General features: G+C 54.0%; 54 protein-coding genes, 3 pseudogenes and 1 other annotated feature (1 of these 58 running past the window's edge). Of the genes and pseudogenes, 22 read left to right on the forward strand and 35 right to left on the reverse strand.

Annotation, left to right across the window (positions count from 1 at the left end; all coding sequences use genetic code 11):
• The coding region (ppsA, locus tag E2L00_RS16755; protein ID WP_167613660.1) for a phosphoenolpyruvate synthase at window positions 1-1,530 on the reverse strand (1,530 nt) is incomplete at its 3' end.
• Window positions 1,531-1,864: 334 nt separating this feature from the next.
• Here ppsA and ppsR point away from each other — a divergent pair.
• The 4 genes and pseudogenes from ppsR to E2L00_RS22020 all read left to right on the forward strand — a co-directional run bounded on the left by ppsR (window position 1,865) and on the right by E2L00_RS22020 (window position 4,335).
• Window positions 1,865-2,698 carry a posphoenolpyruvate synthetase regulatory kinase/phosphorylase PpsR gene (ppsR, locus tag E2L00_RS16760; protein ID WP_167613662.1) on the forward strand — a complete coding sequence of 278 codons (834 nt, stop codon included), beginning with the start codon at window positions 1,865-1,867 and terminating at the stop codon, window positions 2,696-2,698.
• Between the two features lie 160 nt (window positions 2,699-2,858).
• On the forward strand, window positions 2,859-3,911 hold the full coding sequence (locus E2L00_RS16765) for a 3-deoxy-7-phosphoheptulonate synthase (RefSeq protein ID WP_167613664.1): 1,053 nt from the start codon (window positions 2,859-2,861) through the stop codon (window positions 3,909-3,911).
• A gap of 129 nt (window positions 3,912-4,040) precedes the next feature.
• A pseudogene (gene hemP / locus E2L00_RS16770) lies at window positions 4,041-4,154 on the forward strand (hemin uptake protein HemP); the annotation flags it as partial.
• 13 nt (window positions 4,155-4,167) lie between these two features.
• On the forward strand, window positions 4,168-4,335 hold the full coding sequence (locus tag E2L00_RS22020) for a hypothetical protein (protein ID WP_167613666.1): 168 nt from the start codon (window positions 4,168-4,170) through the stop codon (window positions 4,333-4,335).
• A gap of 126 nt (window positions 4,336-4,461) precedes the next feature.
• Here E2L00_RS22020 and selO read toward each other — a convergent pair whose 3' ends face one another.
• From selO to E2L00_RS16855, 16 genes are all read right to left on the reverse strand, one after another.
• Window positions 4,462-5,922 carry a protein adenylyltransferase SelO gene (gene selO / locus E2L00_RS16780; RefSeq protein WP_167613668.1) on the reverse strand — a complete coding sequence of 487 codons (1,461 nt, stop codon included), beginning with the start codon at window positions 5,920-5,922 and terminating at the stop codon, window positions 4,462-4,464.
• A gap of 80 nt (window positions 5,923-6,002) precedes the next feature.
• Window positions 6,003-6,494 (reverse strand): EAL domain-containing protein, encoded by a 492-nt coding sequence (locus E2L00_RS16785; protein WP_338031942.1) that lies wholly within the window; start codon window positions 6,492-6,494, stop codon window positions 6,003-6,005.
• 394 nt (window positions 6,495-6,888) lie between these two features.
• Window positions 6,889-7,863: a LacI family DNA-binding transcriptional regulator gene (locus E2L00_RS16790; protein WP_167613672.1), complete on the reverse strand. Its 975-nt coding sequence runs from the start codon at window positions 7,861-7,863 to the stop codon at window positions 6,889-6,891.
• 144 nt (window positions 7,864-8,007) lie between these two features.
• Entirely contained in the window at window positions 8,008-8,469 is a 462-nt protein-coding gene (locus E2L00_RS16795; RefSeq protein WP_167613674.1) for an NlpC/P60 family protein, read from the reverse strand.
• A 69-nt stretch (window positions 8,470-8,538) separates the two neighbouring features.
• Entirely contained in the window at window positions 8,539-9,294 is a 756-nt protein-coding gene (gene btuD / locus E2L00_RS16800; protein ID WP_167613676.1) for a vitamin B12 ABC transporter ATP-binding protein BtuD, read from the reverse strand.
• A 3-nt stretch (window positions 9,295-9,297) separates the two neighbouring features.
• Window positions 9,298-9,846: a glutathione peroxidase gene (locus E2L00_RS16805; RefSeq protein ID WP_167613678.1), complete on the reverse strand. Its 549-nt coding sequence runs from the start codon at window positions 9,844-9,846 to the stop codon at window positions 9,298-9,300.
• Window positions 9,847-9,909: 63 nt separating this feature from the next.
• Entirely contained in the window at window positions 9,910-10,890 is a 981-nt protein-coding gene (gene btuC, locus E2L00_RS16810; RefSeq protein ID WP_167613680.1) for a vitamin B12 ABC transporter permease BtuC, read from the reverse strand.
• A gap of 112 nt (window positions 10,891-11,002) precedes the next feature.
• Window positions 11,003-11,302 carry an integration host factor subunit alpha gene (ihfA, locus tag E2L00_RS16815; protein ID WP_001229265.1) on the reverse strand — a complete coding sequence of 100 codons (300 nt, stop codon included), beginning with the start codon at window positions 11,300-11,302 and terminating at the stop codon, window positions 11,003-11,005.
• A 4-nt stretch (window positions 11,303-11,306) separates the two neighbouring features.
• Window positions 11,307-13,694: a phenylalanine--tRNA ligase subunit beta gene (pheT, locus tag E2L00_RS16820; RefSeq protein WP_167613682.1), complete on the reverse strand. Its 2,388-nt coding sequence runs from the start codon at window positions 13,692-13,694 to the stop codon at window positions 11,307-11,309.
• Between the two features lie 14 nt (window positions 13,695-13,708).
• The gene (gene pheS / locus E2L00_RS16825; RefSeq protein ID WP_167613684.1) at window positions 13,709-14,692 is read right to left on the reverse strand and encodes a phenylalanine--tRNA ligase subunit alpha; all 984 of its coding nucleotides are present in this window, start codon (window positions 14,690-14,692) and stop codon (window positions 13,709-13,711) included.
• Window positions 14,693-14,754: 62 nt separating this feature from the next.
• Window positions 14,755-14,878: a sequence feature (Phe leader region), on the reverse strand.
• Window positions 14,829-14,873: a pheST operon leader peptide PheM gene (pheM, locus tag E2L00_RS16830; protein ID WP_106120997.1), complete on the reverse strand. Its 45-nt coding sequence runs from the start codon at window positions 14,871-14,873 to the stop codon at window positions 14,829-14,831. Its footprint overlaps the feature before it by 45 nt.
• Window positions 14,879-14,994: 116 nt before the next feature.
• Entirely contained in the window at window positions 14,995-15,351 is a 357-nt protein-coding gene (gene rplT / locus E2L00_RS16835) for a 50S ribosomal protein L20 (RefSeq protein WP_000124849.1), read from the reverse strand.
• Between the two features lie 43 nt (window positions 15,352-15,394).
• Window positions 15,395-15,592, reverse strand: coding sequence for a 50S ribosomal protein L35 (gene rpmI / locus E2L00_RS16840; protein ID WP_006118955.1), 198 nt, complete (start codon window positions 15,590-15,592; stop codon window positions 15,395-15,397).
• A 96-nt stretch (window positions 15,593-15,688) separates the two neighbouring features.
• Window positions 15,689-16,231 (reverse strand): translation initiation factor IF-3, encoded by a 543-nt coding sequence (infC, locus tag E2L00_RS16845; RefSeq protein WP_121268117.1) that lies wholly within the window; start codon window positions 16,229-16,231, stop codon window positions 15,689-15,691.
• Between the two features lie 3 nt (window positions 16,232-16,234).
• Window positions 16,235-18,163, reverse strand: a complete 1,929-nt coding sequence (gene thrS / locus E2L00_RS16850) for a threonine--tRNA ligase (RefSeq protein ID WP_167613687.1) — start codon at window positions 18,161-18,163, stop codon at window positions 16,235-16,237.
• A gap of 953 nt (window positions 18,164-19,116) precedes the next feature.
• Entirely contained in the window at window positions 19,117-19,875 is a 759-nt protein-coding gene (locus tag E2L00_RS16855; RefSeq protein ID WP_167613689.1) for a DUF481 domain-containing protein, read from the reverse strand.
• Window positions 19,876-20,162: 287 nt separating this feature from the next.
• Between E2L00_RS16855 and pfkB the strand changes: the two genes are divergently transcribed.
• From pfkB to E2L00_RS16870, 3 genes are all read left to right on the forward strand, one after another.
• On the forward strand, window positions 20,163-21,092 hold the full coding sequence (gene pfkB, locus E2L00_RS16860) for a 6-phosphofructokinase II (protein WP_167613691.1): 930 nt from the start codon (window positions 20,163-20,165) through the stop codon (window positions 21,090-21,092).
• 115 nt (window positions 21,093-21,207) lie between these two features.
• Window positions 21,208-21,498, forward strand: a complete 291-nt coding sequence (gene ghoS / locus E2L00_RS16865) for a type V toxin-antitoxin system endoribonuclease antitoxin GhoS (protein ID WP_167613693.1) — start codon at window positions 21,208-21,210, stop codon at window positions 21,496-21,498.
• A gap of 102 nt (window positions 21,499-21,600) precedes the next feature.
• Entirely contained in the window at window positions 21,601-22,461 is an 861-nt protein-coding gene (locus E2L00_RS16870; protein WP_167613695.1) for a fructosamine kinase family protein, read from the forward strand.
• Window positions 22,462-22,505: 44 nt separating this feature from the next.
• On the opposite strand, the gene E2L00_RS16875 is transcribed toward E2L00_RS16870, so the two are convergent.
• Window positions 22,506-23,042: a YniB family protein gene (locus E2L00_RS16875; protein WP_167613697.1), complete on the reverse strand. Its 537-nt coding sequence runs from the start codon at window positions 23,040-23,042 to the stop codon at window positions 22,506-22,508.
• A gap of 167 nt (window positions 23,043-23,209) precedes the next feature.
• Here E2L00_RS16875 and hxpB point away from each other — a divergent pair, with 167 nt between their 5' ends.
• From hxpB to E2L00_RS16895, 4 genes are all read left to right on the forward strand, one after another.
• Window positions 23,210-23,878: a hexitol phosphatase HxpB gene (gene hxpB, locus E2L00_RS16880; RefSeq protein ID WP_167613700.1), complete on the forward strand. Its 669-nt coding sequence runs from the start codon at window positions 23,210-23,212 to the stop codon at window positions 23,876-23,878.
• A gap of 146 nt (window positions 23,879-24,024) precedes the next feature.
• Window positions 24,025-24,786, forward strand: coding sequence for a 2-dehydro-3-deoxy-D-gluconate 5-dehydrogenase KduD (gene kduD / locus E2L00_RS16885; RefSeq protein WP_167613702.1), 762 nt, complete (start codon window positions 24,025-24,027; stop codon window positions 24,784-24,786).
• A 116-nt stretch (window positions 24,787-24,902) separates the two neighbouring features.
• Entirely contained in the window at window positions 24,903-25,493 is a 591-nt protein-coding gene (locus E2L00_RS16890) for a metal-dependent hydrolase (RefSeq protein WP_167613704.1), read from the forward strand.
• A 131-nt stretch (window positions 25,494-25,624) separates the two neighbouring features.
• The gene (locus E2L00_RS16895) at window positions 25,625-27,016 is read left to right on the forward strand and encodes an L-cystine transporter (RefSeq protein WP_167613706.1); all 1,392 of its coding nucleotides are present in this window, start codon (window positions 25,625-25,627) and stop codon (window positions 27,014-27,016) included.
• A 246-nt stretch (window positions 27,017-27,262) separates the two neighbouring features.
• Here the strand turns inward: E2L00_RS16895 and cedA are convergent, their stop codons facing one another.
• On the reverse strand, window positions 27,263-27,499 hold the full coding sequence (gene cedA, locus E2L00_RS16900) for a cell division activator CedA (RefSeq protein ID WP_167613708.1): 237 nt from the start codon (window positions 27,497-27,499) through the stop codon (window positions 27,263-27,265).
• A 170-nt stretch (window positions 27,500-27,669) separates the two neighbouring features.
• Here cedA and katE point away from each other — a divergent pair, with 170 nt between their 5' ends.
• A complete protein-coding gene (gene katE, locus E2L00_RS16905; protein ID WP_167613710.1) occupies window positions 27,670-29,928 on the forward strand; it encodes a catalase HPII in 2,259 nt (752 codons plus the stop codon).
• 192 nt (window positions 29,929-30,120) lie between these two features.
• Here katE and cspE read toward each other — a convergent pair whose 3' ends face one another.
• Together cspE and osmE are read right to left on the reverse strand one after the other, a co-directional pair.
• Window positions 30,121-30,333 carry a transcription antiterminator/RNA stability regulator CspE gene (cspE, locus tag E2L00_RS16910; RefSeq protein ID WP_167613712.1) on the reverse strand — a complete coding sequence of 71 codons (213 nt, stop codon included), beginning with the start codon at window positions 30,331-30,333 and terminating at the stop codon, window positions 30,121-30,123.
• Window positions 30,334-30,644: 311 nt separating this feature from the next.
• A complete protein-coding gene (gene osmE, locus E2L00_RS16915) occupies window positions 30,645-30,986 on the reverse strand; it encodes an osmotically-inducible lipoprotein OsmE (protein ID WP_167613714.1) in 342 nt (113 codons plus the stop codon).
• A gap of 271 nt (window positions 30,987-31,257) precedes the next feature.
• On the opposite strand from osmE, the gene nadE reads away from it, so the two are divergent.
• From nadE to cho, 3 genes are all read left to right on the forward strand, one after another.
• The gene (gene nadE, locus E2L00_RS16920; RefSeq protein ID WP_167613717.1) at window positions 31,258-32,088 is read left to right on the forward strand and encodes an ammonia-dependent NAD(+) synthetase; all 831 of its coding nucleotides are present in this window, start codon (window positions 31,258-31,260) and stop codon (window positions 32,086-32,088) included.
• Between the two features lie 51 nt (window positions 32,089-32,139).
• Window positions 32,140-33,030 (forward strand): aromatic amino acid DMT transporter YddG, encoded by an 891-nt coding sequence (yddG, locus tag E2L00_RS16925; RefSeq protein ID WP_167613720.1) that lies wholly within the window; start codon window positions 32,140-32,142, stop codon window positions 33,028-33,030.
• Between the two features lie 68 nt (window positions 33,031-33,098).
• Complete coding sequence (gene cho, locus E2L00_RS16930) at window positions 33,099-33,977, forward strand: excinuclease Cho (RefSeq protein WP_167613722.1); 879 nt, start codon at window positions 33,099-33,101, stop codon at window positions 33,975-33,977.
• Between the two features lie 4 nt (window positions 33,978-33,981).
• Here cho and hutU read toward each other — a convergent pair whose 3' ends face one another.
• On the reverse strand, window positions 33,982-35,667 hold the full coding sequence (hutU, locus tag E2L00_RS16935) for a urocanate hydratase (protein ID WP_167613724.1): 1,686 nt from the start codon (window positions 35,665-35,667) through the stop codon (window positions 33,982-33,984).
• 14 nt (window positions 35,668-35,681) lie between these two features.
• Entirely contained in the window at window positions 35,682-37,226 is a 1,545-nt protein-coding gene (gene hutH / locus E2L00_RS16940; RefSeq protein ID WP_167613726.1) for a histidine ammonia-lyase, read from the reverse strand.
• A gap of 191 nt (window positions 37,227-37,417) precedes the next feature.
• Between hutH and hutC the strand changes: the two are divergent.
• Window positions 37,418-38,129, forward strand: a pseudogene (gene hutC, locus E2L00_RS16945) (histidine utilization repressor).
• Here hutC and ves read toward each other — a convergent pair.
• Together ves and E2L00_RS16955 are read right to left on the reverse strand one after the other, a co-directional pair.
• Window positions 38,130-38,675, reverse strand: coding sequence for an environmental stress-induced protein Ves (gene ves / locus E2L00_RS16950; protein WP_167613728.1), 546 nt, complete (start codon window positions 38,673-38,675; stop codon window positions 38,130-38,132).
• 2 nt (window positions 38,676-38,677) lie between these two features.
• Entirely contained in the window at window positions 38,678-40,039 is a 1,362-nt protein-coding gene (locus E2L00_RS16955; RefSeq protein ID WP_167613730.1) for a formimidoylglutamate deiminase, read from the reverse strand.
• A 219-nt stretch (window positions 40,040-40,258) separates the two neighbouring features.
• On the opposite strand from E2L00_RS16955, the gene hutI reads away from it, so the two are divergent.
• Window positions 40,259-41,488 (forward strand): imidazolonepropionase, encoded by a 1,230-nt coding sequence (gene hutI, locus E2L00_RS16960; RefSeq protein WP_167613732.1) that lies wholly within the window; start codon window positions 40,259-40,261, stop codon window positions 41,486-41,488.
• 20 nt (window positions 41,489-41,508) lie between these two features.
• A pseudogene (locus E2L00_RS16965) lies at window positions 41,509-41,715 on the forward strand (N-formylglutamate amidohydrolase); the annotation flags it as partial.
• Window positions 41,716-41,790: 75 nt separating this feature from the next.
• Here E2L00_RS16965 and spy read toward each other — a convergent pair.
• The 6 genes from spy to E2L00_RS16995 all read right to left on the reverse strand — a co-directional run bounded on the left by spy (window position 41,791) and on the right by E2L00_RS16995 (window position 48,750).
• The gene (spy, locus tag E2L00_RS16970) at window positions 41,791-42,279 is read right to left on the reverse strand and encodes an ATP-independent periplasmic protein-refolding chaperone Spy (protein ID WP_167613736.1); all 489 of its coding nucleotides are present in this window, start codon (window positions 42,277-42,279) and stop codon (window positions 41,791-41,793) included.
• Window positions 42,280-42,721: 442 nt separating this feature from the next.
• Window positions 42,722-43,687: a succinylglutamate desuccinylase gene (gene astE / locus E2L00_RS16975; RefSeq protein ID WP_167613738.1), complete on the reverse strand. Its 966-nt coding sequence runs from the start codon at window positions 43,685-43,687 to the stop codon at window positions 42,722-42,724.
• 11 nt (window positions 43,688-43,698) lie between these two features.
• Entirely contained in the window at window positions 43,699-45,027 is a 1,329-nt protein-coding gene (astB, locus tag E2L00_RS16980) for an N-succinylarginine dihydrolase (RefSeq protein WP_167613740.1), read from the reverse strand.
• Window positions 45,024-46,502: a succinylglutamate-semialdehyde dehydrogenase gene (gene astD / locus E2L00_RS16985; RefSeq protein ID WP_167613742.1), complete on the reverse strand. Its 1,479-nt coding sequence runs from the start codon at window positions 46,500-46,502 to the stop codon at window positions 45,024-45,026. The genes astB and astD overlap by 4 nt, the downstream gene beginning before the upstream one ends.
• Complete coding sequence (gene astA / locus E2L00_RS16990) at window positions 46,499-47,533, reverse strand: arginine N-succinyltransferase (RefSeq protein ID WP_167613744.1); 1,035 nt, start codon at window positions 47,531-47,533, stop codon at window positions 46,499-46,501. Before astA ends, astD begins: the two co-directional genes overlap by 4 nt.
• Window positions 47,530-48,750, reverse strand: a complete 1,221-nt coding sequence (locus tag E2L00_RS16995; RefSeq protein ID WP_167613746.1) for an aspartate aminotransferase family protein — start codon at window positions 48,748-48,750, stop codon at window positions 47,530-47,532. Before E2L00_RS16995 ends, astA begins: the two co-directional genes overlap by 4 nt.
• Before the next feature lie 525 nt (window positions 48,751-49,275).
• On the opposite strand from E2L00_RS16995, the gene xthA reads away from it, so the two are divergent.
• Both xthA and E2L00_RS17005 read left to right on the forward strand, forming a co-directional pair.
• Window positions 49,276-50,082 (forward strand): exodeoxyribonuclease III, encoded by an 807-nt coding sequence (gene xthA / locus E2L00_RS17000; RefSeq protein ID WP_167613748.1) that lies wholly within the window; start codon window positions 49,276-49,278, stop codon window positions 50,080-50,082.
• 29 nt (window positions 50,083-50,111) lie between these two features.
• The gene (locus E2L00_RS17005; protein WP_201279474.1) at window positions 50,112-50,522 is read left to right on the forward strand and encodes a pyrimidine (deoxy)nucleoside triphosphate diphosphatase; all 411 of its coding nucleotides are present in this window, start codon (window positions 50,112-50,114) and stop codon (window positions 50,520-50,522) included.
• Here E2L00_RS17005 and E2L00_RS17010 read toward each other — a convergent pair.
• The 4 genes from E2L00_RS17010 to E2L00_RS17025 all read right to left on the reverse strand — a co-directional run bounded on the left by E2L00_RS17010 (window position 50,488) and on the right by E2L00_RS17025 (window position 54,403).
• On the reverse strand, window positions 50,488-50,727 hold the full coding sequence (locus E2L00_RS17010) for a DUF1496 domain-containing protein (protein WP_167614078.1): 240 nt from the start codon (window positions 50,725-50,727) through the stop codon (window positions 50,488-50,490). The genes E2L00_RS17005 and E2L00_RS17010 overlap by 35 nt on opposite strands.
• Entirely contained in the window at window positions 50,690-52,681 is a 1,992-nt protein-coding gene (locus tag E2L00_RS17015) for a DNA topoisomerase III (RefSeq protein WP_167613750.1), read from the reverse strand. Before E2L00_RS17015 ends, E2L00_RS17010 begins: the two co-directional genes overlap by 38 nt.
• Window positions 52,682-52,685: 4 nt before the next feature.
• Window positions 52,686-53,729, reverse strand: a complete 1,044-nt coding sequence (gene selD, locus E2L00_RS17020; protein ID WP_167613752.1) for a selenide, water dikinase SelD — start codon at window positions 53,727-53,729, stop codon at window positions 52,686-52,688.
• Window positions 53,730-53,851: 122 nt separating this feature from the next.
• Window positions 53,852-54,403 carry an NAD(P)H nitroreductase gene (locus E2L00_RS17025; protein ID WP_167613754.1) on the reverse strand — a complete coding sequence of 184 codons (552 nt, stop codon included), beginning with the start codon at window positions 54,401-54,403 and terminating at the stop codon, window positions 53,852-53,854.
• 171 nt (window positions 54,404-54,574) lie between these two features.
• Here E2L00_RS17025 and sppA point away from each other — a divergent pair, with 171 nt between their 5' ends.
• Together sppA and ansA are read left to right on the forward strand one after the other, a co-directional pair.
• Window positions 54,575-56,425, forward strand: a complete 1,851-nt coding sequence (gene sppA / locus E2L00_RS17030) for a signal peptide peptidase SppA (protein WP_167613756.1) — start codon at window positions 54,575-54,577, stop codon at window positions 56,423-56,425.
• 72 nt (window positions 56,426-56,497) lie between these two features.
• Window positions 56,498-57,098, forward strand: the 5' portion of a protein-coding gene (gene ansA / locus E2L00_RS17035; RefSeq protein ID WP_167613758.1) for an asparaginase. It continues 416 nt past the right edge of the window; 601 of the gene's 1,017 nt are visible here — the first part of the coding sequence; its start codon is at window positions 56,498-56,500; its stop codon lies beyond the right edge, outside the window.

Raw genomic sequence — 57,098 nt, forward strand, 5'->3', positions numbered from 1 at the left:
CGCCAGGCCCACGCCTTCGTTCGGCAGGCAGGCGAAGTCAAATGCGCGGTCCGGGTTGCCGACGTTCATCATAATTTTCAGCGGCAGGTCCGGCATGGTATCGACCGTGGAGCTTTTCACGCTGAAATCCAGCAGATCCTGGTAAACGTAACCGGTATCGCCTTCCGCACAGGAAACCGTCACGTTCTGGTCGTCCTTCATGCGTTCGGTGGCGTCGCCACAGCCCACCACCGCCGGAATGCCCAGTTCACGCGCGATGATGGCCGCGTGGCAGGTGCGCCCGCCGCGGTTGGTGACAATGGCAGCCGCTTTCTTCATGATCGGTTCCCAGTCCGGGTCGGTCATATCGGTGACCAGCACGTCGCCCGGCTGGATGCGGTTCATTTCGCTGATATCGTGAATCACCTTCACCGGACCGGCACCGATGCGATGGCCGATAGCGCGCCCTTCCGCAACGACTTTGCCCTGCGAATGCAGATGATAACGCTCCATTACCTGGCCCCGGGAACGCACGGTTTCCGGACGCGCCTGAACGATAAACAGCTTGCCGGTATGGCCGTCTTTGGCCCATTCGATATCCATCGGGCGGCCGTAGTGTTTCTCAATCTGCACCGCCTGCTTCGCCAGCTCCTGCACTTCTTCAGGCGTAATGGAGAACCGATCGCGGTCGGCCTGCGGCACATCTTCAATACGCACCTGCTTGCCGTGCTCCTGGTCCGGCGCGTAAACCATTCGGATCTTTTTCGAACCCATATTACGACGAACGATGGATGGCTTACCGGCTTCCAGCGTCGGCTTGTGAACGTAGAATTCATCCGGGTTAACCGCGCCCTGCACCACCATTTCGCCCAGGCCAAAGGCCGAGGTGATAAACACCACCTGGTCGAAGCCGGATTCGGTATCAATGGAGAACATAACGCCCGAAGACGCAAGGTCGGAGCGGACCATACGCTGAACGCCTGCGGAGAGCGCCACGCCGCGGTGATCGTAACCCTGATGCACGCGATAGGAGATTGCGCGATCGTTAAACAGTGAAGCAAAGACGTGCTTCACCGCCACCAGTACTGCATCATAGCCCTGCACGTTAAGGAAGGTTTCTTGCTGCCCGGCAAACGACGCATCCGGCATATCTTCAGCGGTGGCGGAGGAGCGCACGGCAAAAGAGGCTTCGGCATCGTCAGCGGAAAGTTGTTCATAGGCATCGTGAATGGCTTTTTCCAGCTCTGGCTGGAAAGGCGTGTCGACTATCCACTGGCGAATCTGCGCGCCAGCTTTTGCAAGCGCCGATACATCGTCAATATCCGTGCGATCCAGCAGTTCGTAAATGCGCTGGTTTACACCGCTCTGGTCCAGAAACAGATTAAACGCCCCGGCAGTGGTTGCAAAACCGTTCGGCACACTGACGCCCGTACCTGAAAGATTGGTAATCATTTCACCGAGCGAGGCATTTTTTCCCCCGACCCTGTCTACATCATTCATGCCGAGTTGGTTATACCAAAGCACCAGCGGTGACGAGCCATTATTGGACATCGAAACAATCCTTTTATGAAATATGAGTGAGCACAAGAAGTTCCTGACTGCGTATTTAGCCTGGCATATTTACCCGGCTGAGTGAAACGGTTGAATCGTTCAAGCAAAATAAAAATATGAATTTTTCAGATAACTTCCCCAAAAGCTAAGCTGTTGATTATGCGTTTAATCCTCAGCGGCATAAGGATTACCTTGCTAATTATATTTTTGAACTGCCCGGTTCATTAAAACCGAAAACACCATTTCATTTTAAAATTGTGCCGATGATTATCACGGAATGCGTTGTTTTAATTTATGCTTTATAAAATTATCATCAAAACTCAGGGTCCCCAAAATGGATAACGCTGTAGACAGGCAGGTATTTTATATTTCCGACGGTACGGCAATTACAGCTGAAGTGCTGGGTCACGCGGTCATGTCACAATTCCCGGTATCTATCAACAGCATTACGCTGCCGTTTGTGGAAAACGAAAGCCGTGCCAGGGCGGTGAAAGAGCAGATCGATGCTATTTTCCAGCAATCAGGCGTGCGGCCATTGGTCTTCTACTCCATCGTTTTGCCGGAGATTCGCGATATTATTCTGCAAAGTGAAGGTTTTTGTCAGGATATCGTGCAGGCGCTGGTTGCGCCTTTACAGGGAGAATTAAAGCTTGATCCCACGCCCATCGCCCATCGCACCCACGGGCTTAATCCCGGCAACTTAATTAAATATGACGCGAGGATCGCTGCAATCGATTACACGCTCGCCCATGATGATGGCATCTCGATGCGTAATCTCGATCAGGCTCAGGTGATTTTATTGGGGGTTTCCCGCTGCGGTAAAACGCCGACCAGTCTGTATCTGGCTATGCAGTTCGGCATCCGCGCCGCCAACTACCCTTTTATCGCCGACGATATGGACAATATTCAGCTACCGGCCGTGCTGAAGCCGCTTCAGCATAAATTGTTTGGTCTGACCATTAACCCCGAGCGCCTCGCTGCTATTCGTGAAGAACGCCGCGAGAACAGCCGCTATGCCTCTATGCGACAGTGTCGTCTCGAAGTCGCCGAAGTCGAAGCGCTGTTTCGTAAAAATCAGATCCGTTACCTCAACAGCACCAATTATTCCGTCGAAGAAATGGCCACAAAAATTCTTGATATCATGGGCCTGAATCGCCGCATGTACTAATAAACTAGTACACAAGGCGGGCTTTATCTGTCAGGATAGGCAGATTGCGGTTGCGTTATATCCTTTGTGTGGTTGAAATCGACATAAATTGGTTTATCGTGATCGCCATCACTTCCCGGCACTTTCGCCGTGCAGAAGACAAAAATTTCTGAGACACACAATGAATAAAACAGATGAACTGCGAACAGCGCGCATCGACAGCCTTGTCACACCTGCCGATCTGGCCGCCCGTTTACCGGTATCGCCAGAGGTTGCGCAAAACGTTATCGCTTCCCGCCGTCGCATTGAAAAAATCCTTAACGGTGAAGACAACCGTCTGCTGGCGATCGTTGGCCCATGCTCCATTCACGATCTGGATGCGGCAATGGATTATGCCCGCCGACTTGCGACGATGCGCCAGAAACACGGCGATCGGCTTGAAATCGTCATGCGTACCTACTTTGAAAAACCGCGCACCGTAGTCGGCTGGAAGGGGCTTATCTCCGACCCGGAACTTAACGGTAGCTACCGCGTCAATCATGGCATCGAACAAGCCCGTCGCCTGCTGTTGCAGATTAACGAGCTGGGCGTGCCTACTGCGACAGAATTTCTCGATATGGTGATCGGCCAGTTTATTGCCGATTTAATCAGCTGGGGCGCCATTGGCGCGCGCACCACTGAAAGCCAGATCCACCGCGAAATGGCCTCGGCCCTTTCCTGCCCGGTCGGCTTTAAAAACGGCACCGATGGCAATACCCGAATCGCCATTGACGCCATTCGCGCAGCACGCGCCAGCCATATGTTCCTTTCGCCGGATAAACACGGCCAGATGACGGTTTACCAGACCAGCGGCAATCCGTTTGGCCACGTGATTATGCGCGGAGGGAAGCAGCCGAACTATCATGCGGCGGATATCGCTGCGGCGTGCGGCAACCTGCAGGAGTTCGATTTGCCTGAGCAGCTGGTAATCGATTTCAGCCACGGCAACTGCCAGAAACAGCACCGCCGACAGCTGGAAGTTTGTGAAGATGTGTGCAATCAGATCCGCAGCGGGTCTCGCGCTATCGCCGGTGTGATGGTTGAAAGCTTTATTCACGAAGGCACGCAGAAAATCGTCGCCGGGCAGCCGCTGGTTTATGGCCAGTCGATTACCGACCCTTGTCTGAGTTGGGAAGATACCGAGACGCTGCTTGCTATGCTGGCCGACGCGACCGGTAGCCGTTTCGCAAATTAAAAATCCGCTCCTTCTCCATCCGGGGAAGGAGCAAACGCCCTCCGTAGTTCAAAATCGATCCCCTCACAATTTTCTTACAATGGATAAGCCCTTCGCCCCCGTAGCCTCTCAGCCTCAGGCTGATCCCACAGGATCGATAGCAAGGCGTTACCGGGTCCTGATGGTCGCGTTGTGACTGTTCACGAAGGCCAGCGGTATCTGTTAAGCCAGACCCAAGCCGGAAAGCTTATCCTGACTAAATAAAACAAAAATCCTTTTGCAAGCCACCCAGGCAGCCAGCGCTTTTCGTTTACCTGATGGCGCAGGTGAATCAACGCTGTTACTTGTGCTGACGGGTTATCAACTGCCGGACGGCGGCAGCTTAAGCCTTGCGGCACGCCCGCTTGAGCAGGGGCGCATTAAGTCGTTTGCCAGCGTGCGGTGATGCGCCAGCGCAGCGGCATACCGTTTAGGTAATTGCGAAACGGCGCTTATGGAGCGGTATCAGGCGGAGTTGAAGGTGTTCAGACTTACTGAACACCCGGTGCCGCAGGCCTGGCTCCAGCAATAATTAGCTGGAGCAGCTTACTTCCAGATGCTTACCCCAGTCCGGCGGGCGCTGGGTTAAATCCCCTTCATGTTCGGCAAACGGCTGGCTCAGCGCTTCATGCAGGCGCGCCAGCTCGGTTATATCCCCCTGCTCGGCCCCGCTGATGGCCCGCTGCGCCAGCCAGTTGCGCAACACCAGCGAAGGGTTGGCGGCCTTCATGGCTTTTTGCCGTTCGGCATCATCGACCTGTTCAATTTGTAGCCGCTCACGATAGCGTGTAAACCAGCTATCGAAACTTGCGCGATCGATAAACTCATCCCGCAGCGGCGAGCTCGCGTCATTTTGCCCGGTCAGGCTCAGCATGCGGAACGTGCGCGTGTAATCGCTGCGTTCTTTAGCCATCAGGCCGAACAGCTCCGTAAGGATGTCGTTGTCCGCTTTTTGTTCCGTGCTGAAGCCCAGCTTAGCGCGCATCTGAATGCCGAAAGCGCGCATCAGTTCGAACTGATAAAGCTCCAGCGCCTCGTTCAGGGTATCGACCGCAATAAATGGCGACAGCGTCTGCGCCAGACGCTGCAAATTCCACAGGCCAACGGCAGGCTGGTTATCGAAAGCGTACCGCCCCTGATGATCGGAGTGATTACAGATATAGTCCGGCTGATAATCATCCAGGAAACCGTACGGACCGTAATCCATCGTCAGGCCGAGAATCGACATGTTATCCGTATTCATGACGCCATGCGCAAAGCCGACGGTTTGCCAGTGGGCAATCAGCTTTGCCGTACGCCCGACGACATCCCGGAACCAGAGGTCGTAGCGATCTTTGCTGTCCGCCAGGTCGGGCCAGTGATGTTCGATAACGTAATCCGCAAGCTGCCGGACTTTTTCCGGTTCACGGCGGTAATAGAAGTGCTCGAAATGGCCGAAACGCACGTGGCTTTCCGCCACGCGTAGCAGCATTGCGCCCTGTTCAGTGGTTTCGCGACGTACAGGCGTGTCGCTGGTCACGATGGTAAGCGCGCGCGTGGTCGGAATACCCAGAGCATACATAGCTTCGCTGGCAAGAAATTCGCGGATTGTGGAACGCAGTACGGCTCGCCCGTCGCCCATACGCGAATATGGCGTAAGGCCCGCGCCTTTAAGGTGCCAGTCAAACTTGCGGCCATCTTTGAGCTGTTGTTCGCCCAGCAGAATGCCGCGCCCGTCTCCAAGCTGACCTGCCCAGACGCCAAACTGGTGCCCGCTGTAAACCTGGGCTAAGGGTTGCATGCCCGGAAGCAGCGTGTCACCACTCCAGACGCCAACGTGCGCGGCATCAAACAGCGAGGCATCCAGCCCCAGCTCTTCTGCGAACTGGCGATTGTGATACAGCAGACGTGCGTTGTGCAGCGGCGTAGGTTTGAGTTCGGTGTAAAAACCGGGCAACTCATTACGCCAGCTATTTTTAAACACGATATTGTCAAATGCGGGGTTATCAGTCATGGAGCCTCCTGACTGATAGTGTAGTGTCTTCGCTGGCTTTTAAACACGGTGAGGTTGCAGGGTTTTTACAGCTATAACCTTTAATGAGGCAGAAGCAGCTCTGCTAATGATTCTGGCGGCACCGCGGGCCAAAGGTTGCCCTGCATTGCGTTAAATCCCGGCAGACGGGCTTTCGTCCTTGAAGCTTCGTCGTCAATGCCCGCGATAATCAAGGCGCGGCAAAACGGCGAGAGTTGATCCGTTATGGCCTGCATAAAGGGAATAAATGAACTCTCATGGATTTGCTTATGAATAAAGCCCTTATCAAGCATAATCGAGGTAAACAGCCCGTCAATAATTGGCTTCGTGGTGGCGATACCCGCGCCAAAATCTTCCAGCGCCAGAGGAAAAAGTTTACTTATTTCCCGCAGGCGCAGATTGTCGCTACCCAGATTTAAATCCGCAAAGCTCTCATTAATGGTTAACGCAATGAAGGGCAACCGCCTGATACGGGTAATTAATGGCTGACGCGAAAGAATAGCATCCGCAATATTCTCATTTATATTTACCCAGGCCGGAAACGGCTGAGTCATAAAGAAATCCTGATACTTTTCGAGTAACGATAACTTTTCGCAGAACAATTCTACTTCCTGTTCCGCATTTATATGAGGAAGTACCAGTTCCGTAGGAATACGGACCGGAGTGTCTGCTCCGATAAAATTGGTGATGACCTGGACTGCAAAAAGCTGGCCTTCCGGCAAACGTATAGGCAGGAAACAAAAGTGGGAATGATAAACAATATCCAGTGAGACGATCATATTGCCAGCCGTGAATCTACAAGGGGGAACGGCATCGTCACGCGATGTATATCCAGTAACAACTGGATTGATCTTACTTTTATCAATGTCACTTTCATCCCTGAAGCGTTTTGAAATTTACCTTAAAGTATTTTTTCAGCTTATCCTGGATATTTCTTTAAGGCTAGTTTTAATGCACGCTGCGAACCGAGGCGCGATGGATTATCACAGGGGCAAAACTTTCAGCCACACAATGCTCATCCAGTAATTTACGGGTGGCGAACCTTGCCATTTCACTAATCGGAAAGTGTACGCTGGTTAATGCCGGGCGAACAAATGCCGCGCGTTCGCCGCTGTCATAACATATCAGGGATATATCCTGCGGAATGCGCAAACCGCGTTCGGTAATTGCCAGCATGGCGCCGATTGCCATTTCTTCATTACAGCAGTAAATAGCCGTTGGCTGCGTTTCTTTCAATAAAGCGGACGCCTGCTGATAACCGCCTGGTATATCATACTCGCCTTCAAGTACCGCAGCGGGCCGCAACCCGGCCTGCGCCATAGCCTCTAAAAATCCCTGCCTGCGCAATAAACTGGAAGCACGACTGCCAGGCCCATGCAGACAGGCGATAGCCGTGTGACCACCGTCAATAAAGACCCGGGTCGCAAGCTGGCTGGCGGCGCGATGGTCGAAAACCACGCAGCGTTCTTCAAGGCCCGGCACGTCCCGATCGAGCACGATAAATTTATACCCCTGCCCGGCCAGATGCCGCAGCGTCTCATCAGGCAATGCGCGAATATGCAGAACCAGCCCATCACAGCGCAGATTATAAAGCTGCTTAATGGCGCTTAGTTCTTTCTCGGCGAAGCTACGCCCTTGCGTAACAAGCAGTTGTTTACCGTGCCGTTCCGTTTCGCTTTGCACGGTATCCATTAGCGCACCGAAAAATCCGCCGCGGTAGGAAGTAGTGACCAGACCAACCGTGTTGCTTTGGCTGGAAGCCAGCGCGCGGGCGGCCGGATTGGGTGAATAGCCCAGCTCAATAATCGCTGCTTCCACCTTGCTGCGCGTCTGGGCTTTGACGTTGATATCACCATTGACCACACGTGACACGGTGGCACGGGATACACCTGCGCTTGCGGCGACATCTTCCAGAGTGACCATGAGATCCTTAACGGGGAATAAATATAAGGTTTTTTGATATTACCTGATATACAGCGCCGCGCCTGGGTTAACGCCGGAATTACGGAAGGGAATCACGGTTTAGAGAAAAAGAGGAGCGGCTGGTCCGTCTGGACCAGCACGAAACTAAATGCGGCGAGCCTGCCAGAATTTTTTGCGCCAGTAAACGTTATCAAGCGAAGAGCGCATCACGCCCCTGCTGGTAGAGGCGTGAATAAACTGATTATCGGTATCGTAAATTCCTACATGCAGGCCGTTTTCCCCTGAACCTGTTTTAAAAAACACCAGATCGCCGGGGAGCAGGTCGTCTTTATCTATTTCAGTGCCGATTTCAGCCTGACGGCGAGTCTCGCGAGGAAGTTGTAAATCGAACCGATCGCGAAAAGTGGTGAAGACAAAGCCTGAACAGTCGACGCCACGACGGCTCATACCGCCGTAGCTGTATGGCGTGCCGCGCCAGTCGCTGAGCTGATCGTTAAGTTTTGCTATAACGGTTATCGAGTCAGAAAGACGGGCATTCGGCGGCGGCGCATGGTGGCTACACCCTGCGAGTACCAGACACGCCACTACAATAAGCCATACGCGCATTTCAGGCCGATCCTCACCCTTTTTCTTATTGGCAGTAATTTAGCGCTTACCCGGGAATTGATGCAAGTTTTACCCGCCTGCCAGCGGGGTAATCAGCATGCTGTGCCCTTCAATTTGCAGGCGACGAAAATGCATGTTGTAAGCCGTCGCTAAGTGCTGCGGCAACAGCACCTCATCGCGGTTACCCTGAGCGATCATTTTACCCGCACGCAACAGCCAGACCTTGTGGGCATGACGTAACGAGTGGTTCAAATCATGGCCGCTCATGATAACTGCCACGCCTGCTTCGCACAGCGCCAGCAACTGCCGATCGAGTGCCGCCTGCTGCGCCACATCGAGGCTGTTCATGGGCTCATCAAGCAGCAGCAAACGCCCCTGTGGATTAACCTCAGGATGTATCTGCAATATTACGGCAGTCAGCCGCACCCGCTGCCATTCGCCGCCGGAAAGCTGGCTCACAGGACGGTTGAGCTTATCCGTCAGCCAGAATGCCTGCGCAAGCTGCATCATTACCGCTTCAGCCTCAGGCGCAGGTTGATGCAGCCGCAGGTAATGCCAGACGGGCATGGCAAAAGGAGGAAGCTGTTGCTGAGCGAGCCAGGCGCGGGCTTGCGCCAGCGCACCCGATGACCATTCGTCCAGCGGACGCCCGTTCAGCGTAAGCCGCCCTTCACCGGCAGAAAGACCCGCCATTCGCGTAATTAGCGTGCTTTTTCCGGCACCGTTTGGCCCGACCAGATGGACCAGTTCACCGGGCTTAACCGTGGCGGTAATCGGTCCGAGTCGCCCCGCAACGCAGACATCGTTTAACTGCACAAGCGACATAGTTTATTTTGCCAGCGCCGCTTTAATGGCTTCCATCACGATAGGATCTTCCGGCGTCATATCCGGCGAGAAGCGTTGAATAACCTCTCCGTCACGCCCGACAAGGAATTTTTCGAAGTTCCATAAGATGTCGTCCGGGTACAGCGGCGCACGGCCTTTGCTGCTCATTCGCTCATAGAAGCCGCTGCTTTCCGGCGCAACTGCGGTAGGTGCCGCAGCCACCAGCTTCTGGTACAGCGGATGACGATTCTCGCCGTTTACATCCAGCTTGCTGAACATCGGGAAAGTGACGCCATAAGTTGTGCTGCAAAAGGTTTTAATCTCTTCCTCGCTGCCCGGCTCCTGGCCCAGAAACTGATTACAAGGAAATGCGAGCACCGAAAATCCCTTATCCGCCCAGGCCTTATGAATGTTCTCGAGCTGCTCATACTGCGATGTTAACCCGCATTTCGACGCAACGTTCACCAGCAGAAGCACGTTTCCTTTCCAGCGCTCAAGCGTGGTCGTTTCGCCGTCAATCGTTTTGACTTCGGTATTCAGAATGTCCTGCATAGCGTCCCCTTAATGAAAAAGCTTGGTGTATGGCTTCCGGAAGCATCAAGCTGGCCTGCTAATTTAGCGACCGGCCTTTAATAATAGCCAGATAAACACGGGCGCGCCTAACGTTGCCGTCACAACGCCTATTGGCAATTCGGCGGAGGTCAGCGCAAGGCGCGCAATGATATCAGCCCCAAGCAGCACTGAAGCTCCGGCAAGCGCGCTGGCCGGCAACAGAGCCCGGTGATCGGTTATCCCCTTAAGGCGCAGCATATGAGGAATAACCAGTCCAATAAACCCGATAGCACCGGCAAGCGCAACGCTCACGCCCACCAGCCAGCCGGTTGCCACGACCAGAATATTACGCCATACCCATACCGATAAACCCAACTGGCGCGCGGAGGTTTCACCCAGCGCCATCAGGTTTAAGGGAGCATAGCTGCGGCATAGCCAGATAATTACCGGCAGCAATGTCACCATCAGCCACCACTGACGCCAGTCCACGCCGCCGAACCCGCCCATCATCCAGTACATTAGCTGACGTAAGTCGAGGCTGGTGCTGAAATAAACCGCCCAGGTCATCAGCGCGCTGCAGATTATTCCCAGCGCCACGCCTGCCAGCAGCAGGCGGCTGGTAGAAAGATGACGACGAGAAAAACGCAGCAGAATAAGCGTAATCAGCAACGCACCGACGATAGCGCATACGCCCAAAGCCCAGGAGGGAAGCATGCCCTGCCCAAGCAGGACACCGGCAATAAGCGCCACGCCCGCGCCATTAGACACGCCGAGTAAGCCGGGCTCAGCCAGCGGGTTTTCAAACAGCGCCTGCATAATGGTGCCGGAAACGGCAAGCGCCGCTCCCACCAGCAAAACGGCGAGCGTACGCGGCAATCTTATCTGCCAGATGAAGAGCTGCGCATCATCGCTCCACCACTGCTGCGGCGCGAACCAGCGATCGCCCGCACACAGACTCAGCACGCCCATGCCTGCCGTGACAATTATCAGGATAACGAGCCATAAGCGTTCAAGGCGCCGTTGTCGGGAGGCGAAAGTGAGCATCGAGATGGCAAATCCATAGAGTAGCAGTCAGGCTGCTGATTTTACGGGGAGTTTGTCCGCCAGGACAAGCAAAGAAAAAGGCCGCGGATGCGGCCTTTTTGGTTAACTCAGGTTACTCGTCCTTTGGCGACGCGTTTTCAACCCGACTTTTCAACTTCTGACCGGGTCGGAAAGTCACCACACGGCGAGCCGTGATGGGAATATCTTCGCCGGTCTTCGGGTTACGCCCGGGACGTTGGTTTTTATCGCGTAAGTCAAAATTACCAAAACCTGATAGTTTAACCTGCTCGCCGTTTTCCAGAGCGCGACGGATCTCTTCGAAAAACAGCTCTACCAGCTCTTTAGCGTCTCGTTTGCTAAGCCCAAGCTTATCAAACAGATATTCAGACATTTCAGCTTTTGTAAGCGCCATACGTTCAATCCCTCAATGATGCCTGGAATCGCTCTTTTAATGCCTCTACGCATTTTGCAACGGTAGCGGCAATCTCCTCTTCTTCGAGTGTACGGCCGGTATCCTGAAGGATAAGGCTTATGGCGAGGCTCTTATAACCTTCGGCTACGCCCTTGCCACGGTACACATCAAATAAGTTTACGCCAACTACCTGATTTGCGCCAACTTTCTTACATTCGCCCAAAATATCTGCTGCGGGAACGTTTTCAGCAACCACTACAGCGATGTCGCGACGGTTGGCCGGGAAGCGTGAAATCTCCTGCGCCTCAGGCACCATGCGGTCTGCGACCTTGTTCCACAGCACTTCGAATACCAGCGTGCGGCCATTGAGAGAAAGCTTACGCTCAAGCTCCGGATGCACAACACCAATGAAACCAATGCATTCGCCTTGTAAATAAATGGCAGCACTCTGGCCCGGATGCAAGGCTGGATTGCTCGCAGCACGGAATTCGATGCCAGAAAGTTTACCCGTCAGGTCAAGAATCGACTCCAGATCGCCCTTCAAATCATAGAAGTCGACGCTATTACGCGCCAGGTCCCAGTGTTCTTCGTAGCGGTTGCCGCAAATCGCGCCAGCCAGCATAAGATCCTGGCGGATGCCGAGGTCTGCCTGAGTATCAGGAACAAAGCGCAGGCCCGTTTCGAAAATACGCACGCGGCTTTGCTGGCGGTTCTGGTTATAAACCACGGTATTAAGCAGGCCAGTCAACAGGGACAGGCGCATCGCCGACATTTCGCTTGAAATCGGGCTTGGCAAAATCAGATGTTCTTCGCCCGGGTGCAGCAGCTGCTGGATTTTAGGATCCACGAAGCTGTAGGTGATTACCTCCTGATAGCCTTTATCCGCCAGCATGGTTTTCACGCGCTTGAGGGACAAATCCGCTTCGCGATGGGTGCCCATGACCAGACCGGCCTGAACAGGTTCATCAGGAATGCTGTTATAACCGTAGACGCGAGCAATCTCTTCTACCAGATCCTCTTCGATTTCCATATCAAAACGCCAGCTCGGGGCAACCGCCGTCCATTCATCCTGGCCTTCGGTGACGTCACAACCCAGACGGCGCAGAATGTCGCCAACCAGCGCATCTTCAATATGATGGCCAATCAGGCGATCCAGCTTGCTGCGACGCAGCGTAATAGTGGCAGGTTTTGGCAGATGCGCCTCGCTTGTCACATCAATCACCGGGCCTGCCTCACCGCCGCACAGGTCGATAAGCAGGCGGGTTGCACGTTCCATTGCCTTGTACTGTAGCGCTGGATCCACGCCACGCTCATAGCGATGGGATGCATCGGTATGCAGGCCATGACGGCGGGCGCGGCCGGTGATGGACAGCGGGCTGAAGAAGGCACACTCCAGAAGCACGTTCCGGGTTTCATCGTTTACGCCAGAATGTTCGCCGCCGAAGATGCCGCCCATGGCCAGCGCTTTGTTACGATCGGCGATAACCAGGGTATCGGCTTTTAATTTCGCTTCGTTGCCGTCCAGCAGGGTCAGGGTCTCGCCCTCTTGCGCCAGACGTACAACGATGTCGCCGTCGATGCGGTCCAGATCGAACGCGTGCATCGGCTGCCCAAGTTCCAGCAGAACATAGTTAGTCACGTCAACAACGGCATCAATGGAGCGAATGCCGCAGCGACGCAGCTTTTCTTTCATCCACAGTGGCGTTGGCGCTTTAACATTGATGCCCTTAACAACGCGTCCCAGATAACGCGGACAGGCCTCTGCTGCATCTACGCGGATTGGCAGCTTGTCATTAATCGTAGCGGCTACAGCGGCCATTTCTGGCTCAACCAGCGGCAGCTTGTTCAGCACGGCAACATCGCGCGCCACGCCGATAATACCCAGGCAGTCGGCACGGTTTGGCGTGACGCTGATTTCGATAGTGTTATCTTCAAGCTGCAGATATTCGCGGATATCAGTGCCGATCGGCGCATCCGCGGGCAGTTCGATGATGCCGTCGTGATCGTCGGAAATACCCAGCTCGGAGAAAGAGCACAGCATGCCTTCAGATGGCTCACCGCGCAGCTTAGCCGCTTTAATTTTGAAATCGCCAGGCAATACCGCCCCCACGGTCGCTACGGCAACCTTCAGGCCCTGACGGCAGTTTGGCGCTCCGCAGACGATGTCCAACAGGCGATCGCCGCCGGTGTTAACTTTTGTGACACGCAGTTTGTCCGCATTCGGGTGCTGAGCGCACTCAACGACTTCGCCGACCACCACGCCATGGAAACTACCTGCAACAGCGTCAACGCCGTCAACTTCAAGCCCTGCCATGGTGATTTGCTCGGAAAGTGCTTCACTGCCGTTGGCTGGATTTACCCATTCGCGTAACCAGAGTTCACTGAATTTCATTGGCTATCCCGCCCTTATTTAAACTGTTTGAGGAAACGTAAATCGTTTTCGAAAAATGCGCGCAAATCGGTTACGCCGTAGCGCAGCATGGTCAGACGCTCCATGCCCATGCCGAAGGCGAAGCCTGAATAAACTTCCGGGTCGATACCGACATTGCGCAGAACGTTTGGATGCACCATGCCGCAGCCCAGAACTTCAAGCCATTTGCCGTTTTTACCCATTACATCCACTTCTGCGGATGGTTCGGTGAACGGGAAGTAGGACGGGCGGAAACGGACCTGCAGATTTTCTTCAAAGAAATTATTCAGAAAATCGTGCAGCGTGCCTTTCAGGTTGGTGAAGCTGATGTTCTTATCAACGATCAGCCCTTCCATCTGATGGAACATCGGGGTGTGTGTCTGATCGTAATCGTTACGATACACGCGACCCGGCGCGATAATGCGAATCGGCGGCTGCTTATCTTTCATGGTGCGGATTTGCACGCCGGAAGTTTGGGTGCGCAGCAGACGGGTAGCGTCGAACCAGAAGGTGTCGTGATCCGCACGCGCCGGGTGATGGCCCGGAATATTCAGCGCGTCAAAGTTATGGTAGTCATCTTCGATTTCCGGCCCGGTTGCCACGGTGAAGCCAAGCTCGCCAAAGAAATTCTCAATGCGATCGATAGTACGGGTGACGGGATGCAGCCCACCGTTTTCAATACGGCGGCCCGGCAGAGAAACGTCAATCGTCTCTTGCGCCAGACGCGCATTCAGCGCGGCGCTTTCCAGAGCGGCTTTGCGGGTATTTAACGCTTCCTGCACCTGCTCTTTGGCTTCGTTAATTACCGCGCCCGCCGCCGGACGCTCTTCCGCCGGCAGTTCACGCAGGGTGGTCATCTGGAGGGTCAGGTGCCCCTTCTTCCCTAAATATTCGACGCGTACGCTATCTAACGCGGCAACATCCTGGGCCTCGTTTATGGCGGCCGTTGCGTTAGCAACCAGCTCTGCGAGATGTGGCATGGTATTCCTCTTATGCCGGCGTAATTACCGGGGTAGTTTGTCTGTAAACAAAAACGATATGCAAAAAAAAAGCCTCCACACAGGAGGCTTTCGGCGCTGTTTTTCGTTTCTTTTCTTACGCGCAAAGCCCCCTGAGTCAGGCGCTAAAGTAAAAAAAGAAACGGAAAATAGCAGCATTCATGCTTGCAGTTACCTTAATCGACGATGTTCGTTCTGTGTATTGAAAAGGCTCAGACCCGAAATGTCAATAAATTGATTACCTTAGAAATTAAAAGAGGGAGCAAGCTCCCTCTTAAAACTTCTTACGCCAGAGCTGCTTTCGCTTTTTCAACCAGGGCGGAGAACGCCACTTTGTCGAAAACAGCGATGTCAGCCAGGATCTTACGGTCAATTTCAACAGAAGCTTTTTTCAGGCCGTTGATGAATTTGCTGTAAGAGATACCATTCTGACGAGCTGCAGCGTTGATACGTGCAATCCACAGCTGGCGGAACTGACGCTTACGTTGACGACGGTCACGGTAAGCATACTGACCAGCTTTGATAACAGCCTGGAAGGCAACGCGGTATACGCGAGAACGCGCACCATAGTAGCCTTTAGCTTGTTTGAGGATTTTTTTGTGACGAGCACGTGCGATTACACCACGTTTTACGCGAGCCATTTAGCTCTCCTGTTCTATATTCTGAATTAATTAAAAAGTTAACTTATGCGTACGGCAGGCACGCGACTACCAGGCCCAGATCCCCTTTGGAGACCATGCCCTTCGGACGCAGATGACGTTTACGCTTAGTAGACTTTTTAGTCAGAATGTGACGCAGGTTTGCGTGCTTACGCTTAAAACCACCAGAAGCAGTCTTTTTGAAGCGCTTAGCGGCGCCGCGTACTGTTTTAATCTTTGGCATTTAATTACTTTCCACTTCGCATTGTTAATTAAACGAACCAGAAGGCGAACAAAACCAGCGAAGCGTAAGCCCCGCCGGAATTATTACTTGAGTGCCTTACTGTTTCTTCTTAGGAGCGAGCACCATGATCATCTGGCGGCCTTCGATCTTCGATGGGAAGGATTCGACCACTGCCAGTTCACTCAGATCGTCACGGACGCGGTTAAGCACTTCCATACCGATCTGCTGGTGAGCCATCTCACGACCGCGGAAACGCAGCGTGATCTTAGCTTTATCACCCTCTTCCAGAAAGCGAACCAGGCTGCGGAGTTTTACCTGGTAGTCGCCATCGTCAGTGCCAGGTCGGAATTTGATTTCCTTAACCTGAATAACTTTTTGCTTTTTCTTCTGTTCCTTAGAAGATTTGCTTTTTTCGTAGAGGAACTTGCCGTAATCCATAATGCGGCAAACAGGCGGTTCGGCATTAGGACTGATTTCCACTAAATCAACCCCAGCCTCTTCGGCTTTTTCTAAAGCTTCATTCAGACTGACAATACCTAGCTGCTCGCCGTCTAAGCCTGTTAGACGAACCTCAGTGGCACGAATTTCTCTGTTAATGCGATTAGGACGCGCCGGTTGAACTCTTTTTCCGCCTTTAATACTTTATTCCTCCAGTTGATTTAGATTGCGGCTGCGGATTTCTTGTTGCAGCTTTTCAATCAATTCGTTTACGTCCATGCTGCCCAAATCTTTGCCACGACGGGTACGAACGGCTACTTTGCCTGCTTCGACCTCTTTGTCGCCACAAACTAACATATAAGGGACACGACGCAACGTGTGTTCACGGATTTTAAAGCCTATCTTCTCATTTCTCAAGTCTGCTTTTACGCGAATGCCTGCATTTTGTAGTTTACGGGTCAATTCGTTGACGTAATCAGCCTGTCCATCAGTGATATTCATGACCACTGCCTGGACCGGAGCAAGCCAGGTTGGGAAGAAGCCTGCGAACTCTTCGGTAAGAATACCGATAAACCTTTCCATGGAGCCTAAGATGGCACGGTGAATCATTACCGGCACCAGACGCTCGTTATTTTCGCCGATGTACGACGCATTCAGGCGCGCAGGCAAGGAGAAGTCGAGCTGAACCGTACCGCACTGCCATGCGCGATCCAGGCAGTCGTATAAGGTGAACTCGATCTTCGGACCGTAGAACGCGCCCTCACCCGGTTGATAATCAAACGGGATTTCGTTTTCCTGTAACGCCACGGCCAGGTCAGCTTCTGCACGATCCCACATTTCATCGGTACCGATGCGCTTTTCCGGGCGGGTTGACAATTTTACTACAATTTTTTCGAAACCGAAGGTGCTGTACATGTCATAAACCATGCGAATACAGCTATTCACTTCGTCACGCACCTGGTCTTCAGTACAAAAGACGTGAGCGTCATCCTGGGTAAATCCACGAACGCGCATCAGACCGTGCAGCGCGCCTGATGGTTCGTTGCGGTGACAGCTACCGAACTCGGCCATACGTAATGGCAGGTCGCGGTAAGATTTTAGACCCTGATTGAAAATTTGCACGTGGCCTGGGCAATTCATTGGCTTAATGCAGTACTCACGGTTCTCCGAAGAGGTGGTGAACATCGCATCTTTATAGTTGTCCCAGTGGCCGGTTTTTTCCCACAGCACACGGTCCATCATGAACGGGCCTTTTACTTCCTGATACTGGTACTCTTTAAGCTTGGAGCGCACAAACACTTCCAGCTCACGGAAGATGGTCCAGCCGTCGTTGTGCCAGAACACCATACCCGGCGCTTCTTCCTGCATATGGTACAGGTCAAGCTGCTTGCCAATTTTACGGTGGTCACGCTTCGACGCTTCTTCAAGGCGTTGCAGATAAGCGTTAAGCTGTTTTTTATCCGCCCATGCGGTGCCATAGATGCGTTGCAGCATTTTATTGTTGCTGTCGCCACGCCAGTAAGCACCGGACGTTTTCTGCAGTTTGAAATGGTGGCAGAAACGCATATTCGGTACGTGTGGGCCGCGGCACATATCAACGTATTCTTCATGATGATACAGACCAGGCTTATCATCATGGCTGATGTTTTCATCAAGAATGGCAACTTTGTAGCTTTCGCCGCGATTGACGAAAGCTTCACGTGCTTCGTGCCAGCTCACTTTTTTCTTGATGACATCGTAATTTTTCTCAGCCAGCTCGTGCATACGTTTCTCGAGCAGCTCAAGATCTTCCTGGGTCAGGGTGTGGTCAAGATCAACGTCGTAGTAGAAGCCGTTGTCGATAACCGGGCCAATCGCCATTTTAGTATTCGGCCACAGCTGTTTGATAGCATGACCCAGCAGGTGGGCGCAGGAGTGACGAAGAATTTCCAGACCGGCTTCATCTTTTGCGGTGATGATTGCAAGCTTCGCATCGTGTTCAATTACATCAGATGCATCAACCAGCTCACCGTCCACGCGGCCTGCGATACAGGCTTTTGCAAGGCCCGGACCGATATCAAGTGCCACGTCCAGCGGGCTAACAGCGCGATCGTAATGGCGTTGGCTGCCATCAGGAAGAGTAATAACAGGCATTATAAGTCCTTATTCGCAGTGGTGACCCACACGTAAGATCACATGCAACGTTTATTTTGCTTTAATTTCAAACGGTTGTGTTGCCATCTCGCCTACAATTGCAAGGCCTGGTACACAATTTGTTGCTTTCGGGTATTAACATAACCTGAAAACAGTCGGGAATAATACCATTGCTGGCGTCTGATGTCGCGCTTTTGACACAACAATGTGTCGAGACGTAAAGAAATAACGAACCATTTACACGAAACTTTTATTTTTATACTTCTCCAAATTTCTCCGCAGCTGACTATATTGTGATAAGCATATTTTCAGTGGCCTGGGATTTATCGCTGGCGGAAAAGCGTAAGCCTGGGGCATATGATTTTAAACGCATAAAAAAACCGGACTTTCTGCATCCGTTTTTTATTTTGCATGCAAGCAAATTAATAATGTTTTTACGCGAAAGCGCATAATGAAAATTAAAAAATCATGATTAATCAATGCCACGCACCTACAATCAGGATATGTACGTTGATCGCATCACTCATAGAACGGCCCGTGGATTCTGTACCTAAAGCAACGTTTTAATAGACTTAAATTTCAACCACATGAACGGAATTAACAGTAGTTCGTGCCGTAGCGTTAGATGCATAACCCGCTGCAAACGTACTGCATTAAAATACGAAAAGAATAACCGCCGTGACAACATGTTTAACAGGCATTTTTCTCTTATTTAATGGGTATCAGGCTATTTACTTAACAACTCCTGTAAGCGCGGCTCTATATCCCGCATTTGAATAATTTATTTACTTATCAAAATCTCAAAGAAATTGAACATGTTTCCTGGAAGATAATTATGCAGAGAATGCTGCCTTTTTAGGATTGCGTTTTAAATACATCGGCAGGCCAAATAATTAAAAGCACGCATCGATAAATTAAAACAATAAAGCCGGGACGCAGCCCGGCTTTGATAATTACATCTTATAACCAAGGGTAATCGCGGTTTTTCTGTCGGTGTGCTCAGGCGCGGAATCCGGTGGGTTGGAGTTCCAGGTCACGTTGTAAGCGACTTTTAGCCCAAAATGCTCGTTAATGGCGACTTCAAGCCCCGTCTCGGAGTTCACCGTGGTGTCTTCACTACCCAGCACGGACACGCCCTGGATAAACTTCGCATTATCCGTTAACTGCCAGTTGTAAATACCGGAGGCGTAACCCAGCGCCTGGGTTTCATGACCACCATCCGTATATTCGTCGTAACGTACACCGGGACCAAATTCCAGACGGAAATAATGTACCGGGCCGCTTAAAAACTGACGACCGTAACCCGCAGTCAGTACATCACGAGCCTGGTAACCATTAAAGCGGTCGGTTAACCAGCTCGCCTGACCAAACAGGTAGTCGCTGTCCGTCACATTGTAACGACTACGGCCACCCGCAGAGTATGTTTCTGAAGAGCGTTCGTCATTAGAGGAGGTATTGTTGGCATTGCCCCAAAGAGACCACGCGGTGGACGTATTATACCAGGTCATATTGGTATTGGCGGTCAGCGTTGAGCTTTTAGTATTGCCTGACTGAGCGAGATAGCCCGCGTTGAGATTACCTTCAAAAGTTTTCTTCGCGGTGCTGGGGTCATCCATGACAGTGAAAACCGTAGTATCTGCAACTGCAAAGTGACTCAATAGCGCACTTCCGGTCAGCAAAATTGCAGCCGGTACTGTCTTAACAAGCTTCATTTATTAATCCGTACGACAAAAAAAGAAACCACCAGGGTTCCGGAATCTTCCCTGAGGATCAACATTTTATATCTCAAGAAAGGTTACAAATTATAAAAAAGCCAGAATAACATAGCAATGAATTCCTCTTTCATTTTTTGAATAAGAAGGCTCTCAAAACATCTTTCTTTTCATATATATAGCTATCGCTTGCTTTTTTATAATCAATTGAAAAATCATGATGTTAATTAAATTTATCCCTGTCCTTAATGGTCTAAGCTCTACTTATTCATCAGAAAGGAGGATTCATGACCAGCATTTATACGTTAACCCTTGCTCCCTCTCTCGATAGCGCCACCCTGACTCCGCAGCTTTATCCGGAAGGTAAATTACGCTGCACCGCCCCGGTATTCGAACCTGGCGGCGGCGGAATTAACGTTGCACGCGCCATTTCACATTTGGGAGGTAAAGCGATCGCTATTTTCCCGGCTGGCGGTGCTACGGGTGAATACCTCGCCGCTCTGCTGCTTGATGAAAAAGTTGCGATAGATACCGTAGAAACCCACGACTGGACGCGCCAAAACCTGCATGTGCATGCCGAGTCTACCGGCGAGCAGTATCGCTTTGTTATGCCCGGCGCCACGCTCACCGATGATGAATTTCGCCGTCTCGAAGAAAAAGTGCTGGCCATTGAGTCAGGCTCCGTCTTAGTTATCAGCGGCAGCCTTCCGCCCGGTATTGACGTCTCAAAACTTTGTTCGCTGGTGAAAGCCGCACAAAAAGCCGGGATCCGTTGCATCATAGACAGCTCCGGTGAAGCATTAAAGGCAACTCTTGAAATCGGCAATATCGAACTGATTAAACCTAACCAGAAGGAACTTAGCGCGCTGGTGAATCGCGATCTCGTCCAGCCTGATGATGTGCGCAAAGCTGCACAAGAAATTGTGGAAAGCGGAAAAGCGCACCGTGTCGTTGTCTCTCTTGGTCCACAGGGTGCTTTAGGCGTGGATGCCAGCGGCTGCGTACAGGTTGTTCCGCCTCCGGTCAAAAGCCAAAGCACCGTTGGCGCCGGTGACAGCATGGTCGGAGCCATGACCTTAAAACTTGCCGAAAACGCACCTCTGCTGGATATGGTGCGATTTGGCGTTGCCGCCGGTAGCGCCGCGACGCTGAATCAGGGCACTCGCCTGTGTTCACGGGAGGACACGCAAAAGATTTATGATTACCTGCGCAGTTAGTTTCCGCCCCCGAGCGCGGGGGCCATCCCTGCCTTGCCCACCCCGCTACGCTAAAAGTCGCCATTTCACACAGATGAACTATGATAAAACCTTTGGGATAACAACGGGGTGAATCATGAGTAATGGAGACATCGTGCGCTATGTCATCACCGTGAAATATAAAGAAGAGAGCCTGACCGACATTAACGAACTCAATAACCACCTGACACGCGGTGGTTTTTTGCTCACGATGAGCGACGACGAAGGTAAAGTTCACGAACTGGGGACAAATACTTTTGGCCTGGTGAGCGCGCTGACCGAGCAGGAAGTTGCGGAATTGGCAAAAGGGCTTGGCCATGTCGCGCTTGGCACCGAGCCAGAGGTGACCGTTACGACCTGGGAGAAGTGGAAAAAGTCACAGGCGTGACAAGGCTGTTCAGTTCCTGACCGGGATGTGCGTTGGTTCCAGGTTTTTACCCGGTTATAAGTGCAAGCTAATGATCTACCAGAGCAACTGGGGAGAAATATCATGTGGCAAGCCATCAGTCGTCTGTTAAGCGAGCAGTTGGGAGAGGCTGAAGTTGAACAACGCACCGAACTTCCCGGCGGGGAGATCCACGCGGCATGGCGGCTGCGTTACGCCGGTCACGAGATTTTTGTCAAAAGCGACGCTCGGGAGCTGCTGGCTGGTTTTACCGCAGAAGCCGATCAGCTTGAGCTTCTGGCGCGCAGCAATACCGTGCGGGTGCCAAAAGTTTGGGGAGTAGGCAGCGACCGGGATTACAGCTTCCTTTTGCTTGAATACCTGCCTGCTAAACCTCTTGATGCCCACAATGCTTTTCTGCTTGGGCAGCAGCTCGCGCGTCTGCATGAATGGAGCGATCAGCCCCAGTTTGGCCTCGATTTTGATAACGATCTTTCCACCACGCCTCAGCCCAACGCCTGGCAGCGTCGCTGGTCGACGTTTTTTGCCGAACAGCGCATCGGCTGGCAGCTGGAGATGGCGGCGGAAAAGGGAATTCATCTGGGCGATATCGACATGATTGTCGATTTTGTGCATCAGTTCCTTGCCTCGCATCAGCCGCAGGCTTCACTCCTGCACGGAGATTTATGGTCGGGAAACTGCGCGCTGGGACCGGACGGGCCGTTTATTTACGATCCCGCCTGCTACTGGGGCGACAGGGAGTGCGACCTGGCCATGCTGCCGTTGCATACGGACCAGCCCCCACAAATTTACGATGGCTACCAGTCCGTTTCTCCACTACCCGCAGGCTTTCTGGATCGTCAGCCCATCTACCAACTCTATACGCTGTTAAACCGCGCCATTCTGTTCGGCGGCCAGCATCTGGTGACCGCGCAAAAAGCGCTGGAGCGTGTACTGGCTGCGTAAGTCGGGTGGATGGATTGCCACTCCCGGCCAGGAGTGGCTTTTGGTCAGATAAAACCAAGCAGCGAGAAAAAGAAGTAACCTGCAATAATCACCACCACCGGCAGAATATAGAGCGGGAATATTTGTAGCAAAATCGTATGGCGCGGCACCACAATTTTGCCGTCAAGCTGCGCTTTGGTTAGCCCTTCCGGCCCTTTCGCCTGTTCCAGAATCAGCTGATCCTCAACGCCTTCACGCAGAAATTTTGCCTGGCGGCTCATGCGCGCGCCCGAAGCCTGTAACGCGAGACCGACAAAAATCAGCGCATAGATTACCCAGAACAATACGTTTGGCTGCTGGTGAAAGTCCGGCTGCGGCGAGTTGTACCAGAAAAAATTAAGGAATGGCGTATTAAAACGCATCATCTCAATCATCACGTGCGAGAAATCCAGCATGACGGCATTGATGCCCGGCTGCTTCTCGCTGTGTTGATACATAAATTTCAGAATTGAAATTAACGTTGAAATCACGGCCGGGATGAAAATCACCCAGCCGACCACGCGTTTAAGCACAGCGATGCGTCCAGCTTGTTGATACGTCATTCTTTCCCCTTGGTTAAGACGTAACTTACTCGCTCAAAGTCTACCTTGTCTCACCGTTTTTCGCCTGAGCTTTGCGGACGAAATTCATAAAAGCGGTGGCAACCGGCGGCTTTTCCCGCTATTCATAAGGGCGTCTCTTTAAATTGAATGCCGACAGGAGTCCTGATATGGCCGATACGCGCCAGGTTTTAGCTGCAATTTTTGATATGGACGGTTTACTGATTGATTCTGAACCGTTATGGGATGAAGCGGAGCTGGAGGTAATAGCCAGTATTGGTGTCGACATCACCCGCCGCAACGAGCTACCCGATACGCTCGGTCTGCGCATCGATCTGGTAGTTGACCTGTGGTTTGCCCAGCAGCCGTGGAACGGCCCAACGCGTGAAGAAGTCACCCAACGCATTATTACGCGTGCAATCAACCTGGTTGAAGAGCGCCGTCCGTTACTGCCGGGCGTACGTGAAGCCATTGCGCTTTGTAAAGTTCAGGGGCTTAAAGTTGGTCTGGCGTCCGCCTCTCCTTTGCATATGCTTGAACGCGTGCTGGAAATGTTTGATTTGCGCGAACAGTTTGACGCCCTCGCCTCTGCGGAACAGCTGGCTTACAGCAAACCGCATCCACAGGTTTATCTGGATGCTGCCGCAAAGCTGGGCGTCGATCCCCTGACGTGCGTCACGCTTGAAGACTCGGTCAACGGCATGATTGCCACTAAGGCCGCTCGTATGCGCTCTATTGTGGTGCCTGCTAAAGAAAACCGCAGCGATCCACGCTGGTGTCTGGCTAATGTGCAGCTTGATTCTTTGCTGGCGCTTTCAGCAAGCGACCTGGTCGGTTAATTTAAAGGGCGGGCCGCTCCGCCCTTTTACTAAACTTCAGTCACATATTATTGAAACACCATTTCAAATAAATTTGTAATTCTTCTAGCCCCTACCTATCCTAAGGGGACACGCGCTACGGCGCTCTCAAAGTCCACGGGGTAGCTATGATTCTCGACGCTTTTAATGTGCAGGGCAAAGTTGCGCTGGTCACCGGCTGTAACACGGGACTTGGTCAGGGGATGACCCTCGGCCTTGCCGAGGCCGGTTGCGATATTATCGGCGTAAGCCGCAAATTTCCTCACGACACCGCTGAAAAAGTTCAGGCGCTTGGCCGCCGTTTCACCGCCATTCAGGCAGATCTGAGCCAGCCCGACGTTATTCCCGGCCTCGTCGCAGAAGCCGTAGCGCGCATGGGAAAAATCGATATCCTGGTGAACAACGCCGGGACTATTCGCCGTGAAGATGCCCTTGAGTTCAGCGAAAAGAACTGGGATGAGGTGATGAATTTGAACATCAAGTCCCTCTTCTTCCTGTCACAGGCCGTGGCAAAACAGTTTATTAAACAAGGCAGCGGCGGCAAGATCATTAACATTGCATCAATGCTCTCATTCCAGGGCGGGATCCGCGTCCCGTCATATACCGCATCGAAAAGCGCGGTGTTGGGCGTCACGCGTCTGCTTGCTAACGAATGGGCGCAGTACAACATTAACGTTAATGCTATTGCACCGGGATATATGGCAACCGATAACACCAAGCAGCTGCGCGATGACGAAGCGCGGAGCAAGGAAATACTCGACCGCATCCCCGCAGGCCGCTGGGGGAAACCAGAGGATCTTCAGGGGACGGCAGTATTTCTGGCGTCGAGCGCCTCCGATTATATTAACGGTTATACGATTGCCGTTGATGGTGGATGGCTCGCGCGCTAAAGGATATCGCCGTCGCGCTTCCCTGACGGTGATAAAATGTTACAGCGTCACCTCTTCCGTCTACTGTATAAAATCCCTATACTGGATGAATCGACAGTTTTCATCCGGGTAGTATCATGACGGCGGAAGGCCATCTGCTTTTTTCTATAGCCTGTGCAGTATTTGCTAAAAACGCCGAACTCACTCCTGTACTGGCGCAAGGTGACTGGTGGCATATTGTGCCGTCTGCCATTTTGACCTGTCTGCTGCCGGATATCGATCATCCGAAGTCGTTTCTGGGCCAGCGCCTGCCTTGGTTGTCTAAACCCATTGCCCGCGCCTGCGGCCACCGGGGTTTTACCCATAGCCTGCTCGCCGTGTTTGCCGGCCTTGCCCTTTTTTATCTTAAGGTGCCGGAAAGCTGGGTCATTCCCGCAGATGCGTTGCAGGGCATGGTGCTGGGCTACCTGAGCCATATTCTCGCCGATATGCTAACGCCTGCGGGCGTGCCGCTGCTGTGGCCCTGCCGCTGGCGCTTTCGCTTCCCTATTGTCAGGCCACAAAAAGGCAACCAGCTGGAAAGGTTTCTGTGCATGGCGCTGTTCGGTTTAGCGGTATGGATGCCGCAGAGTTTGCCCGAAAATAGCGCAGTGCGCTGGTCGTCGCAGATGATAAATTCTTTGCAAACCTCCTTTAATAGCTTTTTAAATCACCACCTGGAACAATAACCAAGCGGCTTAGTTAATTTCGTAATAAACAATTCCTTTTGGATATAAGTGAGCGGCGTCTCATCTGGTAGGCTTTGCAGCATAAAGGTGGGCTTAGACCATCTGCTTACAAAAAATCAGGAGATACGGGGATGAATTTTCCACTTATAGCGAACGTTATTGTGTTCGTTATTCTGTTGCTGTTGCTGGCGCAAACCCGCCACAAACAGTGGAGTCTGGCGAAGAAAGTGCTGCTCGGCCTTGCGGTCGGCGTGGTATTTGGTATCGCCCTGCACACAATCTATGGCGCGGACAGCCAGACCCTGAAAGATTCGATTCAGTGGATTAACGTGGTCGGTAACGGCTATGTGCAACTGCTACAGATGATCGTCATGCCGCTAGTGTTTGTTTCCATTCTTAGCGCCGTGGCAAAACTGCATAATGCCTCTTCGCTGGGTAAAATCAGCTTCCTGACCATTGGCACACTGCTGTTCACCACGCTGGTTGCGGCGCTGGTCGGTGTGCTGGTCACCAACCTGTTCGGTTTAACCGCCGAAGGGCTGGTACAAGGCACGGCGGAAACCGCACGCCTGAGCGCCATTGAAACTAATTACGCAGGCAAAGTTGCGGACCTGTCCGTACCACAGCTTATCCTTTCCTTCGTACCGAAAAACCCCTTTGCCGACCTGACTGGCGCAAATCCAACGTCAATCATCAGCGTGGTTATCTTCGCCGCCTTCCTGGGCGTTGCTGCATTGAAGCTGTTGAAGGACGATGCGCCTAAAGGCGAGCGCGTGCTGGTTGCTATCGATACGCTGCAAAGCTGGGTAATGAAGCTGGTTCGTCTGGTTATGCAACTGACGCCTTACGGCGTGCTGGCGCTGATGACCAAGGTTGTGGCTGGCTCCAACCTGCAGGATATCATTAAACTGGGCAGCTTCGTGGTCGCCTCTTATCTGGGTCTGGCCATCATGTTTGGCGTTCACGCCCTGCTGCTTGCCGTTAACGGCGTAAGCCCGTTGAAATACTTCCGCAAGGTATGGCCGGTGCTGACTTTTGCTTTCACCAGCCGTTCCAGCGCTGCAAGTATTCCACTGAATGTTGAAGCGCAAACTCGTCGTCTGGGCGTGCCGGAATCTATCGCAAGCTTTGCCGCCTCTTTCGGCGCCACTATCGGTCAGAACGGCTGTGCGGGTCTCTATCCTGCGATGCTGGCGGTAATGGTTGCCCCAACGGTTGGCATTAATCCGCTTGATCCGCTGTGGATTGCCACGCTGGTTGGTATCGTCACCGTCAGTTCCGCCGGCGTTGCCGGTGTAGGCGGTGGAGCAACCTTTGCCGCGCTGATTGTGCTGCCAGCCATGGGCCTGCCGGTTACCCTGGTTGCCCTGCTGATTTCGGTTGAACCACTGATTGATATGGGCCGTACCGCGCTGAACGTAAGCGGCTCTATGACTGCAGGGACTATCACCAGCCAGTTAATGAAACAGACCGATAAAGATATCCTGAACAGCGAAGAAGAGACCGAGCTTGCTCACCGCTAACGATCGCTGTGGCCCGGCCTGATAGGTTGACACTATTCAGGACGGGTCAAAGGTGAAAGGCCGCACGTTCTGCGGCCTTCAGGTTGCTGACAAAGAAGGAAAAAGCGTGTTTTTTCCTTCTTTGTGGTTATTTGCCGAAAATCAATCAATTGATTTTGCTGTTAATTTTAGGGTGACATCTTTCAGAACTTCATAAGCTATGAGGTTTGTCATCAGTCTCAAGGCCGCACATTCTGCGGCCTTTTTTTATATCTCAATTTCCTGACGAACCTGCGTCGCCCAGCGCTGCGCGGCCTCCGGCAGCGTGAAAGGTGGAGACTGGCGGAACGCGTCTCCGACCAGCACAAAAGCCACATATTTATTTCGCAGCAACCAGACATCACTGAACCCTTCTACCCGCCAGGCATGCGAAGGCGGCGCGGGTTCAACGCGCGGTTGATAGGTTATGACGGGGCGTGTATTGGGCTGGCGCAGTGGTTTCATAGGCAATGGCATTCGAAGAAAGATAAGTGAACAACACTGCTATGATAGCGGATCGCTTAACGCTCGTCGCCTGCAGAAACGGCAGAGTTATCACGTTGTTCTATAGTTAGAGGGGTTTTATTCATATAACGACCTGGTTAAACGGCCGTGAAAACAGGAGATGAGTTCAAATGTCGACGCATGATAAACAACCGCTTAGTCACAGCGCACCGATTCACGATGCCAGTGAATCCAAACCTGGCATGGATTCACTGGCCCCGGAAGATGGCTCTCACCGTCCGGCCCAGGAGCCCACGCCACCGGGAGCACAGCCTACCGCAGCAGGCAGCTTTAAAAGCCCGGACACCTCGAATGAAAAGCTGAAATCTCTCGACGGTCATCGTAAAGACGGTGAAAATTTCCCCCTGACCACCAACCAGGGCGTGCGCATTGCCGACGATCAAAACTCCCTGCGTGCCGGTACCCGTGGGCCGACGCTGCTGGAAGATTTTATCCTGCGGGAAAAAATCACCCATTTTGACCATGAGCGTATCCCCGAGCGTATCGTTCATGCCCGCGGCTCTGCTGCGCACGGCTTCTTCCAGCCTTACAAAAATTTATCAGATATAACTAAAGCAGATTTCCTCTCCGACCCGGACAAAATCACGCCTGTTTTTGTGCGTTTCTCAACGGTTCAGGGCGGCGCAGGTTCGGCTGATACGGTGCGCGACATCCGTGGTTTCGCCACTAAGTTTTACACCGAAGAAGGCATTTTCGATTTAGTCGGCAACAATACGCCAATTTTTTTCATTCAGGATGCGCATAAATTTCCCGACTTCGTTCACGCCGTGAAACCAGAGCCGCACTGGGCCATTCCTCAAGGGCAAAGCGCGCACGATACCTTATGGGATTACGTCTCGCTGCAGCCTGAAACTTTGCATAACATCATGTGGGCAATGTCCGATCGCGGCATCCCCCGCAGCTATCGCACCATGGAAGGCTTTGGCATTCATACCTTCCGTATGATTAACGCCGAGGGAAAAGCTACTTTTGTCCGTTTCCACTGGAAACCTGTAGCCGGTAAAGCTTCGCTGCTGTGGGATGAGTCACAAAAACTCACCGGACGTGACCCGGACTTCCATCGTCGCGACCTGTGGGAATCCATTGAAGCCGGTGATTTTCCGGAATACGAACTGGGCTTGCAATTGATCCCGGAAGAGGACGAATTCAAATATGATTTTGACCTTCTCGACCCAACGAAACTGATCCCTGAGGAGCTGGTTCCGGTACAGCTGGTCGGTAAAATGACCCTTAACCGTAACCCGGATAGCTTCTTTGCCGAGAATGAACAGGCCGCATTCCACCCGGGCCACATCGTCCCCGGCGTGGATTTCAGTAACGATCCGCTGTTGCAGGGGCGTCTGTTCTCCTATACGGATACGCAAATCAGCCGCCTGGGCGGGCCAAACTTCCATGAAATTCCAATTAATCGCCCGGTTTGTCCTTACCATAACTTCCAGCGCGACGGCATGCATCGCATGGATATTGACAGCAACCCGGCTAACTATGAACCAAACTCCATCAACGACAACTGGCCGCGCGAAACGCCGCCGGGGCCAAAACGGGGCGGCTTCGAAAGCTATCAGGGGCGTGTTGAAGGTCATAAAATCCGTGAGCGCAGCCCTTCGTTTGGGGAATATTATTCCCAGCCGCGCCTGTTCTGGCAGAGCCAGACGCCGGTGGAACAGCAGCACATTATCGGGGCATTCAGCTTTGAGCTTTCCAAAGTGGTTCGCCCTTACATTCGCGAACGCGTGGTGGATCATCTCACCCATATTGATATTTCGCTGGCTCAACCGGTTGCGGAAAACCTCGGCATTGAACTGTCCGATGAACAAATGCATGTCGCGCCGCCAAAAGACGTTAACGGGCTGAAAAAAGATGCCAGCCTGAGCCTGTATGCCGTGCCAACCGGGAACGTCAAAGGCCGCGTAGTGGCCATTTTGCTGAGTGAAAATGCCAGGGCAGCGGATATATTAGCCATCGTGCAGGGGCTCAAAGCGCAGGGCGTTCACGCCAAACTGCTCTTCTCAAGGATGGGGCAAATCACGGCCGATGACGGTTCAATTGTGCCGGTCGCCGCCACGTTCGCCGGTTCGCCGTCTGTGAGCGTGGATGCGGTAATCGTGCCCGGCGGTAACTTAGGCTCTATTCTGGATAATGGCGATGCGGCTTATTATCTGCTGGAAGCCTATAAGCACCTGAAGGTAATCGGTCTGGCCGGTGATGCCCGCAAGTTTAAAGCAAAATTAGGTATCGACGATCAGGGAGAAGAAGGCGTGGTGGAAGCCGATGATATGACGGGTAATTTTATGAGTGAATTCCTGAAATTACTTGCGGCACATCGCGTCTGGTCGCGGAGTAATAAAGTCGCACATATTCCAGCCTAAAAAAACGGGCCATAACCCGCTGGCTCTGGCCAGTTTTCTCAGCGTTGAATTTTTATTTTGGCCGTCAGAAATAAAAAAAGCCCGGGCACGATAATAATCGTTCTCGGGCTTTTTTATTACTGCACGTTAGCTGCTCCGGGTTAACCCATCTTCGCTATCGTAACGCACAGGCAACGTATTAGTTAGCTGTAATTACAGCGCAACCACGTTTGCAGCAGCAGGACCTTTAGCACCATTTTCAACGGTGAATTTTACCTTCTGGCCTTCTTCGAGCGTTTTGAAGCTGTCGCTCTGAATAGCGGAGAAGTGTACGAACACGTCTTTGCTGCCGTCGTCAGGGCTGATAAAACCGAAGCCTTTATCAGCGTTAAACCATTTTACTAAACCAGTCAGTTGGGTAGACATAGATACTTCCTCAAAAAATTTTCATCGCTACGTTGTAGCACCATGGTCTGCGTTTCAGAATAACTTATGGGCTTTAGGAGGAGACTCACGGAGAAGAGGTATCTGAGGATAACGCTTGAACTGAGAACTGCTTTACTAAAATGCTTTACATAAGGTCTGATGAACAAACCGAGGACGCTATTAACGCACGACGCTATTTTTTAAGCAAGCTTAATTTCGCGCCAATCCGCACAAATACATTTCTTTACTCTCAGTGCTTAAATAACGAAGCGAAAAAACCGCCTGCCGGCAGGCGGTTTTTAAAAATTGAATTATTTATTAGTAGCCTGCGGATCGGTATCATATTCCGCACAGCTCTGATAACCGGAATTCATTACGTGGCCGGTTTCGTCAAGGGCTACGAAATAGGTTTCGGTTTTACCGTCACGCTGGCCCAGAATATAGGTCTGGCAAGTACCACGAGCGTGGATCATTGTCACTTCTGAGGAAGGTTTACCCGCTACCTGCTGCACCTGTTCACGGCTCATGCCTTTTTTCACATCTTTTACAACCGGCGTGGTTACCTGATCTTTAGTACGATCGTAAGCGGTACAACCCGCCAGCATAGTCATCACAGCCGCTGCACTTAAAATTCCTGCTAAAGTCTTGTTCATATTATATCCTCGTTTTATCGCTATATTGCTAACGCGTGTAAGGTAAGCCTGGAATATAAAAGAACATTTATCAACTTGTTAGCTAAAATGAATAGAAATTAGGACAATTGGCTATAGCTGCGCTAACGGCGCTTTATCGCTCTGTATCAGGCTGACTGAGCAGCTATCCTGAGCCAGGAGTCTTGTCGTTTTAGCCACAAAGGGGTAGTTTTAACAGATCTGTTTTTTTGCTGCCTGCACGTTGCAGGTGCACCGCAACCGGAGGGGTTAAATGACTCTGCAACAAGAGATTATTCAGGCTTTAGGCGTAAAACCACAGGTAGACCCGCAGCAGGAGATCCGCGTCAGCGTCAATTTTCTGAAAGCGTATCTGAAAACCTATCCGTTTATTAAAACGCTGGTGCTCGGCATCAGCGGCGGTCAGGATTCAACCCTTGCCGGCAAACTCTGCCAGACGGCTATCAACGAGCTGCGCGCGGAAAGCGGTGATAAAAGCTACCAGTTTATTGGCGTACGTCTGCCGTTTGGCGTGCAATTTGATGAACAGGATTGTCAGGACGCCATCGCATTTATCCAGCCCGATCAAGTGCTAACGGTAAATATCAAAGCAGCCGTATTAGCCAGCGAAGAAGCATTGCGCGATGCGGGTATTGAACTGAGCGATTTTGTACGCGGCAATGAAAAAGCCCGCGAGCGCATGAAAGTCCAGTACAGCATCGCCGGCATGACCAACGGCGTGGTGGTCGGCACCGACCATGCAGCCGAAGCCGTTACGGGATTCTACACAAAATATGGCGACGGCGGCACCGACATCAACCCGCTTTTCCGCCTCAACAAACGTCAGGGTAAATTACTCCTGAAAACCCTCGGTTGCCCGGAACATCTCTACAAGAAAGCGCCAACGGCGGATCTGGAAGACGATCGCCCTTCTCTGCCGGATGAAGTCGCGCTGGGTGTCAGCTACGAGAACATCGACGATTATCTGGAAGGTAAACCGCTGGACGGCGTCATCAGCTCCCTCATTGAAGGCTGGTACAACAAAACGGAACATAAGCGTCGTCCGCCGATTACCGTTTTTGATGATTTCTGGAAAAATAAATAACGCTGTTCGGGCGGATAGCGCAGGCTTATCCGCCCTTCTTTTGAGAGGCACATGGACAGTTCTTCGCAACGCGCCACCCTTTTCGGCCTTCTGGCCATTCTCCTCTGGAGCACTTCCGTTGGCCTGCTGCGCAGCATCAGCGAACAATTTGGCCCCGTCAGTGGCGCGGCGCTTATCTATACCGTTAGCGCCGTTTGCCTGTGCCTTGCACGCGGGCTCCCCAAAATTCGCGAGCTGCCGCCACGCTATTTGTGGATTGGTGGAGCGCTGTTTGTTACCTACGAGATCTTCCTTGCCTTAGCTATTGGTCTTGCCCACAGCCGCAGCCAGTCTCTTGAACTGGGTATGATTAACTATCTTTGGCCCAGCCTGACTATCGTTCTGGCCTTGTTTATCAACCAGCAGCGTGCAGGCCTCTGGCTGTGGCCCGGGCTTGCGCTTTCTCTGGCTGGCATTATTCGGGTTATGAAAGGGGACGGCGCCTGGTCACCCGCGCAGATGGGGCAGAACATCGTCGATAATCCTCTGGCTTATGGCCTTGCGTTTGCAGCAGCGTTGATTTGGGCGCTCTACTGCAACCTCACCCGCCGCTGGAGCCTGGGTAAAAATGGCGTCTCGCTTTTCTTCTGCGCGACCGCGCTGGTGCTCTGGGGAAAATATTCTTTTGTAAACGCAGCGCCGTTGCATTTTACTTTCTCCGCCACGCTGCAACTGCTGTTTATGGGCGTTTCTACGGCCGTTGCTTACTCGGCGTGGAACGCCGGTATTCAGCGCGGCAATATGGCGCTGTTAGCCACCGCTTCCTACTTCACACCCGTACTTTCTGCCTTTATCGCCAGCCTCTGGCTGGGCCTGCATCCCGGCTGGCCTTTCTGGCAGGGCGTCGCGATGGTGGTGGGCGGCTCGCTGCTCTGCTGGCTTGCCACGAGACGCCACGGATAAATTGCGGCTTTTTTGCGCTCTGCTTCCCTGATAGACTGTACAGGCAACCAGTATTCAGGAGTTAACCAGTGGTAAGGCGTGTCAGCGCACCGCGCATGCAGTTTGAAGCAGCAGCAGTTTACGAATATCCCGAACATTTACGCTCCTGGCTTGAGGATTTACCTAAAGCGCCCGGGGTGTATGTTTTTCACGGTGAAAGCGATGTCATGCCGCTCTATATTGGCAAAAGCGTCAATATCCGCAGCCGCGTGATGTCCCATTTTCGCACGCCAGACGAAGCAGCCCTGCTGCGTCAGTCCCGCCGCATTACCTTTATCCGCACGGCGGGCGACCTGGGCGCGCTGCTGCTTGAAGCCCAGATGATCAAAGAACAACAGCCGCTGTTTAATAAACGCCTGCGCCGCAATCGTCAGCTTTGCTCACTCCAGTTTGAAGGTGGCAAACCGCAGGTAGTTTACGCCCGCGACGTGGATTTTTCCCTGCAAACAAACTTATATGGTCTTTATGCAAACCGCCGCGCCGCACTGCAAACTCTGCAAACGCTGGCGGATGAGCATCAGCTTTGTTATGGCCTGCTGGGGCTGGAAGCTCTGAGCGCCGGGCGCGCCTGCTTCCGTGCCGGGTTAAAACGCTGTGCGGGCGCCTGCTGCGGACGGGAAACCGTTGCAACCCATCACGCGCGTTTTCTGGCCGCAATGGAACGTATTCGGGTCATCTGCTGGCCGTGGCGAGGCCCGGTCGGGCTAAAAGAATCCGGCCCGGATATTACCCAATATCACATTATCGATAGCTGGTTTTATCTGGGTTCGGTAGAGAATTTAGAGGAAGCAAACAGGCTCGCCGCGCCGCCAAAAGGCTTTGATAACGATGGCTACAAGATTTTGTGCAAGCTGGTCATGAGCGGAGACTACGAAGTGGTGGAGCTTTCCCGCGCCACCACTTTGTAATCAATTACTTCATCATCGGCAGTTTTAATTCATGCTCCCGGGCGCAGGCAACTGCGCTTTCGTAGCCTGCATCCGCATGGCGCATTACGCCCGTTGCCGGATCGTTCCACAGCACACGTTCCAGGCGCGCATCGGCTTCCGGCGTGCCATCGGCAACGATTACCACCCCGGCATGCTGCGAGAAGCCCATTCCCACGCCGCCGCCGTGATGCAGACTCACCCATGTCGCCCCGCCTGCGGTATTCAGCAATGCATTAAGCAACGGCCAGTCGGATACCGCATCAGAGCCATCCTTCATCGCTTCCGTTTCGCGATTTGGTGAAGCGACCGAGCCACAGTCCAGATGATCGCGCCCAATGACAATGGGTGCCTTCAGCTCGCCGTTGCGCACCATTTCGTTAAAGGCCAGGCCAGCCTTGTGGCGCTCGCCCAGCCCCAGCCAGCAAATGCGCGCTGGCAGCCCCTGGAAGGCAATACGCTCCTGCGCCATATCCAGCCAGCGGTGCAGGTTCTGGTTATCCGGGAATAGTTCCTTGAGTTTCGCATCGGTTTTAGCGATATCCTCCGGGTCTCCGGAAAGCGCCACCCAGCGGAATGGACCTTTACCTTCGCAAAACAGCGGGCGAATGTAAGCCGGAACAAAGCCCGGAAAATCAAACGCGTTTTTCACGCCTTCATCAAAAGCAACCTGACGGATGTTGTTGCCGTAATCTACCGTCGGCACGCCCATCTGCCAGAAATCCAGCATCGCCTGCACGTGTATCGCCATAGAAGCGCGGGCCGCTTTCTCAACCGCTTTCGGCTGAGCTGTTCGCTCCTGCTGCCAGCGCTCCACCGACCAGCCAGCCGGCAGATAGCCGTTTACCGGATCGTGTGCGGATGTTTGATCGGTGACGATATCCGGCCGGATGCCGCCTGCTTTTGCGCGCTTTACCAGCTCCGGCAAGAGCTCGGCAACGTTACCCAGCAGCCCGACGGAGATCGCTTTTTTCTGCGCGTTGGCCTGCTCAATCATCTCCAGCGCTTCTTCAAGCGTGGTGGCTTTATAATCGAGATAGCGGGTGCGCAGCCGGAAGTCGATGCGCGACTCCTGGCACTCAATCGCCAGTACCGATGCACCGGCCAGCACGCCTGCCAGCGGCTGCGCACCGCCCATACCGCCCAGCCCGGCCGTCAGTATCCATTTCCCTTTCAGGTCGCCGTTGTAATGCTGACGCCCTGCTTCTGCAAAGGTTTCAAACGTGCCCTGCACGATGCCCTGCGCACCGATATAGATCCACGAACCAGCCGTCATCTGGCCATACATCATCAGCCCGGCCTGGTCCAGCTTGTGGAAGCTATCCCAGTTCGCCCAGTGCGGCACCAGGTTAGAGTTGGCGATTAGCACCCGCGGCGCATCCGTATGCGTGCGGAAAATCCCGACCGGTTTCCCGGATTGTACAAGCAGCGTTTCATCGGCCTTAAGCGCGCGCAGCGAGGCCAAAATTTGCTCAAAGCACTCCCAGTTACGGGCGGCTTTACCAATTCCGCCGTAAACCACCAGATCTTCCGGCCTTTCAGCAACGTTCGGATCCAGGTTGTTCTGGATCATGCGGTATGCCGCTTCGATCAGCCAGTTTTCGCAGTGCAGCTCTGTGCCGTGCGGCGCGCGCACCGTGCGGGCTACCGCCTGTTTTACTGATTCAGTCATTATGACTCCCGGTATCAGGCCGAAGTAGAAGGAAGAAGGTTAACGATGGCCTGCGGCCAGTTATCGCTTGCGCCCCACCGGCGCATCTGCTCAATATCCGGCGCCAGCAGGCGATCTTTTTCAAGGAAGGCCACGTGCTGGCGAATGTCGCTGAAAATCTCTTCCATTAACGGAGAGCTGCGCAGCGGGCGAGAAAATTCTATGCCCTGCGCTGCCGCCATCGCTTCAATTCCCACCACTGCGGCGGTGTTAAAACACATGGAACCCAGGCGACGTGCGGCATAGGTCGCCATCGAAACGTGATCTTCCTGGTTTGCAGAAGTTGGCAGGCTATCAACGCTGCCCGGATGGGCGAGAGATTTATTTTCGGAAGCAAGCGCCGCCGCCGTGACCTGGGCAATCATAAAACCTGAGTTAATCCCGCCTTCTTTAACAAGGAACGGCGGCAGGCCGGACAGGCCGGTATCCAGCAGTAAAGCAAGACGGCGCTCGGAAATCGCCCCTATTTCCGCGATGGCCAGCGCGAGGATATCCGCTGCAAACGCTACCGGCTCAGCATGGAAGTTACCGCCGGAAATGACCTCGCCCGTGTCGCTGAACACCAGCGGATTATCGGAAGCCGCGTTAGCTTCCGTCTGCAATACACGCGCCGCGTGACGCAGGTTATCCAGACACGCTCCCATGACCTGGGGCACGCAGCGGATGGAGTAAGGATCCTGTACACGCCCGCAGTGCTGGTGCGAGTCGACAATCTCGCTGCCTGCAAGCAGCGTGCGAACCGCTGCGGCCACGTCGATTTGCCCCGTCTGCCCGCGAGCCTCATGAATACGGGCATCTAATGGTTTTACCGAACCTTTGATAGCTTCAAGAGATAGCGCACCGGCCACCAGCCCGGCGGCAAAAATTTTCTCGCCTTCAAACAGGCCGCGCAGCGCAAGCGCGGTAGAAACCTGGGTGCCATTAAGCAACGCCAGGCCCTCTTTCGGCCCCAGCACAAGCGGCTCGACGCCCGCCTGCCTCAGCCCCTGCGGCGCAGGAATTTCCTCACCGTTCACACGCACATTGCCTTCACCGAGCAGCATCAGCGAAAGGTGCGCCAGTGGCGCAAGATCGCCTGATGCGCCTACGGAACCCTTCTCCGGGATAACAGGCATCACGCCCGCGTTAAACAAGCGCAGCAAACTGTCGATGACCTGAAGCCGCACGCCAGAATGCCCGCGGGCCAGGCTAATAACTTTGCTCGCCATCACCAGACGCACCACGTCATCGGGCAGAGCCTCACCCAGCCCAACGCTGTGCGACAGCACCAGGTTTCTTTGCAGTTCAGCAAGCCGATCGTTATCGATAGTGGTTTGTGCCAGCTTGCCAAACCCGGTATTAATGCCGTAAACCACATCGCCGTGCTTAACAATGGCTTCTACCGTTTGCTGCGCGCGCTCAACGGCCGCGATAGCCTGTGAGTCAAGCTCCAGCGTGACGTTACCATGATAAATATCGCGTAGCGCGGCAAGCGAGACGTGGCCTGGCGTGAGAGTACAACGCTTCTTTTGCATCGACATGTTTATATCCTGTTGGCATCAATTCAATGAACATATAGGGTTGTATAGACAACTTACCCAATAAACCAAAAGGTCCGCCAGTCGGACGCAGGTAATTTTTATCGAACAGTGAGCGAGATCGCGCTTAACAGGTAAAAAATGAAGGACAAAACAGGTCTGAACAACGACCTTTGGAGCAGTGACAAGCCGCCATCAGCTTGCTTCCCGCGCCTATTTATCAGCGTGTGAAGCAGGCAATAATCAGCCAGATCCGCAGCGGGGCCTGGCTGCCGCATCAGCGGGTGCCGTCAGAAACTGAACTGGTGAATGCGCTTAACGTCAGCCGCATGACAATTAACCGCGCGCTGCGTGAATTAACGGGTGAAGGCTGGCTGGTGCGCATGCAGGGCGTGGGGACTTTTGCCGCGGAACTCAAAGGCCATACGGCCATGATTGAGGTGCGCAGTATTGCCGAGGAGATTGCCGCGCGCGGTCACCATTCCCGCAAGCATATAGTGGTATTAGAGCAGGTAGCGGCGAGCGAGGAACTTGCGCGCCTTCTCCGTTCAGCCCGGCGAGCCGCTGTTTTATTCGCAGATGGTTCATTACGATAACGATGAGGCCGTGCAGCTTGAAACGCGCTACGTTAACCCGTCGCTTGCGGCAGCCTATCTCCAGCAGGATTTTCGGCTGTTCACCCCGCACCACTAATTAAGCCAGCTTGCGCCATTAACCGCCGGGGAATATGTCGTCGAAGCCGTGCTGGCAGATGAAACGCAGCAGGCGCTGCTGGAGGTCACGGCCCGGCAGCCGTGCTTGCTGGTTAAACGCCGCACCTGGCACCATGCGCAGGCGGTCACGGTGGCCCGGCTGCTGTATCCGGGCTCGCGTTATCAACTGCCAGGAAGTTTTATCGGGCAGTGATTACAGGTAGGTTATTTCGCTAAACAGCAGTTGCCCTTCAGATTTCAACAGGCGCAGCGTGTGGCGACCATCCTGCCACCATGCGCCCTGATCGTGCGACAAAAGCTTATTACCCAGCTGCCATTCGCCGCTCAGCACATAAACGATGCCGCCGCGTGGAGCAAAAGTGGTAAAGGTGCGGTCGGCAACGCGCACTTTCGCCCGGCAGCGATCGCGGCGCGTCATCACGTTGAAATCCATCGACATACCGTGGGTTAGTTCAGCCTTCACCACCTGCTCACCCGCAAACGAAAACGGCTGATGCCGCTTAAGCGTATGGTGAAAGGCTTTCCCGCCGTCAAGGATCACCTCGCCTCCCTCAAGCAGCGTGATAACCCGGTCGATTTGCGGGAAGGCGGAAAACTCGCCGCTGCTCGCAATAGAAGCAATACTTGCACGCCAGTTAAAATCACGGGTTGCAGGCGGAAAGCAGCAAATCTCGCGGGTTTCCCCGGCGCCGTTGCGCCACAGGCTGACTGGCACTTTCCGAATATCGAAGAATTCCATTACTACTCCTGAAGGCTGCGCATCACCTGCGCAAATTGTGTAAAGCTGTGCTCATCAAGTGGGTGCCGCCTGTCAGTTATCACCTGCCTTCCGGCAACCCACACGTCTCTTATTTGTTCTCTTTGCCCGCCAAACAGCCAGCGGTTTATCAGCGCGTAATCTTCTATATTTTCCAGCCACGCGTCGCGCTCCAGAACCAGCCAGTCCGCCCTGAAACCCGGCGCGATAACGCCCATCTGCACACCGCACGCCTGCGATCCCCCGGCCGCCGCCTGCCGCCAGAGCACTTCCCCCACCTGGGGCAACGTCGGCAAAACGATCCTATTGCGGCGGCGGTCTCTGAGACGCTGGCCGTATTCGAGCCAGCGCAGCTCTTCCAGCGCGTTAACCGACACATGGCTGTCCGAGCCGATTCCCCAGTGGCCGCCCTGGGCGATAAAATCATTGGCCGGGAAAATGCCGTCGCCGAGGTTCGCCTCGGTTGTCGGGCACAAACCCGCCACCGAACGGCTTTCGACAATCTGCGTTACTTCATCGGCCGCCAGATGCGTTGCGTGAATCAGGCACCAGCGATCGTCCACCGCAAAGCGGTTATAGAGCCAGTTTACCGGCCGTTCACCGCTCCATGCGAGGCAGTCGTTGACCTCTTTCTCCTGTTCGGCGATATGGATATGCACCGGCAGGCGATAATCGCTGGCCTCAAGCACGTCTTCCATTTGCTCCTGCGTAACGGCGCGCAGCGAGTGGAAACAGAGCCCCTGATTGATACGGGGATAATGACGCAACGCCTTTTCCAGCGCGTGTTGTTGACGCAGATAACGATCGACATCCTGAATAAAACGTTTCTGACCGGCCTGCGGCGGCTGCGCGCCAAACCCGGCATAGCTGTACAGAACCGGAAGCAGCGTCTGACCGATGCCACTGTTATCGGCAGCGACAACGAGTTGCTGTAGCATCATATCGCCGGTGGCATAAGGTTTGCCATTAACGTCGTGATGTAAATAATGAAATTCTGCGACCTGCGTATAGCCACCCTTTAGCATGTCGATATACAGACGCGTGGCAATCGCCCCTACCTGCTCCGGGGTGAGCTTTTGCACCATGCGGTACATCAAATCGCGCCACGTCCAGAAGCTGTCCTGCGGATTGCCCGCCACTTCGGTCAGGCCCGCCATCGCTCGCTGAAAAGCGTGTGAATGTAAATTTACCATTGAAGGAATGACCACGCCGGGCAGCAGCGTTGCCCCTTCCGCAGAGGCCCCGGCAGCGATATGGGTGATGGTTCCCTGCTCGTTGACGGTAATACGCACATGATGTCCCCACCCCTGAGGAAGCATCACACTCGGTGCAAAATAAGCCGGCATAGTTTCGGTTCCTTCTCTTAACGGTGACAATGGTTTAGCGATAAATCCACGCCGAGGCAAAACAAATTTATTCCCGCCCGCAAAGGGTGCGAAAAATTTGTGTGGCATGCGACAAATTGCTGCAACAAAGCGGCCAACATAAGCTACGACTGTTGATGAATTTAGCGTGCTGTGCCAGGTTGTTTGTCATTGTCTATACAACCCGATGCGGAGAAGGTTATGTCCTCCCCTGTTTCCTGCGATAGCCTCTGGAGCGGTGCCACCTTCGTCACCATGAAAGCGGGGCAATATCACTTCATTGAAAATGGCGCGCTCGCCGTACAGCACGGCAAAATAATCTGGCTGGGACCGAAAGACGCCATGCCGGAAATCATCGCCGCTGAACACCACCATTTTGACGGCGGTATTGTGTTGCCGGGCTTTATCGACTGCCATACACATCTGGTGTTCGGCGGTGACCGCAGTGCCGAGTTTGAAAAGCGTCTTAATGGCGTGAGCTATGCACAGATAGCGGCCCAGGGCGGAGGTATCCTCTCAACCGTGCGCGCCACCAGAACGGCAAGCGAGGATGAATTACTTGCCAGCGCCCGTCAGCGTCTTAGCCACCTGCTGGCTGAAGGTGTGACCACGGTTGAAATAAAATCCGGCTACGGGCTGGATATCGATAACGAAATCAAGATGCTGCGGGTGATCCGCAAGCTTGGCGAGCAGGAACCGGTTGAAATTTATGCCACCTGCCTTGCCGCCCACGCGATACCGCCTGAATTTAACGGTGACGGCGATGCATGGATTGAGGTGGTTTGTGAACAGCTATTACCCCGCGTCGCGCAGGAAAAGCTTGCTGATGCCGTAGATGCTTTTTGTGAACATCTGGCTTTTACTCCCCCACAAACCGCAAAAGTGTTTGCCGCTGCGCGCGAACTTGGCCTGCCGGTAAAACTTCATGCCGAGCAGCTTTCCCCGCTTGCAGGCAGCAGCCTCGCCGCGAGCTTTAACGCGCTTTCCGCCGATCATCTTGAGTACGCAACGGATGAAGACGCCAGGGCGATGGCCGCAGGCAACACGGTAGCCGTGCTGCTGCCGGGCGCCTTCTATTTACTGCGAGAAAAGCAACGCCCGCCGGTAGAAGCGTTTCGTAAATATGGCGTGCCGATGGCCGTCGCAAGCGACGCTAATCCCGGCACCTCACCCGCCCTGTCGCTACGCCTGATGTTGAATATGGCCTGTACGCTGTTTGGCCTAACGCCTGAAGAAGCGCTGGCCGGCGTGACGCTCCACGCAGCACAGGCGCTTGGTATTCAGGCCAGCCACGGCAGCCTTGAACCCGGCAAGGTCGCCAACTTTGTGCACTGGCCCGTGGCGCGTCCTGCGGAGCTGGTCTACTGGCTGGGGGGACAATTGCCCTGCAGCGTAATTTATCAGGGGGTCAGACGTGAAAGCAGCTTATGAATTTACGCCAGGGAAACTGCCACGGCCGTTTTAAAGGCGGTTATATTACACGAGCCTATGGCAACCCGGCCAGCGGCGTACACGCCGTGCAGCTGGAGCTGGCCCAGTGCAATTATATGGACGAAGAAGCACCGTTCGGCTGGCGCCACGATCGGGCGGCACGATTGCAGTCGCTGCCTGAAGCGCTTATTCGCGCCATGCTGACCAGCGCGCAGCAGATTGCATAAAAGAAAACCGCCGGTCCTGTCCACAGCGGCTACGCTATTGTGGACAGGACCGGCGGTCTTAAGTCAGTCGACCAGTTATTCCTGATCTGCAGGCATTTTACCTTCATGCGCCGGGCGTTCTGTCAGACGCTTCTCAAAATCGGCATTAAATTGCTTTTTCTGCTCAGGGGTCAGAATGTTATAGATTTTATTCTGCGTTTCCATATGGGCAAGCATGCGCGCTTTATTCTGCTCGGCCATTTTATCTACCTGAGCCTGTGCTTTCGCCTTGTCGAAGCTGTCGCTGGCGATAATGCTGTGCGCCGCACGACGTTCTTCTAAGGATGGACGTTCCATTTTACCGCGCTGCGCTTTCATGATGTCGCGCACCTGCTGTTTCTGCGCATCGGTCAGGTTAAGGTTTTTGAACATCATATCGTGGTGCCCACCGCGCGGACCTTTATGATGCATCATTGGCGCGTCAGTTTTTGCCGCAGTGGCGGGAGTGGTATCTGCCGCGTGAGCCAGGTTTGCCGCGCCCAGAGCCAGAGTTGAAGCAACAAAGAGAGCTGTTAATTTACGCATATTATTTTTCCTTTCATTTTGCCCGTTATCTTTTCTGCTACAGCGGCGTTGGCTTTACATCTTCCTGCTGAACACTTAACAAACTAAGCTCCCAGGACTTTTATGCTTGCCGCCTTGCCGTAACAGAAAACCTATAGGGCAATGATAATGACGACTGGTTTGTCGTGTTGACGAGATTGAGTTTACGGGCTTAATCGTCAAGGAGTTGGCCGAATTAGTAAAGCATTGAAAGTGTAAAAAACACTATTGCGTCAATTATGAAGAAAATAAGAATTAATGCGCACTTAATTGCAACAGAATATAACAACCCGATGATTTTAAAGAAATTATGGAGGGAGTGTATAGTAATTTTGCTGCCTGATAAAGCAGCAAGTTAAGATTAATCCGCATATAAACGCCGATTCCGATAATTTGTTAGCTTCCGCCGGGAAGCTAACGGTAATTATATTTCACGCAGCATTAATCCTGCCCGTAGCCCGGGAGCCACGTTAGGGTTAGGGAATAAAACAAATTCTTTATCTTCTTTAACGATATATCGCGTATCACCATCTTCTGCGAGCAGGGTGTCTTTCGGAAAGGCGGTAAAGTTTTGCGTTTGCGCGCCCATATGCAACACAAAAGATTCAGTCTGCCGGGTAATCTGTTGGGCCACTTCATAACGTAGCGGCTCGCCTTCAGCAACAGGAACCTCTCCACCGATTAACAGCGCGTTCAGCGCCTGTTTCGTCACCGCAAACTGGCTGAGATCGTTCTCCCCGAATGGCTGCGCCTTGCCCAGCTCCAGCGTGCAGCTAAGCGCCGTAAAATGCTCGTTGCTGAAATGACTGAACGTGCCGCCCGGTTCTTTATGGAACACCAGCGCCTGAAGTCCGGCGCAGCCGAGCCACGCAAGAAACGCCTCATCGTAAGGTAAAGGGCGCGCAGGCAGCACGCCGAAACGAGGATGATATGAGCTACGGATTGCGGTATGCATATCGAGATGCCAGAGAATAGTTTCATCCCCCTGCGACCAGAACAGCTCCAGCGCATGCTCCAGACGGCAGGCCCGCTGCGTTTCGATACTTTCCGGGAACTGCTGCCAGCGGCCGCCAAACATACGGTTCATATCGCTGTGCATAAAGCGTTTGTTGCTGCGCAAAGCGGCGGGATTGCCGAGGATCACCAGCAAGCGCCACTGTAGCGCCAGCTTGCCCGCCAGCAAATCGTCTATCAGCTGCGCGAGTATTTCTACCGGCGCAGTTTCGTTGCCGTGAATGCCGGCCGACAGCACCAGCGCCTTTGCCACGGGCTGATGCGGCGTAAGCGTTAAGATACCTTCATCGCACCACTGCCAGTGCAGATGGGCATTTTTACCTTCGGTTTGCGTTGGCGCTTTCCCCGCCAGGGTCTGCGCCAGAAAATCCAGCATTGTGCCTCCTGTCAGCACTGAAACGGATAAACAGACCCTAAGTCTAGTATACGGGTGAGTTCATCGAGCGCTTCTCTTCCTTCGCGCAGTAATAGCGGGTCGGCTAAATCAGCCTGCGTCAGACGGTCACGATACCAGCGATCCACCCAGCTATTAAGCGTTGCAAACAGCGCGTCGTTCATCATTACCGCTGGATTAACCGCCTGCTGTTCGGCTTCGGTAAGCACCACGCGCAGACGCAGACAGGCCGGGCCGCCGCCGTTCGCCATGCTTTCACGTAGATCGAATACTTTCAGCTCGCTAATCGGGTTATCGGCTTCCAGCGTTTCATTAAGATAGCGCCACACGCCTGCATGCTGACGCGCCTCTTCCGGCAAAATAAGCATCATGCTGCCATCGTCACGGCTGAGTAACTGACTGTTAAACAGGTATGTCGAAACGGCATCGCCGACCGATACCCGGTTCGTCGGCACTTCAACCGCCATAAAACCCGGCACTTTCTCCCGCAGGGTTTGATAAAGCTCATGCTGATGCAAAAATGCCTGCTCGTGGCAGAACAATACCTGACGATTCGACACCGCTATAACATCGTTGTGGAAAACGCCCTGGTCGATAACTGCCGGATTCTGCTGCGCATAAACAATCCGCTCAGGATTAACCTGATTCAGCCGCGCCACGGCCTGGCTCGCCTCCAGCGTCTGACGAGCCGGATAGCGCGCCGGGATCGGTCCGGCCTTTGCCTCTTCGCGGCCATAAACGAAAAGCTGCACGGACGGACTATCATAAGCTCCGCCCAGGCGATTATGGTTTGCCGCTCCCTCATCGCCAAACATGGCAACCTGCGGCAGCGCGCCATGCACGGAAAAGCATTGTTCGTTACGGAAAATCGCATGCAGCAGGCTTTCCGTCGTTGGCGCTTCGCTTGCCCGGTGAAATTTGTTGTTCAGGTTTGCCACCGTCAGATGCACTTTGCCGTCCAGACTGTCCGCCGAGGGCGACACGGTGGCAGCATTTGCCACCCACATCGACGAGGCAGAGCTGGCCGCAGAAAGCAGCTGCGGCGCCTGCTTCGCCACGCGCGCAACAACCTGCGCATCGCTGCCGGTAAAACCAAGCTGGCGCAGCACCGGCACGTTTGGACGCTCCTGCGGCGCAATCACGCCCTGCGGGAATCCCGCATCCGCCAGCGCCTTCATCTTCAGCAGCCCTTGCTTTGCGGCCAGTTTCGGGTTGGAAACGCGATACTGGTGCTTAGCGGAAGCCTCGTTGCCGAACGACAGCCCGGCGTAATGGTGGGTTAGCCCCACCAGGCCATCAAAGTTGACTTCGCGGGCTTTCATGGCTGCTCCTCACGGCTAAAATCCAGCCCCGGACTCAGGGTTTCCGGCAGCGAGAAAGACGGGCTTTCCAGCGTCGCCATCGGCCAGGCGCAGTAATCTGCCGCATACCATGCGCTTGCGCGATGGTTACCCGATGCGCCCACGCCGCCAAACGGTGCGGTACTGGCGGCACCCGTCAGAGGTTTATTCCAGTTAACGATGCCCGCGCGCGCTTCCAGCAAAAGCCGCTCGAAATGCTCACGGTCAGGAGAAATCAGCCCGCTCGCCAGCCCGAAGCGCGTGTTATTCGCCATGCGGATAGCGTCGTCGAAACTGTCATAGCGCCACACCGCCAGCAGCGGGCCAAAGATTTCTTCATCCGGCACGTTTGCCACATCGGTCAGCTCAACGATGCCCGGCGTCAGCAAAGACGTGCCCTTCTCAACCAGTTCCGGCTCCAGTAGCGCTTTGCCGCCGCGAGCCAGATGCTCCTGCCAGGCGGTCAGCACGCGCTCTGCGGCCTGCACGGAAATCAGCCCGCCAATAAACGGCTGAGGAGTTGCATCCCAGGCGCCCGGCTTCAGGCGAGAAGCCACTTCCACCAGCCGCCTGAGGAACGCATCGCCCTGCTCGCCTTTTTTCACCAGCAGACGACGGGCGCAGGTACAACGCTGCCCGGCGGTGATAAACGCAGACTGGATAGCCAGATGCACCGCGCCGTCAATGTCCTGCGGATCTTCCACGATCAGTGGGTTATTGCCGCCCATTTCCAGCGCGAGGATTTTCTCCGGCTGCCCGGCCAACTGGCGATGCAGCTGGTAGCCAGTATTTGCGCTGCCGGTAAACAGCAGGCCGTCAAGATCGGTTTGTTGCGCCAGCGCCTGGCCGGTTTCGCGCCCGCCCTGCACCAGATTCAGCACGCCCTGCGGCACGCCCGCCTGTTCCCATAGCTTCATCACCTGTTCGCCAATGCGCGGCGTCAGTTCGCTGGGTTTGAAGATAATAGTGTTGCCCGCCAGCAGGGCGGGAACGATATGTCCGTTTGGCAAATGCCCCGGCAGGTTATAAGGTCCAAATACGGCCAGTACGCCGTGAGGACGATGGCGTAAAGTAGCCGCGCCGTCAGGCATCGCCGTATGCGTTTCGCCCGTCCGCGTGTGATATGCCTTTACTGAAATAGCGATTTTGTTAATCATCGCCCCGGCTTCCGTCGCCGCCTCCCAGCGCGGCTTGCCGGTTTCCTGGGCGATGGTGCTGGTGAGTTCATCCTTATTAGCTTCGAGCAAGCGAGCAAACTGTTCGACAATAGCCTGGCGCTCAGCAAAGGTTTTTTTCGCCCACGCCGGGAACGCCGCACGCGCAGCGGCGCAGGCTGCGGAAACCTGTTCGCCGCTTGCGGCCATCCCTTCCCAGAGCAGATCGCCATTCACCGGATTGTGTTTTTGCATCCGTTCGCCGCGACCGGCGATCCATGTTCCATTAATCCACTGGGTCATACTTTTTTCTCCTCCGGGCACAGGCGCACCAGACGTACTTTGTCACCGGCGCTGCATTTCAGGGCGTCCGCCGTGGCAGCATCAATAATCAGGCGATCGCCTTCTGGATTAGCTTTAACCAGCAGCGAACGGAAATTTTCATATTTTTCATTGGCCACCAGGCAAACCGGTAGCTCATCGATCGCGGGCTGACCGATGACCACTTCTGTCAGGCGGCTCTTGCGGATCGCACGAACCCTGTCGATATCGCATTCAAGCGTTGGGCCACCGTCGAAAATATCGACGTAATTACGGTAGCGAAACCCCTCCGCCTCCAGCACGGCGCGGGCAGGCGCGGTTTGCGGATGCACCTGGCCGATCACGGCCTGCGCTTCCGGCGACAGGAAATCGGTATAAATAGGATGTTTAGGCATCAGCTCGGCGATAAAAGCTTTCTGTCCGGTGCCGCACAGGTAATCCGCGCGGCTGAACTCCATCGAGAAGAAGCGGCTGCCGAGGCTTTCCCAGAAAGGCGAATGGCCGTGTTCATCGATCACCCCGCGCATTTCGGCCACCACCTTTTCATTAAAGCGTTCGCGGAAGGCCGCCATAAACATAAAGCGCGATTTTGAAAGCAGGTAACCGTTGCCCTCTTTACGCCAGTCGGCATCAAGGAACAGCGTGCAAAGCTCGCTGCTGCCCGTATGATCGTTGCTGAGGAACAGGGTCGGCAAGGCGTTATAGATGTTCAGCTCTTTGGAAGCGTGCACCAGCGTGCCAAAGCGGTAGTTATACCAGGGATCGTTCAGGCCAACGGCGACTTCAATGGCGCAGATACCCACCACTTTACCGCTGGTGGATTCTTCGAGCACGAAAACGTACCCCTGGTCGCCCTTCGGCAAGCCACCTTCCCAGGTTTTTATCGAGCGATCGATGCGTTCTGCCAGCGTCTTTTCGTCGGCAGGCAACGAGGTCAGCCCGCCGCCTGTTTTTTTCGCCATCGCCAGCAGCCCGGCTAAATCACCGCGCTCAACCGGACGGATCAGCATCATGATTTTTCTCCGGCAAGAAAGCGTTCACAGGCCAGCTCAAAGCGATCCAGTCCTTTTTGCACATCGGCCTCGCTGACAATCAGCGACGGCGCGAAGCGGACCACGCTGGCGCCGGCAATCAGGATCATTAACCCTTCCTGCGCGGCCGCCTGCAGAATAAGTTTAGCCTTCCCGGCGTACTCCTGTTGCAGCGCACAGCCGATTAACAGCCCCAGGCCGCGCACTTCGCTAAACAACTGGTGCTTCTGGTTGATTTTATTCAGACGCTCCACAAACCACTGGTGACGCTGTTTCACGCCGTTAAGCACGTCCGGCGTATTAATCAACTCCAGCACGCGGCCAGCAACGGCGCCAGCCAGCGGGTTGCCGCCGTAGGTTGTGCCGTGTGTCCCAACGACCATCACGCTGGAGAATTTGTCCGTCGTCAACATGGCGCCAATCGGGAAGCCGCCGCCCAGCGCTTTCGCCGTGGAGAGCACATCCGGCGTGATGCCATAATGCATATACGCATATAGCGAACCGGTGCGGCCAACGCCCGTTTGTACTTCGTCAAAGATCAGCACCGCGTTGTGGCGGTCACACAGTTCACGTAAACCCTGCAGGAAAGTTGGATCGGCAGGAACCACGCCGCCTTCGCCCTGCATCGGCTCGACGATCACCGCGCAGGTGTTTTCATTGATTAATTCGCTGGCGGATTGCAGATCGTTATAAATGGCATGGCTGATTTGCGGCGGCAGCGGCGCAAAATCCTGCGAGTAAGCTGGCTGCCCGCCCGCGGATACGGTAAACAGCGTGCGGCCATGAAACGCATTTTTGAAGGCGACAATGCCGCTTTTCTGCGGACCAAAATTATCGTGCGCATATTTTCGCGCCAGCTTCAGGGCCGCCTCGTTCGCTTCCGCGCCCGAGTTGCAAAAGAAAACTTTATCGGCAAAGGTGGCATCGATAAGCTGTTTTGCCAGCCGTAAAATCGGCTCGTTGGTGTAGCCGTTGCCGGTATGCCAGAACTTAGCCGCCTGCGTTTCCAGCGCGTTGCGCAAATCCGGATTCGCATGGCCCAGCGCGTTAACCGCAATCCCGCCCGCAAAATCGATGTAATCCTTACCCTGCTGATCCCACAAAGTGGAACCTTCGCCGCGTACCGGAATAAAAGCCGCAGGGGCATAAACGGGCATCATCCATTCGTCGAAGTTCTGGCGTGTAATTGACTGCTGCATAGCGACCTCTTCCGGTAAATAAAAAGTAATGTAATTGTTAAATAATTTAGTGTTTGCGCTGCTAAATGTAGATTGCAGCGTTCGTGCCAGCTAGCGATAAAAGTGCATAACGGAAAGGGTTAAATTAAAAATCAAGGAGTTGCGAGTCGATGATATGCAGAAAAAGTGAATAATCGGTGCATAGTTTTATGTATCGGGCGGGTTTGCGGCACGAAAATAAGAAATATTATGCAAGCGTAAAATATAATGCTGGATTTGTGATCGACGCCGGGATTTGTTTGCCGATTGCGCCCTGAAACGGGGCGGCATGAGTGATTATGGTGCAGATTTTGCTATCTGAGGCGGCAGACTATTAAACAAATAGAGTGGGTAAGCGTTAGCGTCATTCTTCATTTATGACTGATACAGAAGGTGGATAGCGCTTCGTTTAATCACTCTACGCTTAACGGTAATTCCCCCAACTGCATTCCCTCCGATTTTCTGCTACCATCCTGCCACCCTGACTTGTCACCACGGCAGCGATTCATGAAATTTGTCTCTTTTAATATCAACGGCCTGCGCGCTCGTCCGCACCAGCTTGAAGCCATTGTCGAACAACACCAGCCGGATGTTATCGGCCTGCAGGAAACCAAGGTGCATGACGATATGTTCCCGCTGGAGGATGTCGCAAAGCTTGGCTACAACGTTTTCTATCACGGGCAGAAAGGCCATTATGGCGTGGCGCTGCTGACCAAAGAGACGCCGGTTGCCGTGCGTCGTGGCTTCCCTGGCGACGGCGAAGAAGCCCAGCGCCGGATCATCATGGCGGAAATCCCTTCCCCGCTCGGCAACCTGACGGTAATTAACGGTTACTTCCCGCAGGGCGAAAGCCGCGATCATCCAACCAAATTTCCAGCAAAGGCGAAGTTTTATCAGGATTTGCAGGACTACCTCGATAATGCGCTGAATAAAGACAATCCGGTGTTGATTATGGGCGATGTGAACATCAGCCCGACAGATCTGGATATCGGCATCGGTGAAGATAGCCGCAAGCGCTGGCTGCGCACCGGCAAATGCTCCTTCCTGCCTGAAGAGCGCGAGTGGATGGGCCGTCTGATTAACTGGGGGCTGGTAGATACCTTCCGCCACGCCAACCCGGAAGCGCAGGACAAATTCTCGTGGTTCGACTACCGCTCCAGAGGTTTTGATGACAACCGCGGCCTGCGTATCGATCTGCTGCTGGCAAGCAAACCGCTGGCGGAACGCTGCATCGCAACGGGCATTGATTACGATATTCGCGGCATGGAAAAGCCATCCGATCACGCGCCGGTCTGGGCACAGTTTAAGCTTTAAAGCCGGCCTGCCTGTGTGAGCGAAACATAATGATAAACACCCTTGATGTCGTCGCGGCTATTATCGAGCGCGACGGAAAAATTCTGCTGGCGCAAAGGCCGGAAGACGGCGACCAGCCGGGGCTGTGGGAGTTTCCAGGCGGCAAGGTGGAGAGCGGAGAATCGCAACCGGCAGCGCTGATACGCGAGCTGCGGGAAGAATTAGGTATTGAAGCCGAGGTTGGCAACTATGTTGCCAGCCACAAGCGGGAGGTATCCGGCAGACTTATTCATCTTCATGCCTGGCACGTTCCGTCTTTTCGCGGTGAGCTGACGGCGTACTGCCACAGCGGACTGATATGGTGCTATCCCGCCGAAGCGCTGGCGTATGCCCTCGCTCCGGCGGATATTCCTCTGCTTGACGCGTTCAGGGTTTTACCCGACGCCACACCAGCGGATTAGTGCCCAGCGTTTTTTCATCGCGCTGACATTGTAAAAGTATGCCGCCGTCTGCCTTCACCACCGATCCTTCCGAGTAATTTTGATCCTGATAGATGCAGCACTGATTACAAGGTGCGGCCCGTTGCCCCTGCGTGCTGAACGCTTCCGGAGGTACAGAAACATCCACGTCAGGCTGGTGGCGTTGCGCCATCCCCGGTAGACTCATCAGCGTCACGGCGACGGCGAGCAGGCTTTTTCTTAGCATCTTTATTTCCCTCTTTTTTTGCCCACTGTTTACGGGACTTTTTATTGTCATCCGGTGCCTTAATTCCCTTGAAGGCATGACGAACCGGCGTGGTTCTCGCCTGGTGAATCAGCTCATGGAGCGTGGTGACCAGCGGCTGCATGAAATCCTGATACCGGCACTGCTTTTCGCTGATTTGCGTCAGCGTCGATTCCCAGTGCGCCGTCATGTCAGGCCTTGCGGCCAGCTCCGGCAGAGAGTGAATCAGCGCCCTTCCGGCATCCGTAGAAATAATATAGCGCCCTTTTTTTGTCAGGAAGCTGCGTTTGAACAGCAATTCGATGATCCCCGCACGCGTCGCTTCCGTGCCCAGCCCGTCCGTGGCGCGCAGGATCTTTTTCAGATCTTTATCCTGCACAAAGCGGGCGATGCCGGTCATCGCGGAAAGCAGCGTCGCATCGGTAAAATGGCGCGGCGGCTGGGTTTGCCGTTCCACCACTTCGCCTTTCTCGCACAATAGCTCATCGCCCTTCGCCACCACCGGCAGCGGCGTGCCGTCGTTCTCTTCATCGCGTTCTTTACTGCCAAGCAGCGTGCGCCAGCCGGCTTCGGCCAGGAAGCGCGCTTTGGCGTTAAATTTGCCGCCGGCAATATCCAGATCGATAGTGCATTTGCGGAATACCGCATCGGCACAGAACTGCATCAGATATTGCCGGGCGATAAGGTTGTAAACTTTCGCTTCGTTTTCTGAAAGCGAGACGGATGAGCTGCGAGCGGTCGGGATAATCGCGTGGTGGGCGTCCACTTTTTTGTCGTCCCAGCAGCGGTTGCGGATATCGGTGTTCACCGCTGGCTGCGGCAGTAAATTCGGCTGATGAACGCCGATGGCATTCAGTACCGCATGGCGCCCGGCGTAATGTTCTTCCGGTAAATAGCGGCTGTCGGAACGCGGATAGGTAATCAGCTTATGGGTTTCATAAAGCTTCTGACAGATATCCAGCACGTTCTGAGCGCTGAGACCGAAGCGTTTCGCCGCTTCAATCTGCAAACTGGATAGCGAGAACGGCAGCGGTGCGACCTCTGATTCCCGTTTATCGCTATAGGCCGTGACGACGGCAGGCTGCCCGGCAATCCGCTTCACCACGTGTTCGGCAAGCGGACGATGCAGCAGGCGCCCTTCTTCATCCTGATACGGCTCACAGGATTCGCTTGGTATCCAGGTGGCGACAAAACGCTCGTCTGCCGGAGTAACGATGTGCGCCTTTACTTCGAAAAAGTCTTTCGCCACGAAGTTTTCGATTTCTTCATCGCGACGCACCACCAGCCCCAGCACCGGCGTCTGCACGCGGCCAACGGACAGCACGCCCTGATAGCCCGCGTTGCGCCCAAGAATGGTGTAAGCGCGGGTCATGTTGATGCCGTACAGCCAGTCGGCGCGGGCACGCGCCAGGGCTGAAACGCAAAGCGGAATGAATTCGCTGTTGGCGCGCAGGCGTGAAATAGCGCGCTCCACCGCCTGCGGGTTAAGATCGTTGATCAGGCAACGCTGCACCTGCTGACGCTTTTCCGGGGCCAGCTGCAGGTAATCCAGCACTTCATCCACCAGCAGCTGCCCTTCGCGGTCCGGGTCACCTGCATGCACCACTTCGCTGGCCTGCGAGAGCAGCTTTTTGATGGCGTTAAGCTGTTTGGTGACGGAAGGACGCGGCTGTAACTGCCACTTTTCCGGCACGATAGGCAGGTCGGCAAGATTCCAGCGCGCGTAGCGTTCGTCATAGGCGTCCGGCTGCGCCTGCTCGAGCAGGTGGCCGATACACCAGGTCACAACCTGGCCGTTGCCGCATTCAATAAAGCCGTCTCCCCTGCGGTGAGGTTTAGGGAGCACATCGGCGATGGCGCGTGCGAGACTCGGCTTTTCCGCAATAAACAACCGCATGAGGTTAGCGAATCTCGATCATCGGTCGGCCTGCGCGGGCAGGTTTCAGCTCACCGATGGCGTTCAGTTTAATGCCGTTTTTTTCTGCAATGGCCGCCACGTCCTGTTCTGCATCGGCACGCACGGCCAGCAGCAGGCCGCCGGAGGTTTGCGGATCGCACAACAGATCGCGGTACGCATCGGACATTTCACCCATCAGATGCCCGTAGCTGGCGAAGTTGCGCCCTGTGCCGCCCGGCACGCAGCCTTTAGCGATGTACTCTTCTACATCCGGCAGTTTAGGAACTTTGTCGAACCATACTTCGGCCTGCACGCCCGCGCCCTGGCACATTTCGCTCAGGTGTCCCAACAGGCCAAAACCGGTGACGTCGGTCATCGCGGTTACGCCTTCAACCTCGGCAAATTCTGCACCCGGCTTGTTGAGCTGGCACATAACTTCTGCTGCCAGGCCAAAATGTTCAGGTTTCAGGAGGGATTTTTTCTCGGCCGTTGTCAGCACGCCAATGCCGAGGGGTTTGGTCAGGAAGAGTTTGCAGCCCGCCTGCGCCGAGCTGTTTTTCTTCACGCGCTCTGTCGGCACGATGCCGGTGACGGCAAGGCCAAAAATCGGTTCCGGTGCATCGATAGAATGGCCGCCGGCCAGGGAAATCCCTGCCTGCTGGCAGACAAAGCGCCCGCCTTCAATCACTTTACGGGCGAGTTCAGGCGCCAGCGTATTAATAGGCCAGCCGAGAATAGCGATCGCCATGATTGGTTTGCCGCCCATGGCATAGATATCGCTGATGGCGTTGGTCGCCGCAATGCGCCCGAAGTCGAACGGGTCGTCAACGATAGGCATGAAAAAGTCCGTGGTGCTGACAACACAGGTGCCGTTGCCCAGATCGTAAACCGCCGCGTCATCGCTGGTTTCGTTCCCTACCAGCAGGTTTGGGTCAGCAAACTTTGCCTGCTCCGAATGCAGAATAGTTTGCAGCACTTTCGGGGAAATTTTGCAGCCGCAGCCAGCGCCGTGGCTGTACTGTGTTAAACGAACGGTTTGCTCACTCATGGACAACTCCTGTCATTGGGCTTTCAGGGCTCTATGGTAGCGCTCAAATGGCAGGGTGGTAAGTCCGCGTGTCTGAATTGCGCGGCTTTCGCTCACAATCCAGACAGCTTTGCGGCGTTTGTTCAGAAATGACGCACAAATGGCGCGGTGTCAGGTACCGTTATGGTGGTGGAAGCTTTCAGTTGCGGGGTGCCCAGATAGAGGAAACCCACCACTTCATCCTGCTCGCGACACCGTAGCGCTTCGCGCACGGCTTCACTTTCGGTCCAGATACCGCTACGCCAGATGCCGTTAAACCCTTGCGCAACGGCCGCCATCTGCATAGCCATGACCGCACATCCCGCTGAAACTACCTGCTCCCAGACCGGAACTTTATGATCGTCATCGCAATACGCTACCACAGCGATAATCATTGGCGCGCGGAAAGGGGCGGTACGCGCCTTCTCAATACCCTTCTCGTCCAGCGCTTCAGCAACGGCTGCTTTTTCCAGCACCTTACTGAAGCGATCGCGCCCTTCACCTTCAATGACGATGAAGCGCCACGGCTGCAAAGCGCCATGATCCGGCGCACGCATGCCGGCGTGAAAAATATTTTCCAGCACCTCACCAGCCGGGGCTGGTTCAGCCAGACGTGAAGCGCTGCGGCGATTAAGCAGTAGTTCGAGTGCATCCATATTATTAATTCCTGTAATGATTTTTATTCACAAAATTAGCACAGCATGAGGTTTTGTTACAGCACAGGGCCGATTTCCTGCTGACTTTTGCCCTGGGGCTATTTAGGATAGCGTTCACTTTCGCTGCGGTTTCGTGTGGCGGCTTGCAATTATGACGGTTACGGAGAAGAGATGCGTACCATTGGGCGATTTATTGCCGGTTTTTTTAAGTGGACCTGGCGTGGGCTTAATTTTATTCGAGAATTCATTCTCAACCTGTTCCTGATCCTGCTGATTCTGGTAGGTGTAGGAATCTGGCTGCAGGTCAGCAGCACCTCTTCTGAGCCTGCCAGGGGCGCGCTGCTGCTCGATATCACCGGCGTCGTCGTGGATAAGCCGTCGGTGAGTAACAAGCTTGGGGTTATTGGCCGTCAGCTTTTGGGTGCCAGTTCCGACCGCCTGCAGGAAAACTCCCTCTTTGATGTCGTCAATGCGATTCGCCAGGCGAAAGATGACCGCAACATCACCGGCATTGTGCTGGATCTGAAAGATTTCGCCGGGGCCGATCAGCCTTCCATGCAGTATATCGGCAAAGCGCTACGTGAATTCCGCGACAGCGGCAAGCCGGTTTACGCCACGGGCGACAGCTATAATCAGGGGCAGTATTACCTTGCAAGCTTCGCCAATAAAATCTGGCTTTCCCCGCAGGGGATGGTGGATCTGCACGGTTTCGCCACTAACTCGCTCTACTACAAATCCCTGCTCGATAAGCTGAAGGTTTCCACCCATATCTTCCGCGTCGGCACCTATAAATCCGCCGTTGAGCCGTTCATTCGCGATGATATGTCACCTGCCGCGCGTGAAGCGGACAGCCGCTGGATTGGCGAGCTGTGGCAGAACTATACCGGCACTATTGCCGCGAACCGTGAAATTACCTCGCAGCAGGTCTTCCCGGGCGCGCAGGCGTTGCTTGATAGCCTGCAAAAATTAGGTGGTGACACCGCGCAGTACGCGCTGGACAACAAGCTGGTTGATGAACTGGCCACCAGCGCCACGGTCAATAAAGCGCTCATCAAACAGTTTGGCTGGAACAAAGAGAATAAAGATTTCAGCTACACCAGCATGTACGACTATCAGCTAAAAAAAGCGCCTGAAAAAGGCGGCGCTATTGCGGTGATCTTCGCAAACGGCGCCATCATGGACGGGGAAGAAACGCCTGGACAGGTGGGCGGCGATACTACCGCCATGCAAATCCGTGAGGCGCGACTGGACCCGAAAGTGAAAGCCATCGTCCTGCGGGTGAACAGCCCAGGCGGCAGCGTAACGGCTTCTGAAACTATTCGCGAGGAACTGGTAGCCGCGAAAGCGGCGGGCAAACCAATCGTCGTTTCAATGGGCGGTATGGCGGCATCCGGCGGTTACTGGATTTCCACGCCGGCAAATTATATCGTCGCCAACCCGAGCACGCTTACGGGCTCAATCGGCATCTTCGGCGTTATCAATACCGTTGAGAACTCGCTGGATTATCTGGGCGTACATACCGATGGCGTCGCTACTTCGCCTCTGGCGGACGTTGCCGTAACGAAATCGCTGCCGCCGGAAGTGCAGCAGATGATGCAGTTAACCATCGAAAACGGCTATAAGCGCTTTATCACGCTGGTTGCCCAGTCCCGTAAAAAGACGCCAGAGCAAATTGACAGGATTGCGCAGGGCCATGTCTGGACGGGTCAGGATGCAAAAGCCAACGGTCTGGTGGATAGCCTGGGTGATTTCGACGATGCGGTAGCCAAAGCTGCCGAGCTTGCGAAGCTTTCAAGCTGGCATCTTAATTTCTGGCAGGATGAACCCGGCTTTATCGACATGGTGTTTAACAGCATGAGCGGCTCCGTGCGCGCCATGCTGCCAGAGGCCCTACAGGCTTATCTGCCCGCGCCTCTGGCCGATGCCGCGCTGGCGGTGAAAGCGCAGAATGATAAATTCGGCACGATGAACGATCCGCAAAATCGTTACGCCTTCTGCCTGACGTGCGGCGATGTGCGATAATTCATAATCTCTTATGGCGGGTGGCGCATTGCCTACCCGCCCTCTCTTTGCGCACCAATGCGAATCCATTTCATGCAAAAGAAATCCATCTACGTTGCCTACACCGGCGGCACCATCGGCATGCAGCGTTCTGAGCAGGGTTACATTCCCGTTTCTGGACATCTGCAACGCCAGCTGGCATTGATGCCTGAATTCCATCGCCAGGAAATGCCGGACTTTACCATCCACGAATATCAGCCGCTGATGGACTCGTCGGATATGACGCCGGAAGACTGGCAGCATATCGCCGATGACATCAGGGCGCATTACGATGAATACGACGGCTTCGTCATTCTGCACGGCACGGATACCATGGCTTTCACCGCCTCGGCGCTGTCGTTTATGCTGGAAAACCTCAGCAAACCGGTGATTGTAACTGGCTCGCAAATCCCGCTTGCCGAACTGCGTTCCGACGGGCAAATCAACCTGCTGAATTCGCTGTATGTGGCGGCAAATTTTCCCGTCAACGAAGTTACCTTGTTCTTCAATAATCGGCTGTATCGCGGCAACCGCACCACCAAAGCTCATGCCGATGGTTTTGATGCTTTCGCCTCGCCTAATCTGCCTGCGCTGCTCGAAGCGGGCATTCATATTCGTCGCCTGAACACGCCTGCCGCCCCGCAAGGTGAAGGAG

It is taken from the genome of Cedecea colo, from assembly GCF_011808225.1.
In the GTDB taxonomy this organism is placed as follows: domain Bacteria; phylum Pseudomonadota; class Gammaproteobacteria; order Enterobacterales; family Enterobacteriaceae; genus Dryocola; species Dryocola colo.

Bases quoted from the DNA above. Each gene is read 5' to 3' on its own strand.
- ppsR (WP_167613662.1), top strand. From the start codon at position 1,865: ATGGATAACGCTGTAGACAGGCAGGTATTTTATATTTCCGACGGTACG.
- E2L00_RS16765 (WP_167613664.1), top strand. From the start codon at position 2,859: ATGAATAAAACAGATGAACTGCGAACAGCGCGCATCGACAGCCTTGTC.
- selO (WP_167613668.1), bottom strand. From the start codon at position 5,922: ATGACTGATAACCCCGCATTTGACAATATCGTGTTTAAAAATAGCTGG.
- E2L00_RS16785 (WP_338031942.1), bottom strand. From the start codon at position 6,494: ATGACTCAGCCGTTTCCGGCCTGGGTAAATATAAATGAGAATATTGCG.
- E2L00_RS16790 (WP_167613672.1), bottom strand. From the start codon at position 7,863: ATGGTCACTCTGGAAGATGTCGCCGCAAGCGCAGGTGTATCCCGTGCC.
- E2L00_RS16795 (WP_167613674.1), bottom strand. From the start codon at position 8,469: ATGCGCGTATGGCTTATTGTAGTGGCGTGTCTGGTACTCGCAGGGTGT.
- btuD (WP_167613676.1), bottom strand. From the start codon at position 9,294: ATGTCGCTTGTGCAGTTAAACGATGTCTGCGTTGCGGGGCGACTCGGA.
- E2L00_RS16805 (WP_167613678.1), bottom strand. From the start codon at position 9,846: ATGCAGGACATTCTGAATACCGAAGTCAAAACGATTGACGGCGAAACG.
- btuC (WP_167613680.1), bottom strand. From the start codon at position 10,890: ATGCTCACTTTCGCCTCCCGACAACGGCGCCTTGAACGCTTATGGCTC.
- ihfA (WP_001229265.1), bottom strand. From the start codon at position 11,302: ATGGCGCTTACAAAAGCTGAAATGTCTGAATATCTGTTTGATAAGCTT.
- pheT (WP_167613682.1), bottom strand. From the start codon at position 13,694: ATGAAATTCAGTGAACTCTGGTTACGCGAATGGGTAAATCCAGCCAAC.
- pheS (WP_167613684.1), bottom strand. From the start codon at position 14,692: ATGCCACATCTCGCAGAGCTGGTTGCTAACGCAACGGCCGCCATAAAC.
- rplT (WP_000124849.1), bottom strand. From the start codon at position 15,351: ATGGCTCGCGTAAAACGTGGTGTAATCGCACGTGCTCGTCACAAAAAA.
- rpmI (WP_006118955.1), bottom strand. From the start codon at position 15,592: ATGCCAAAGATTAAAACAGTACGCGGCGCCGCTAAGCGCTTCAAAAAG.
- thrS (WP_167613687.1), bottom strand. From the start codon at position 18,163: ATGCCTGTTATTACTCTTCCTGATGGCAGCCAACGCCATTACGATCGC.
- E2L00_RS16855 (WP_167613689.1), bottom strand. From the start codon at position 19,875: ATGAAGCTTGTTAAGACAGTACCGGCTGCAATTTTGCTGACCGGAAGT.
- pfkB (WP_167613691.1), top strand. From the start codon at position 20,163: ATGACCAGCATTTATACGTTAACCCTTGCTCCCTCTCTCGATAGCGCC.
- ghoS (WP_167613693.1), top strand. From the start codon at position 21,208: ATGAGTAATGGAGACATCGTGCGCTATGTCATCACCGTGAAATATAAA.
- E2L00_RS16870 (WP_167613695.1), top strand. From the start codon at position 21,601: ATGTGGCAAGCCATCAGTCGTCTGTTAAGCGAGCAGTTGGGAGAGGCT.
- E2L00_RS16875 (WP_167613697.1), bottom strand. From the start codon at position 23,042: ATGACGTATCAACAAGCTGGACGCATCGCTGTGCTTAAACGCGTGGTC.
- hxpB (WP_167613700.1), top strand. From the start codon at position 23,210: ATGGCCGATACGCGCCAGGTTTTAGCTGCAATTTTTGATATGGACGGT.
- kduD (WP_167613702.1), top strand. From the start codon at position 24,025: ATGATTCTCGACGCTTTTAATGTGCAGGGCAAAGTTGCGCTGGTCACC.
- E2L00_RS16890 (WP_167613704.1), top strand. From the start codon at position 24,903: ATGACGGCGGAAGGCCATCTGCTTTTTTCTATAGCCTGTGCAGTATTT.
- E2L00_RS16895 (WP_167613706.1), top strand. From the start codon at position 25,625: ATGAATTTTCCACTTATAGCGAACGTTATTGTGTTCGTTATTCTGTTG.
- cedA (WP_167613708.1), bottom strand. From the start codon at position 27,499: ATGAAACCACTGCGCCAGCCCAATACACGCCCCGTCATAACCTATCAA.
- katE (WP_167613710.1), top strand. From the start codon at position 27,670: ATGTCGACGCATGATAAACAACCGCTTAGTCACAGCGCACCGATTCAC.
- cspE (WP_167613712.1), bottom strand. From the start codon at position 30,333: ATGTCTACCCAACTGACTGGTTTAGTAAAATGGTTTAACGCTGATAAA.
- osmE (WP_167613714.1), bottom strand. From the start codon at position 30,986: ATGAACAAGACTTTAGCAGGAATTTTAAGTGCAGCGGCTGTGATGACT.
- nadE (WP_167613717.1), top strand. From the start codon at position 31,258: ATGACTCTGCAACAAGAGATTATTCAGGCTTTAGGCGTAAAACCACAG.
- yddG (WP_167613720.1), top strand. From the start codon at position 32,140: ATGGACAGTTCTTCGCAACGCGCCACCCTTTTCGGCCTTCTGGCCATT.
- hutU (WP_167613724.1), bottom strand. From the start codon at position 35,667: ATGACTGAATCAGTAAAACAGGCGGTAGCCCGCACGGTGCGCGCGCCG.
- hutH (WP_167613726.1), bottom strand. From the start codon at position 37,226: ATGTCGATGCAAAAGAAGCGTTGTACTCTCACGCCAGGCCACGTCTCG.
- ves (WP_167613728.1), bottom strand. From the start codon at position 38,675: ATGGAATTCTTCGATATTCGGAAAGTGCCAGTCAGCCTGTGGCGCAAC.
- E2L00_RS16955 (WP_167613730.1), bottom strand. From the start codon at position 40,039: ATGCCGGCTTATTTTGCACCGAGTGTGATGCTTCCTCAGGGGTGGGGA.
- hutI (WP_167613732.1), top strand. From the start codon at position 40,259: ATGTCCTCCCCTGTTTCCTGCGATAGCCTCTGGAGCGGTGCCACCTTC.
- spy (WP_167613736.1), bottom strand. From the start codon at position 42,279: ATGCGTAAATTAACAGCTCTCTTTGTTGCTTCAACTCTGGCTCTGGGC.
- astE (WP_167613738.1), bottom strand. From the start codon at position 43,687: ATGCTGGATTTTCTGGCGCAGACCCTGGCGGGGAAAGCGCCAACGCAA.
- astB (WP_167613740.1), bottom strand. From the start codon at position 45,027: ATGAAAGCCCGCGAAGTCAACTTTGATGGCCTGGTGGGGCTAACCCAC.
- astD (WP_167613742.1), bottom strand. From the start codon at position 46,502: ATGACCCAGTGGATTAATGGAACATGGATCGCCGGTCGCGGCGAACGG.
- astA (WP_167613744.1), bottom strand. From the start codon at position 47,533: ATGATGCTGATCCGTCCGGTTGAGCGCGGTGATTTAGCCGGGCTGCTG.
- E2L00_RS16995 (WP_167613746.1), bottom strand. From the start codon at position 48,750: ATGCAGCAGTCAATTACACGCCAGAACTTCGACGAATGGATGATGCCC.
- xthA (WP_167613748.1), top strand. From the start codon at position 49,276: ATGAAATTTGTCTCTTTTAATATCAACGGCCTGCGCGCTCGTCCGCAC.
- E2L00_RS17005 (WP_201279474.1), top strand. From the start codon at position 50,112: ATGATAAACACCCTTGATGTCGTCGCGGCTATTATCGAGCGCGACGGA.
- E2L00_RS17010 (WP_167614078.1), bottom strand. From the start codon at position 50,727: ATGAGTCTACCGGGGATGGCGCAACGCCACCAGCCTGACGTGGATGTT.
- E2L00_RS17015 (WP_167613750.1), bottom strand. From the start codon at position 52,681: ATGCGGTTGTTTATTGCGGAAAAGCCGAGTCTCGCACGCGCCATCGCC.
- selD (WP_167613752.1), bottom strand. From the start codon at position 53,729: ATGAGTGAGCAAACCGTTCGTTTAACACAGTACAGCCACGGCGCTGGC.
- E2L00_RS17025 (WP_167613754.1), bottom strand. From the start codon at position 54,403: ATGGATGCACTCGAACTACTGCTTAATCGCCGCAGCGCTTCACGTCTG.
- sppA (WP_167613756.1), top strand. From the start codon at position 54,575: ATGCGTACCATTGGGCGATTTATTGCCGGTTTTTTTAAGTGGACCTGG.